Source organism: Brevibacterium daeguense, from assembly GCF_021729135.1.
Lineage (GTDB): Bacteria > Actinomycetota > Actinomycetes > Actinomycetales > Brevibacteriaceae > Brevibacterium > Brevibacterium daeguense.
This window is the reverse complement of sequence record NZ_JAJTWW010000017.1, coordinates 1-57,671: the sequence shown is the minus strand read 5'-3', so window position 1 is coordinate 57,671 and position 57,671 is coordinate 1. Positions and strand designations below refer to the sequence as shown.

Sequence of the window (57,671 nt, the reverse complement as noted above, 5' to 3'; positions counted from 1 at the left end):
AACTTTACCGATGGCCGCACGCAACTGCTCCACAACGATTTCGATCCTGGCGACGACCTCGGGAATCGCCCGTGCCGGAACCGGCTGGTCTCCCACCACCGTCGCGGACACCTGCAGCGGCGAGGACGGATGCCCCAGGGACAGACCAGTGCTGTAGGTGACGAGCGCTCGGTCGACATCGAGATTCGACCCGCCCACACCATCCACATCGATCAGCCCGACCGCGTCCGCTCCCACCCGGCGGGACACCTCGGCGATGGCCGGGTAGAGCACGGCGAGAGCGGACACGGGCACGGACGCGGGCCGATCAGTCACTCATGAAGCCCAATCAGCCATCCGGATGCTCAAGCGTCCGCCCCGAGCCTCACTCGACAGCCCGGCCCGAGGCGCTCGCCGCCTCGGGGGCGTCGGGTCGCGGTGCCGCCTTGAGGATGAGGGTGACGATTCCGGCGGCGACCATGGTGCCGCCCACCACCCACATCCCCGCGTTCTGCGTGCCGGTCGCCTCTGCCAGCCAGCCGGTCACATAGGGCGCGAAGAAGCCGGCGGAGTTGCCCAGCGAGTTGATCAGGGCGATCCCGGCAGCCGCTCCGGCTCCGGCGAGGAACGCCTGCGGCAGGGGCCAGAAGGTGGGCAGGGTCGCACAGATCGCCATCGCGCAGATCGTCACGGCGATCATCGTGGTGAACGGGGAGTTGAGGTACAGCGCGACCGGGATGGCGGCGCCGCCGATGAACAGCGGCAGGGCCACGTGCCACACGCGCTCACCGGTCTTGTCACCGTGCCGGGACCAGAAGTACATCGCGAAGGCGCCGAACGCGTAGGGGATCGCGGTGATGAAGCCGACCTCGAGCAGCGTGTACTCGACGCCGAACGTCTCCTGGAAGCCCGCGATGATGGTCGGCAGGAAGAAGCTCAGCGCGTACAGCCCGTAGACGGCGCCGAAGTAGACGAAGGCGAGCGCCCACACGCGCGGGTTCAGCAGGGAGCGCTTCACCGGGTAGTGGTAGGTCTGGGCGGTCGAGGCCTCCTCCGCCTCCATCTTCAGGGCCAGCCATTCCCGCTCCTCCGGCTCCAGCCACTTGGCGTCCCGCGGCCGGTCGGTGAGGTAGAAGATGCACACGATGCCCAGGATGATCGCCGGGATGCCCTCGATGAGGAACATGAAGCGCCAGCCGGCGAAGTTCTCGAAGACGGAGTTGCCGCTCTCGATCAGCCACGAGGACAGTGGCGCCCCGATGACGTTGGACAGCGGGATCGCGAGCATGAACAGCGCGGTTGCGCGGGCCCGGGTGCTGGTGGGGAACCAGTAGGTGAGGTAGAGGATGATGCCGGGGAAGAAGCCGGCCTCGGCCACGCCCAGCAGGAACCGGAGCACGTACAGCCAGAACGGGCTGGGCACGAAGGCCATGAGTGAGGCGACTGCACCCCAGCTGATGAGGATCCGGGCCAGCCACCGGCGAGCACCGAATCGGTGCAACGCGAGGTTCGACGGCACCTCGAGCAGCAGGTAGCCGAAGAAGAAGATGCCGGCGGCGAATCCGAACTGGGTTGCGGTCATGCCCAGGTCCTCGTTCATGCCGCCCGGACCAGCGATCCCGAGGTTCGTCCGGTCGAGGTAGTTGATGAAGTACATGAGGATGATGAAGGGGATGAGCCGGCGCGTGATCTTCTTCAGCACGCGCTTCTCGATCGCCGAGTCCGCAGCTGGGGCTGATCCGGAGTGCGGACCGGAGTGGGAAGTAGTCATGGCGTCTCCTGGCGAGCACATCCGAGAGATGTGCGACTGCGAGCTGAGGCGGACGGCAGCGGCAGTGCGCCGTTCGGCTCAGGCCGGATTCGTGTACGGGCAGATGCATAGTAGCACCGGCGAGCGCGTTTCCGAACGCGAATCCTCCGCGATTCGAACGAGGTTCGGGGCCCTACTATGAGGCGATGAGAAGGCGGAGGTGGGCCAGTGGCGGTGCATGATTCTTTCCTGGTGCGTGCAGGTCGCGTGCTCGCCCTCGACGCGCACATCTCGCGGATGGCCGCGGCGATCGGCTGGGAGCGGGGACGGGTCGGGTCCGAGTATGCCGAACTGCTGCTGGCGGTGGAGGCGGAGCGGGATTCCGAGGAGCATGCGGGCACAGCGGACCGCGTTCCCGAGGAGCATGCGGGCACAGCGGACCGCGTTCCCGAGGCGCCCGGCTGGTTCTTCCCGCTCGTCACCTTCGATGACGGGGCCCTGGCCTTCCAGCTGCGTCCCTTCGAGCCGCACGCGCTGCGCACCGACGCATCCCTGTGGACCTGCGCCGAACCCGACACCCGCACAGCTCCGACGCTCAAAGGCCCCGACTTCCCGCTGCAGCACCACTGGCGCGCCCAGGCGCAGCGGGCCGGCGCCGACGAAGCCGTTCTCGTGGACCGCGACGGGTTCGTGCGGGAGGGCGCGTTCAGCAGCATCGTGCACTGGCGCGCCGGCGCGCTCTGCGTCGCCGCCACGCAGGAGCGGCTGCCGAGCGTCACCGAAGCCGCCGTCACCCGGGCGGTGCAGGCAGACGGCATCCCGGTCACCCGGTGCGACGCTCGAGTCGACGAGATCCGCTCGGCGGACGAGGTGTGGATCCTCAGCTCGCTGCACGGGATCCGGGTCGTGCACACCTGGGACGGCAAGCCGGTGCCTGCTCAGGGCCGCGCCCGGCGGTACCGCGAGCGGCTGCTCGCGATGGAGCGGGCCGCCTCGGCGTGGCTGGCGGACCTGGAAGGCGGAACTGCCGGCGGGAGCGGCGGCCCGATGATGACGAACCGCGATCGCCTCGGGAAAGAGGCGGCCGGGTGAGCCGCCCACGCCCCGGCGAGGTCCTCATCGTCGACAACTACGACTCCTTCACCCACAACCTCGCGCACATGGTCGCGCAGCTGATCGGTCGGCCCCCGACCGTGGTGCCCAATGACGCGGATTTCGGCAGCATCGAGCTGCATCGGTTCTCCCACGTCATCCTCTCCCCGGGGCCGGGCAGCCCGCTCGTGCCGGAGGACGTCGGGATCTGCTCGCGAGCGCTGGAGGAGGCCGAGGTGCCAGTGCTCGGCGTGTGCCTGGGCCACCAGCTGATCGCGGCCAGGGCCGGCGCGGTGGTCGCGGCGGCGCCGGAACCCGTGCACGGTCGGGTCGCGGTGATCGATCACTACGGCGACGAGCTGTTCGCCGGCGTGCCCGCACAGTTCGACGCGGTCCGGTACCACTCGCTGGCGGTCGCCGAGGTGCCGGACGAGCTCGAGGTCACGGCCCGCTCGTCCGACGGCGTGATCATGGGGGTGCGCCACCCGAGGCGCCCGCACTGGGGAGTCCAGTTCCACCCGGAGTCGGTCCTGAGCCGCTCCGGCCATCGCATCCTGGCGAACTTCCTTGCGGTGGAGGCGGGTTCGGGCGGTGCCTGGGTCCCGGAGCATCCGGTCCCGGAGGACCCGATCGCGGAGGAGCGGACTGCCCGGCCCCCGCAGACCGATGCGCCGCACGAGTGGTGGATCGACGTGCGCGAGCTCCCCGCGTCCGTGGCTCCCGAGCAGTCCTACGCCGTCCTGTACGAGCACGACGACACCAGCTTCTGGCTGGACAGCAGCGATGTGCAAGGCGCCTCCCTGCCGGAGCCGGGCCGGCGGTCGACGATGAGCGTGATGGGCTCCTGCGAGGGAGTGCTCTCCCACGTGCTGACCTACCGTGCGGGCAGCGGAACGACTCTGCGCACCTCCGCTGCCGGAGCCACCCGGGTGTGCGACGGCGACATCCTCGAGGTCATGGAGCGCGAGCTCGCGCCATTCCAGCGCATGACTCCGCCCGACCAGCCGATCGACTTCCACCTGGGCTACGTGGGATACCTGGGGTACGGCCTCAAGGCCGACACCGAGGGCGTCCCCGACCCGGATCCGTCCGAGCCGCCCGACTGCCGGCTGGTCTTCGCCGAGCGCGCCATCGTGTTCGATCACCGTGACGGGCGCTGCCTGCTCCTGGCTTTGCGCAGCACCGACCCCGGCCATCCGGTCAGCAGCGCCTCGCAGGTGTGGATGGACGACACCGAGCAGGCGCTGCTCGCCGCCGCGGCGCTGACTTCTCCCGCGGTGCTGACCTCTCCCGCACCGGGCTCCGCCGGCCAGGCCCTGGACGCCGCCGCCTCGGCACCCCTTCCCGACACCGCCACGATCGAGACCAGCTTCCTCGCCCGCCACGACAAGCAGCACTACCTGGACCTGATCCGCCGCTGCCAGGAGCTGATCCGTGCGGGCGAGACCTACGAGGTCTGCCTGACGAACATGCTCGAATTCCCACAGGGCCTGTCTCCGCTGCCCACCTACCTGCGCCTCCGCGCAGCGGCCCGTGTCCCCTACGGTGCTCTCCTGAGGTGCGGCAGCTTCTCGGTGCTCAGCGCCTCCCCCGAATGCTTCCTGCGCGTCGACGCCGACGGCTGGGTGGAGACCCGCCCGATCAAGGGCACTCGACCGCGGGGACTGACGGGCGTCCAGGACGCGGAGCTCATGGCCGAGCTGACCAGCAGCGAGAAGGACCGCGCCGAGAACCTCATGATCGTCGACCTCGCACGCAATGATCTCAGCCGAGTGTGCGAACACGGGTCGGTGCACGTTCCCGCCCTCTTCCACGTCGAGTCATTCCCCTCCGTGCACCAGCTCATCAGCACCGTCCGCGGCCGCCTCCGGCCGCAGCGCACCGGATTCGACGCGATCCGCGCCGCCTTCCCCGGCGGCTCCATGACGGGAGCACCCAAGCGGCGGACGCTGCGGATCATCGACGACCTGGAGGACGGTCCCCGCGGCGTCTACTCGGGGGCGCTCGGCTGGATCTCGCTGAGCGGCGCGCTCGAGCTCAGCGTCGTGATCCGGACCGCCGTCGTCACCGAGGATCGGGCGACCTTCGGGGTCGGCGGAGCGATCACGGCGCTGTCCGATCCGGAGGAGGAGTACGAGGAGACGCTCGTCAAGGCCCGCACCATCGCCTCGGCCCTGCTCGCCGACGACCGGGCACCCAGCGGGACCGCCGAGCCCTCGGCCTAGCGGGCCTGACCACGCCCACTCCCGCTCACTCCCATTCCGCGCGCGCCGGGTCGACCCCATGCGCCTCGGCGTTCGCGTCGATGATCGCCTTGAGCCACGTGGCCAGGCCCGCCTCCCGGTCGTCGTAGTGCGCGGTGAAGCGAGGATCGTCGACATAGTTGCGTGCCATGAGCACCTGCTTGGAGCGGCTCACCTCGAACCAGCGGCCGATCGCGGCCCGGTGCTGCTCGGCCAGCCGATTCGCCGCCTCGGTGCCGGGCTGGACGCCGCCCCGTTTGGCCTCGGCGAGTGCCGCCTCGAGCGCCTCGAGGTCGCGCTTGGCCTGGTCCCATTCTGCCGGGGACAGCTGCTTCGCGCGCTCCTGGGACCGGGCCCATTCCTCCGTGTGCCCGTAGCGGTCCTTCGCCTCCTCGTGGTAGGGATCGTGCCACTCGGAGCCGAAGCTGCGTGCCTGCTCCTCGGGTGTCAGCTCTTCGTTCATCTCTTTCGCCTCCATCATGCGGTTGACTGCAGAGACCAGTTCCTGCAGGCGAGCGATCCGAGAGATGAGCAGTTCGCGCTGCCGGCCGAGGTGGTCGGCGACGTCCGCGGTCGGGTCGTCGAGCACCTCGGCGATCTGTGCCAGGGGCATGCCGATCTCCCGGTACACCAGCACCTGCTGCAGCCGCGCGATGTCGGCGCCGGAATAGAGCCGGTAGCCGGCCCATGTCCGCTCGGACGGCTGCACCAGGGCGATCTCGTCCCAATGGTGCAACGTCCGCACGCTCACTCCCACGAGTTCGGCGGTACGGCCCACGGTCAAGCCGGCGTCCGCCTCGGGAGCGGGATCGCGCTCTCTGCTCATCTGCTCAGTATTGCTCACGCGTCCACAGTCGTCCCTGACGTCGCGTGAGGGTCAAGCACGGAAAGACGAGCATCACCGCGACCGCTCGCTTCCGCCGGATAGGGTACGAAGCGAAGCATCGGTGCTTGAACGAGGAGAACGGTGAACCCGACGACGAGTGCCCACCATGTTCCGTGACGCCGCGGGCAGGGTGCGCAGCCCATGGGCGCTCGTGGCCGTGCTCGGATTCGCCGGGACCAGCGTGTCGTTCATGCAGACCCTGGTGGTGCCCATCCAGAATCACCTGCCGGTGCTTGTCGACGCCTCGCGCAGCTCCACCGCATGGGTCCTCACCGTCGCACTGCTCGCGGCGGCCGTCACCACCCCGATCTCCGGGCGCCTGGGTGACATCATCGGCAAGCGCAAGGTCGCGCTCGCCCTCATGGGTCTGCTGCTCGCCGGCTCCCTGATCGCCGCGCTCTCCCAGGGGCTGGGCTGGCTGCTGGTCGGGCGTGCTCTCCAAGGCGCGAGCATGGGCATCATCGCCGTGGGCATCTCGATCCTCGGCGACCAGCCGGACCCCCGGCAGCGGGTCACCGGGATCGCCTTCATCAGCGCCAGCCTGGGATTCGGCGGCGCGATCGGGCTGCCGCTCAGCGCGTGGATCGTGCAGGTGGGCGACTGGAAGCTCCTCTTCTGGTCCTCGGCGGTGCTGGGAGTGCTGAACTTCGCCCTCATCTGGCTGGTCGTGCCCCGCAGCCGCGACAGTCGCCAGCGCCTCGACATCCCCGGCGCCATCGGTCTGGCGGTGGGTCTGAGCGGGATCCTGATCCCGATCTCGCAGGGCCCGGTCTGGGGATGGACCTCCCCGCTGACCCTGGGCACCTCGTTCGGCGGGGCGGCGGTCCTCGCCCTGTGGGGCCTCTACCAGCTGCGGATCGACGAGCCCATGGTCGACCTGCGTCTGCTGTCCCGGCGACCGCTGCTCCTGGTGAACCTGGGCACGGTGGCCCTCGGGTTCTCCTTCTTCATCTCCGAGGTGGCATTCCTGCAGATCCTGGAGCTGCCCACCGGGACTCAGGCGGGTCTGGGCCTGAGCATGATCACCGCCAGCCTCGCCCTGGTGCCCAGCGCCCTGGCCATGATGGCGGCTGCCCCGCTCGCCGCCCGCCTGACCACCAGGTACGGGGGTCGGGTGGCGACCTGCGTCGGAGCGCTGACCTCCGCCGCCGCGTACGCCTTCACCATCATCTGGCACGACCAGGTCTGGCACCTCATCCTGTCCAGCTCGGTGCTGCTCGCGGGCGTGGCGATCGGCTATGCCGCCATTCCCACGCTCGTCATGGCGGAGGTCCCGCTTGATGCGACCGGCTCCGCCAACGGCGTCAACGCGCTGATGCGCAGCATCGGCACCAGCTCCGGCGCCACCGTGACGGGAATGGTGCTGGCCGCCTCCAGCATCGAGGTCGGCGGCACCGAGATCCCGCAGGCGGGCGGCTTCGTCACGGTCTTCGTGCTCGGGCTCGTCTCCGCGGCGGCGAGCGCGGGACTGATCTGGCTGTCCAAGCCGTCCCGACGGCGCTGGGACGCGGGAAGGCGGGGCGTCGATGGCGGGTGAAGAGCGGTGCACGGCGACGACGACAGCCGGAAGGCACGGCACCGATGAGTGATGCGCTGATCGGGCCCATCCGGCCGCCCGGGCTGCATCTGATGAGCTTCAACATCCGCCGCCCGGTCCCCCATTTCAATCAGCGGCACCCGGACCTGTGGGCGAATCGGAGGCAGTTGGTCCGCCGGCTGCTGGCGAGCGAGCGGCCGACGGTGCTGGGTGTCCAGGAGGCGCTGCCCGAGCAAATCGAGTGGGTGCTCGCTAGCCTCGGGTCCGGCTACCGCTCGCTGGGTCGGGACCACAGCCCCACCGGGTCCTTGTCCGGCACCGGCAGCCCCACCAGAACCAGAACCAGAACCAGAACCGGCACCGGGTCCGGGTTCGACGGCGCCGGCGGGATTCTCGCGGGCGAGGCGACGCCGATCATCTTCGACTCACGCCGCCTCGAGCTCGTCGGCTGGCGCCAGCCGGCGCTCTCCGCCACCCCTCACGTCGCCGGTTCCCGGACCTGGGGCAATCTGTTCCCCCGCGCGGCAGTCGTCGCGCACTTCGTCGACCGGTCGACGGGGAACCGGCTGTGCGTGATCAACACTCACCTCGACCCGCTGTCGCGGCGCTCACAGCTGGAATCGGCGCGCATGCTGCTGCGCCTCGTTAAGGAGCAGGACGATCCGGCGGTCGTGATGGGGGATGCCAACGCCGACATCGGGTCGGCGCCCTACCGGGAGCTCACCGCAGGAGAAGTGCTCCGGGACTCGTGGGCCGTCGCGGAGCACCGGCTCACCGAGGCGTGGGGCACCTTCTCGAACTATCGGGCGCCTCGGGCCGGACGCCGGATCGACTGGATCATGGTGACGGCCGGGATCACCGTGCACGCGGCGGGCATCAACGCGGTGCGGTTCGGCGGTGCGGCAGCTTCCGATCACGAACCGGTGCAGACCGCCGTGACCGTCGGGGCGTGAGGCGCCCGCGGCAGCACAATCTCCTCAACCGGGTTACCGCGCGGTTAGACTCACGACCAAGTGCGGCAATGGAGCCGTACGCACAGATGAGGAGCACGTATGATCTCACCGCTTCAGGGCACCAGCACCGACCGGTTCGCAGGACTTCGCTCCGCATTCGAGGCGAACCTCGAATCCGGGGAGGAGCTCGGCGCTTCCCTTGTCGTCAACGTGGATGGGAAGAATGTCGTCGACCTGTGGGGCGGGTACCAGGACGCCGACCGCACCCTCCCCTGGACGAGCGACACCATCGTCAACGTCTGGTCGACGACGAAAACCGTCACCTACCTGGCAGCGCTCATGCTCGCCGACCAGGGCGAGATCGACCTGCACTCCCCGGTGGAGAAGTACTGGCCGGAGTTCGGCGCCAACGGGAAGAGCGACATCGAGGTCCGTCACCTGCTCGCCCACACCTCCGGCGTGTCGGGGTGGGAGAAGCCCTTCACCGTGGAGGACATGTACGACTGGGAGAAATCGACGGCCGCGCTCGCGGCCCAAGCTCCGTGGTGGAAGCCCGGAACGGCCGGCGGCTATCACTCGCAGAATCAGGGACACCTCATCGGCGAGGTGATCCGGCGGACCACCGGCCTGACGTTCAGGCAGTTCGTCGACGCTGAGATCGCAGGGCCCTTGGGCGCCGACTTCCAGATCGGTGCCCGGCGCGAGGACTGGGACAGAGTCGCCGAGATCGTTCCCCCTCCGCCAAGGAGAGTCGATCTCGCCGCCGTGCCCGCCGACCATCCGATGGTCAAGACGTTCACCGGTCCGGTGGCAGACCCGACCGCCGCCAACACGGAAGCGTGGCGGCGGGCCGACATGGGCGCCACGAACGGCCACGGCAACGCCCGCTCGGTCGCCCGGATGCTGTCGGCCATCTCGCTGGGTGGGGAGGTCGACGGGGTGCGGCTGCTCTCGCAGGACACGATCGACCAGGTGTTCGACGTGCAGGCAACCGGACCAGACCTGGTCCTGGGCGTACCGATCCGTCGCGGAATGGGCTTCGCCCTGGCCGATCCCGAGGCGATGCCGACCCTGCCCGAAGGCCGCATCTGCTACTGGGGCGGCTGGGGCGGATCCGTCATCATCATGGACCTCGACCGGCGAATGACGATCGCCTACATGATGAACAGGATGGGGCCGGGTGTGGTCGGCTCCGGGCGCAGCGAGCAGTACCTGCGCGAGATCTACGGCGCAGTCGGGTAGTGCGAGTCGCTCCCGGTCATCAGTGGGAACCGGGACCGGAGCAGCCCCAGCGGGCGCGCTCCGTCCCGGTCGCCAGCCCACCCTCACATCCACGGGAGCAGGGTCACCGCGTGGATGACCAGGCCGACGAGAGCGCCGATCACGGTGCCGTTGATGCGGATGTACTGCAGGTCCTTGCCGACGTAGAGCTCGATCCGGTCGGACGCCTCCCGGGCGTCCCAGCCGGCGATCGTGTCGGAGATGACGCTGGCGATCTCGGCACCGAACGATTCGGCGAGGTCGCCGGCCATGGTGGCGATCCGTTCATTCATCTGCTCGGCGAACTCGGCGTCGTTGACCATCCGCTCGGAGAACTGGTCGAGCATCGAGCGGATGCGGCCGTGCACCTCGCCGTCGGTATCGAGCACTGCCCCCCGGAGCAGCCGTTTGAGCGACTCCCAGATCTCCAGCACCGAGTGGACGACGCCCTCCTGGCGGAGCAGGTCGTCGAGCACCCCCTCGGCTCGCTCGGAGATCGATGTGTCCTCCTTGAGATTCTCGGCCAGCTCGAGCATCCAGCGGTCGAGCGCCTGTCGGGCCTTGTGGTACGGCTGGTCCCGGACGTCGCCCACCCAGCCGAGGACCTCGCGGCGCAGCCGGTTGGAGACGGTGTCGTTGACGAATCCGGGAACCCAGTCGGGCGCCTTCTGGTGGACGATCTCGTCGATGACCCGCGGATTGTTCGACAGCCAGATGTAGGCCTCGCCGACGACGAGGTCGACGAGGCGGTGGTGGGCGCCGTCCTGCACGATCTCCTGGAGCAGTCGGCCGAGCACCGGTGCCTTGTGCGTGTCGACGAGCTTGGGCACGAGCACGTTGCGGGTCAGTCCTTCGACTGCGTCGTCATCGACCCGACGCAGCACGTATTCCAGGCCCTGGCCGGCGCGCGTGACGACGATCTGCTGGTTCTTCTCCTGCGCCAGCCACGCGCCGGCCCGTTGGGTGAGCCGGGCCTTGCGCAGCTTCGTGGCGACCGTGTGGGACTTGAGGAAGTTCACCGCCACGAAGGTCGACAGGCTCTCGCCCAGCACGTCCTTCTTGCGCGGGATGATCGCCGTGTGGGGGATCTTGAGGCCGAGCGGATGCCGGAACAGCGCGGTCACCGCGAACCAGTCGGCGATCGCGCCGATCATCGCGGCCTCGGAGCCGCGGGCGACAAAGCCCCAGATCCCGGTCAGGTCGGTGAACAGGTGGGTGGCGAGGAAGATCAGCGCGGCGAGGATGAGCAGACCGGTGGCCAGCCGGCGCATCTTCTGCAGGCCCGCCGCCCGGGCGATGTCCTCCGGCGTCGAGGCGAACGCCGGCCCGGAGGACGGCTCGGGGCCGGAGGATCCGGACCCGGACCCGGTCGGCGCCTCGGCCTTGGCGAACTTCGACCCGGACCCCGGAGTCGCCTCGGCGTTGGCGGACTCCGAACCAGCCGCCACCTCGGTCCCGGCGGATCCAGCCGCCGCCTCGGTCCCGGCGGACCACGACCCGGACCCGGCCGCCGGCTCAGGCTCCGGCGGGGCTGCCATCGCGATCGCCGCGGGCCGAGCCTCGGGTTCGGGGGCGGCCGGTCCCGGCTCGACGAACTCCGGTGGGGTCGATCTCGGCTCGACGTACTCGAGCGAGGCCGACCCCGGCCCGGACGGCGTGCCGGGCCGAGGGCTGTTCGACTCCGGTTCAGGCGACTCCGGCTCAGTCGGCTCCGGTTGAGGCGACTCCGGGCGGAAGCTGTCGGAAGACGGGTTCTGACTCATGCTCGCTATTGTTCCAGCCCCGGATGGAGATTTCCCCTGCTGTGGTCCGGCAACCCGTCCTGCTTGATTCCGGCGCCCTGACCTTCGCCGATGCGGACAGCGCGTCCCTTGACCATCCGGACTACACGTCCTTCGCACCCTGTTCGAGGGCGGGCACCTCCGGCAGGGATCCGGTGGCCGTCACCGGCAGCGGCGGCGTCAGGACGGAAGCCGAGGCAGACGCGCTGGAGACCTTGAGGAATCCCAGGTGCGCCTCGAAGCGGTCGAGGACGCCGCTGATGACCTGCTGCTTGGACAGTCCCATGAGGTCATAGCCCTCGGAGCCGGTGTGGGTGAAGACTTCGAGCCGGTAGTACACGTCCGTCTCCCGCGACATCCGGCCGCCGAACATCGGCACCGGAGCCTCGACCGCGGCGACCTGGTACTGGAAGCTGCGCTGGTCGTCCATGTCGACCAGGAACGTCTGCTCGGTGACGCCGGTCTCCGGGTTGGCCAGCGCCTTGAGCTCCGCCTGGTAGCCCTGGGCGATGAACTCCCGGGTGACCTCCTCGAGGGCCGGCCGGATGACGCGCCCCACGAACTGCCCCACGGCCTTCTGCGTCGGATAGGACCGCAGGTTCGCCAGGCGCTGTCGCCACGTCTTCTCCGGCACCGGACCGCCGTGAACGGCTGTCGAGCTCCGGCGCAGCTCGCGCCCCTCGCGTTCGGCCCGCTCCATCCGCAGCACCTTGGAGAACGACGCCATCACCAGGTAGGCGATGACCGTGACCGGCAGGGCGAAGATCAGCGTGGCGTATTCCATCGTGGTCACGCCACCCGCGACGAGCATGGCGATCGTGAGCACCGCGGTGAGGATCGCCCAGAAGATGCGCAGCCACTTGGGTCCGTCCTGACCCGGATCCGGGATCCACGAGGAGAAGTTCGACATCACCATCGCCCCTGAGTTCGCGCTGGTCAGGTAGAACAGCAGCCCGGACAGCGTGGCCAGGCCGATGAGGAACGCGGCGCCGGGGAACATCTCCAGCAGCGCGTACCAGCCCTGTTCCGGGCTCTCCATCGCGAGTTCGGCGAACTCCGTGTTGCCGTCCAGCACCTCGCGCAGCGCGCTGTTGCCGAAGAGGGAGACGATGATGAAGTCGCACAGCACGGGAGCGGTGATCGCCGCGATCACGAACTCGCGCAGCGTCCGACCGCGGGAGATCCGGGCCAGGAACAGCCCGACGAAAGGTCCCCACGCCAGCCAGAAGGCCCAGAAGAACAGCGTCCAGCCGGCCATCCATTCCGCGCCCTCGGGCTGGTAGCCCATCGTCTGCAGGGTGCGGTCGGGCAGCGACCACACGAAGCGGCCGATGTTCTCGACCAGCGTGTTGAGCAGGAACGACGTCTGCCCGGTGACGAGGATGTAGAGCATCATCGCCCCGGCGCTCCACAGGTTGAGCTCGGAGATCACGCGGATTCCCCGGTCCACGCCCGAGGTGCACGCGGCGATCGTCATCACGACGGCGACCAGCACCAGGGCGATCTGCAGAGCCAGACCCTGCGGGAGACCGAACAGCCACGAGAAGCCGACGTTGAGCAGCACCACGCCGATCCCCATCGACGTGGCGACGCCGAAAACCGTGCCGACCAGGGTGATGATGTCGATCGCGTCACCGGTCGCGCCCTTCACGCGCTTGCCCAGCAGGGGGTACAGGGCGGCGCGGATCGACAGCGGCATGCCCCAGCGGTACGCGAAGTAGCCCATCGCCATCCCGAGCAGCGCGTACATCGACCAGCCGGCGACGCCGTAGTGGAACATCGTCCAGATCACCGCGTCCTGGGCCGCCTCCGCGCTCTGCGGGTCGGCGGTAGGCGGGGAGATGTACTGGGTGATCGGGCCGGTGACGGAGTAGAAGAGCATGTCGATGCCGACGCCGGCGGCGAACAGCATCGCCACCCAGGTGAAGAGCTTGTACTGGGGCCGAGAGTGGTCGGGACCCAGGCGGACGGTGCCCTCCTTGGACAGCGCCACCCAGAGCACGAAGACGATGACGATCGTGACTGTCAGGACGTAGTACCAGCCCAGGTTCTGGGCGATCCAGCCGACGACCGACTTCATGGTCGTGGCGGCGCTGTCCGGCGTCACCATCGCCCACACCGAGAAGGCGATGATGACAAGCGAGGAGATCAGGAAAACGCGCCAGTTCACCCGGGGGCCGCTGCGATCGGCGTTGAGCTCTTCGGGGCCGCGGAGAAGCTCGGTGCTGGAGACCGGGGGCCGGCCCCGTTCCCTGTCGGCACCCGGCCTCTTCCGTTCGGTCCCGCCGAGGCGGTCGCGGGAGATGGGTCCGCGGCCCACTTCTGCTTGAGCCCGGTTCACGTCTTCCGAAAACGACATACACACTCCTGGTCGGCAACATGACAGTCCGCGCCGTCCGGATCACGACGACTGCAGGCTCAATGCTGCAAGCACAGGTCAATGCCGAGGAATGGCTCGGTGGGCGGCACTCGGCGCTCCTGCGCCGGCGGGCGAATGGGGGCTCTTCGCTCCTCTGGACTCGCTCCTGAGGAAGCGGAAATCCGGCTGCGGTGATGCGGGCTCAAGTGCTCTGCGGCTGTGCGTCGTGGTCTCGACGGTCGCGGCTGTTCGAGGGTAGCACGCACTCGGGGAGAAGCTTCTTGTCACGTGAGTACGACTACACCTCGTCGTCGACCACTCCCAGGGTCGCCCACGGCTTCCTGCGGCCCTGCTCCCTTCCTCGGGCGTGCGCATCAAGACCTGTACGGTCGACGTATGAGCACACCACTGGCAGTGATCGCAGGGGCATCGGGCTTCATCGGTGAGCGCCTGAGCGAGGACCTCGCCGGCCGCGGCTACCGGGTCGCGACGATCGGCCGGTGCGGTCCGGTGACCTGGAGCGATCCCCGGGCGATCGAGAGGCTGGTCGACGGCGCCCAGCTGCTCGTCAACCTCGCCGGAAAGAACGTCAGCGGACGGTACAACGACCGGAACCGCAACGCGATCCTCCACTCCCGCATCGACACCACCCGAGCGCTGCGCGAGGCGGTCGCGAAGGCCGAGCTCCCCCCGCGCCTGTGGCTCAACGCCTCGACGGCGACTATCTACCGGCACGCGATGGACCGGCCGCAGACCGAGGACAGCGGCGAGCTCGGAACCGGATTCTCGGTCGATGTGGCGCGCACCTGGGAACAGGAGTTCTTCGCCGGGGAACTGCCCGGGGTGCGCCGGGTCGCGCTGCGGATGGCGATCGTGCTCGGGGACGGACCGGCAACGAACAAGCTGCTGGTGATCACCCGGCTGGGGCTGGGAGGTCCGCAGATCGACGGGTGGTGGCCGGCGCACAGACGGTATCGCGGCATCGGCCCGGATCCCACCGGGGACCTGAGCCCCTCCCACCGGACTCGCGGCGAGCAGCGGTTCAGCTGGATCCACATCGACGATGTGCTCGCCGCGATCCGGTTCATCGAGGAACACGAGGACATCTCAGGAGCCGTCAACCTCGCCGCGCCGAACCCCGTGACGAACCGGGAGCTCATGGCGATCCTGCGCCGGGCAGTCCGCCGACCGTTCGGGCTGCCCGCCTACCGGTGGATGCTCGAGCCGGCGATGTTCGTCCTGCGGGTGGAGCCGGAGATGCTGCTCAAGAGCAGATGGGTGCTGCCCGAGCGGCTGGAGCAGGCCGGCTTCGAATTCCGGTGGCCTCAGCTGGAGGGCGCGATCGGGAATGTCGTCGCGGAGCGATGAGCTCGAAGGTCTGCGCGCCGCACGTCGCGAGGCCATACGTCGCGATGCCACACGTCGCGACGACGCACCTCAGCGCTTTGCTCTTCAGTCGACGACGCTGAGGTCGTCCGCCCTGAGCGTCACCCGTGACCCCGCGGAGAACACGACTTCGATCAGAGGACCGGATTCCCCGCCGTCCCGCTCCGTTCCGTCGCCCTGGAAGACGATCACAGTCCGGACGTCGCCGTCGCCCTCCCCACCGAGCACCTCGCGCGCCTTAGCGATCGCCGCTGCTGGGTCGATGTCGAGCTCCACCGGTTCGAGGAAGGAGTCGATGCTGCCGTGTGCATCGGAGAGGATTCCAGCGTCGCCCTGATTGAGGCTCAGTTGCCTGAGCGTCCCCGACTCGTCCTCGCCGGTGACGAGAGTGCTGTCCTCGTCCAGGTCGATCTGCCCGATGCGGATCAGCCCGGCCCGCTGCGCGGCCGCGATGGCGTCGGCGACAGTGGTGACATCCATCGGCTCCACCGCATTGAGCTCCTCAGCGATCGGCTGCGGTTCCCAGTCCACCGCGGGAGCGCCCGCCTGCTCGGCAGCGTGATCGGATCCAGCGGCTTCGCTCGATCCCGTATCCGCGGGCAGCACGACCAGGGCGAAAAGTGTGCTCGCGGAGAGCAGGCCGGTGACTGCGGGAGCAAGCACGGGTCGCGCGAGGAAGGAACGAACCCACCCGCCGTCTTCCCCGCGATCTGCCTTGCCTGTCACTGCTCGTACACCGCCAGGATCTCCTCGCCCGTCATGGTCCACACGACTGCCCCGCCCCCGCTCTGGTACTCGTCCCTCCCCAGGCGCGCGAGCACCACGGGATCTCCCTGGGCCACGCCTGCGTACTCATTGCTCGCTGCCCGCACCTCCAACGCCACGGTCGGGTGCGCCGCTTGCCCAGTGACGTCTTCATAGATCTCAGGGGCCTTCTCCACCATGGTGGCCAGCACCGCAGGGTCGAGCGCGGAGGGTGCGAAGTAGGCCTGCGGGTACTCGTCCTCGTAGGTCCCGCCCGGTCGAGTCTTGACGCTGCCGTCCGAAGCCACCTGTACGGTGTTGTAGATCGTGCGGTCCTCCAGGGGGACGTCGATCGTCGAGCCGTTCCCTCTGATGATGATCCGAGACGCCTCCTCCTGGTCCATCGCGTGAGCGTGAACCCGGAAGACCTGTGCAGAATCGAGCGCGGGGTTCAGCAAGCCGTCCTCGCCATCTCCGTCAGCTTCGCGCTCCAGCTCCTCCAGCGCGATCGCAGCGGCCTCGGCCTGCTGAATATCGAGCGTGATGTTTCCCACCACCCAGCCTCCGAATGCGCCCACCAGAGCAGCGGCGATGAGGACGCGTGCTCTGCGACCGCCGGTGCGGCGAGTCGGACCGTCCCCGGGCCTCTTCCGGGGCCGCTGCGCCGGCTCGATGGGGACCGGAAGTGATCCCCGCGGGAGATCCGCGATGAGCTCCTCGAGGTCCGCTAGCGTGCTCGCGTGCACCGCTGCCCCTGCGCGACGGGCGAGTTCCTGCTCGTTGAGTCGCCCCTGGGCGTACCCCTCGGCGAGGACCTTGCGGTACGCCTCCCGCTGCGCGAAGGAGGGACGTTCGGTGGGACGGGGAGTGCGCATGAGCTCATTGTGGCCGTGCGGACAGAAGCCTGCCAAAAGCCCGGCGCCTCGGTGTCATCCCGAAGTCTCTCCAGGTGCTCGGCGGGCACCCGCCGCGTGCCCTGTGCCTTCAGCGTCTGATGCCGCCTCCCACATCGGCTTCGCCGTCTGAATCGAGACTGCCGCCCCGCTTTCCAGTCGAAAGCGGGGCGGCAGTCTCGCGTGATTGTGCCGAAGTCTCGAATCAGCGTCCTCGGCACGGGCAGAGCCTAGGATCAGGCCTTGCCGATGACCTCGAACTTCGCGTTGGCGACGATCTCGTCGTGCACGCGCACGGTGGCGGTGTACGAGCCGGCCGACTTGACGTGGCCGGGCAGTGCAACCGAACGACGATCGATCTCTGCGCCGGACGAGGCGGAGAGCGCCTCGGCGACGAGCGCCGGGGTGACAGCGCCGAACAGGCGGCCCTGGGCACCGGCCTTCATCTCGATGCGACCGGTCGTCGACTCGAGTTTCTCCTTGAGGGCGATCGCCTCATCGCGGTCAGCAAGCTGACGCGCCTGGCGGGCCTTGCGGAGCGCCTCGATCTGCTTCTGCGCTCCGGCGGTCCATGGAGTGGCCCAGCCGCGCGGGATCAGCAGGTTGCGCGCGTAGCCCGCGCGCACCTCGACAACGTCGCCGGCGGCACCGAGGCCGTCGACCTCATGGTTGAGAATGAGTTTCTTGGTAGCCATGGTTCCCCCGATCAGCGAGACGAGCTCGAGTAGGGAAGCAGTGCCATCTCGCGGGCGTTCTTGACGGCCTTCGCGATGACGCGCTGCTCCTGCACGGTCACGCCGGTCACGCGCCGAGCGCGGATCTTGCCGCGATCGGAGATGAACTTGCGCAGGGTGGCAGTGTCTTTGTAGGTGATCTGAGAAGCCTCGCCCCGCTTGAGCGGGTTCGCCTTCTTCTTGATCGGCTTATTCCGGGTATCCGGCTTTGCCATGAGTTTCTCCTGTCAAAAAAATTTCGATCAGAACGGGGGCTCGTCGTCGGTCGGGTTGCCCCAACCGCCGCCGGGACCGCTCTGTGGGTTGGACGATGCCCAGGGGTCGTCCTGCTGAGTCTGCTGGGGACCGCGGTTGTAGCCGCCCTGTCCCCCTTGGCCGCCCTGTCCACCCTGGCCGCCCTGTCCGGCACCGCCGGCGTTGGGGTTCTGCCCCCAGCCGCCTCCGGTGCCGCCGCCGGGAGCATTGCCCCCGCGACCGCCGCCGAAGTTGCCGCCGCCTCCGCCGCCTCCGCTGAACCCGCCTCCGCGCTCGTTCTTGGTCACGGATGCGCTGGCGTAGCGCAGGCTCGGGCCGACTTCGTCGACATCGAGCTCGAACACGGTGCGGCGCTCACCTTCCTTGGTGTCGAAGGTGCGCGATTTCAGACGTCCCTGGACGATCACTCGGGAACCGCGCTGGAGGGATTCGGCCACGTTCTCGGCCATTTCGCGCCAGGCGTTGCAGCGGAGGAACATCGTCTCTCCGTCCTTGAACTCCTGGGCCTGACGGTCGAAGGTGCGAGGCGTCGAGGCAACCGTGAAGTTGGCAACGGCCGCGCCGTTCGGAGTGAACCTCAGTTCAGGATCCGCGGTGATATTGCCAACGACGGTGATGATCGTTTCGCCTGCCATGGTGACTCCTTTTCAGCGGCTCCGGTGAGTGATTACTTCGCGTCCGGGCGAAGGATCTTGGTGCGCAGCACGGTCTCATTGAGGCCGAGCTGACGGTCAAGCTCCTTGGTGGTGTCCGGGTTGGCCTGGAAGTCGACGACCACGTAGTAGCCCTCGGTCTTCTTCTGGATCTCGTACGCGAAGCGGCGACGACCCCAGACGTCCACGTTGTCGATGGATCCGCCGTCAGCGGTGACAACCTTGGTCAGCTTTTCGACAGTGGTGCTCACGGAACGCTCGTCGAGTTCCGGATCAAGAATGAGCATGAGCTCGTATTTTCGCACGTGCAACCCACCTCCTCTGGTCTCAGCGGCCATGGTCGGTCCATGGCAGGAGGGTATGTACGGTGTACCGCGCCGTCGGGAGGAATCGGTCCGCCGGCAGCACAGACCTCACTATTCTAGGGGTTCTGGGGGATGCTGTCATTTCGGGGAGCCCGAGCCTCAGCCGACTCTCCCGCACCCTCGGCCGCGGGTTCGTCGGCCAGCGCTCTCGCACCCCCGGCCGCGGGTTCCTCGGTCAGCCTCTCGACTGCGCAGAAGATGACGGCCGCGATCGCGAAGACGCGGAGCAGAGTGAAGGCCGCCAGCCACATCGGTGCCAGTCCGTTCGACGCCTCGAGCGCGGTGACGTCCGAGAGGCTCACTGCCATCGCCAGGCCCGCCTCGGACAGGCCCCAGGCGATCTGCACTCCCAGGTGATGCACCGCCGGCACCGCGAACGGCACCAGCCACAGCGCGTTCACCGTCGGAGCTGCCGGCATCAGGACCAGACTCAAGCCGATCAGCACCGTCGCCACCGCCGGCAGTGACAGCCGGCGACCGTCCGCGGCCATGACCATGAGCACGATCACCACGGTCAGGGTGCTCAGCACCCAGACCAGGACCGACACCAGCACCACGACCGCGCTGTTGAGCCCGGGCTCGAAGCTCAGCAGTGAGGCGATCGAGCCGCGGTCGATCGCATTCTGCCACCAGTACTGGAGGCGGCCGAACAGCCGGCCGTCGGCGACGAGCAGGATTCCCGCGATGATCGCCCAGGCCCCACCCACGACCACGAGCTCCCGACCCCTGCCCTCGGACAGGCCCACGACGACAGCAGCGAGCAGCACCACCGCCGCCAGGGGGTTGATGAAGGCGGCCAGAGCCAGCAGCATTCCTGCGGCCAGCGGTGAATACCCTCCGGGGGTGTCACGGCGCAGCAGCACCAGCGCCCACAGCGCCAGGGCGACGCCGACCGGGTCGAGGGACTGGCCGACGGAGAAGATGACGACCGGCGAGAGGAAGGCCACGGGCAACCAGGACCGGTCGCGGGCGAGCAGCATCAGGGCGATGCCGGCCGCGGCGAATGCCAGCACGTTGAAGAGCATGACGAACACCATGAGGAAAGCGGTGTCCTGGCGGTGATCGCCGGTGCCGAGCAGCCGCCCGAGCTCGACGACCCAGGCAGTGACCGGTGCGAACCCGACGATGTCGCCGGAGGCTCTGCCGGGCGCGGAGGGGAAGGAGGTGCCCATCATCACGTTGGCCAGCGGCGAGGCGCACATCCGGTAGGACGCGAATGGCAGCTCCCAGCCCCGGTGGAGGCACGGGGCCTGCAGCAGGACGCCGAGGAGTGAGCTGAGACCCAGCAGTCCCATCATCGCGCCGGCGGACCAGGCCCTGGTGCGGGCGGTCGCCGAGGCGAGATGCGAACCCATCGGCCCGCCCAGCATGGGGCGGGCGAGGGATTCGGGAGTGGTCCGAGGCATGGAGCAAGCCTACTGGCGAGTGCGGCCCGAGGTCGTCGGGCCACACACTGACTCAGCCGAGGCTCGGCGGGCCGTTGGGCTCGCGCGGCGGCCGGTCGGGCTCGGGCTTCTCCACCGGAGGCTCCGGCAGCTCGGGGCGTTCCTTCGGCGGCTCGGGGCGCTCCGGTTGCTCGGGCTCGGGCTCCTCCGCCGGGGGTTCCGGCTGCTCGGGCTCCTCTTCCGGGGGCTCGTCGCCGAGGTCCGGAGCCTCCTCCTCGGGCTCCCGGGCAGGCTCGTCGCCGCCGGATCCGCCGCCCTGGTCGGGCGCGGGGTTCGGATTCGGGTTCGGGTTGGGACGCTGGGGCACCTGCTTGGGCACACCCGGGTCGTTCTCGGGGGCCTGCGGCTTCTCGACGTCGGGCAGCTCTCCGCGCTTGGGGAACTTCTCGACCGGCTCCCCCTCGAGCGCCTTCGTCATATAGTTCGTCCACGCGATGGTCGGGAAGGTGCCGCCGGTGATGGTGCCGCGACCACCGTACGAACCGATCGTCACCGGATTGCCCGCCTCGTCCTCACGATAGATGGACACGGCGGTCGCCATGTTCGGGGTGTAGCCCGCGAACCAGGCCGAGTAGTAGTCCTGGGACGTCCCGGTCTTGCCGGCGGCGGGCCGGCCCAGGTTCTGCGCGTACGATCCGGTGCCGCCGGAGACCACGCGTGACAGCGCGTAGCTGGTCTCCGCCATGACGTTCTCGTCGAACTCCCGCTCTCCCTCGGTGTCCGGCTCGTACACCACCTCGCCCTCCGGCGTCGTGGCCTTCTCGACGTGATGCGGGGCCCGGTAGATGCCGTTGGAGGCGAAGGTCGCGTAGGCCGAAGTCATGCTCTGGACCGAGGCGTTGGCGGTGCCGAGCACGTTCGCCGCATTCGGGGCCAACCCCGGCGAATCCTCCGGCAGACCCGCGCGCACGGCAACATCCATGGTCTTCTCCGGCCCCACTTCGATGTTGAGCTGGGCATACGCGGAGTTGATCGACTTCTGGGTCGCTGTCAGCAGGCTGACGGGCCCGTAGTTCGAGCCGCCGTAGTTCCGCGGCGCCCAGGGGGTTCCCTCGGTGGTCATCGTCACACCGCTGTTGCCGGTGAAGGTGTCGGTCAGCCGGAAGCCGTTCTCGAAGCCGGCCACCAGGGCGAAGGGCTTGAAGGCCGAACCGGTCTGCGACGTGTCCTCCGTCGCGGCGTTCTGCTGGCGCTCCAGGTAATCCGCCCCGCCGTACATCGCCTTGACACCGCCCGTGGCGGGGTCGATCGAGAGCAGACCGACGTGCATGCCGGACTTGAGCTCCGGCAGCTCCTCGATCGCATCGACGGCGGCTGCCATGTCGTCCTGATCGTAGGTCGTCACGATCTCGAGTCCGCCGCGGTCGATCTGCTCCGGCTCGATGCCGGCCCGCTGCAGCTCCTTGCGGACCGTGTCCAGCAGGTAGCCGTTCGGGCCCTTGAACTGGTTGTCGCCCTTGGTCTCATTGATCTCGGGCATCTCCACCGCGGACGCCTCGTCCTCGGTGAGGTAGCCGAGCTCGACCATGTTCTTCAGCACGTACTGGAAGCGGGCCTCGTACTCCTCCGGGTTCGCCGCCGGGTCGGCAGCGCCGGGACGCTGGATCATCGCGGCCAGAAGGACGCTCTCGGAGACGTCGAGCTCGGAGGCCGGCTTGTCGAAGTAGTTCTGAGCGGCCACTTCGACGCCGTAGCTCTGACGGCCGAGGTAGATCGTGTTGAGATAGGCGGCGAGCACCTCGTCCTTGGTCATCTCCTGATCGATCTTGATCGCGATGAACATCTCGCGGACCTTGCGGTCCAGGCTGCGCTCGTTGGACAGGTAGAAGTTCTTGACGTATTGCTGGGTGATCGTCGAACCGCCGCCGGCGTAATCGTCGGTGATCACGCCCCACACCGCGCGCGAAATGCCCTTGATCGAGATTCCGCGGTTCTCGTAGAACGACTGGTCCTCGGCCGCGATCGCCGCCTGCTGCATGGGCTGGGAGATCTCGTCGATCGACACCGGCTGCCGGTCCTCGATCTTGAAGGTGCCGATCGGGGTTTCGCCGTCATCCCAGAAGACCGTCGACGTCTGGCCGGCCGCCTCGGCGTTCGGTTCGGGAATGTCGGTGACTGCATAGCCGACGCTGAACGCCGCGATCGCCAGGACGAACGCGGCGAGCACGGCAACGCCGAGCAGTCGCAGGGACGGCAGCCACCGGGTCCACCCCGTCACTCCGGCACGCGGATAGTTGAGCAGACCCTTGTTCGAGCTGGTCTTCCCGCCGGCTTCGCCGGACGTGCTCGAAGACGCGGTGTGTGTGCCCTTGGCCAAGAATCCCCCAAGATGTCAGGTCACTGAACTGGACAAGCCAAGCATTCAATGTTTGGAGTCCGGTGAGCAGAAGGTGTGAGCCGAAATCGTGCGCTGAGGTCGATTCCGGCCGGCCGTCACGACAGGATTCCAGATCAGAACCGTGACAGCGGTACATACCAGGTTACCGCCGGGTCAAGGCCGCGGCTCACACCAGATGTTCGAATGCGAGCTATATCACATCGACGGCCGCGAATGAGCGGGCGGGTCAGCCCTTGAGATCGGGGAAGTCCGCGTCCGAGTACTCGGAGTGCTCGATCGTGGATGCACCCTGCCGGGGGTGGATCTCCCGCTCGCGGGCCCGCAGCTCCACGCGCCGGATCTTGCCGGAGATGGTCTTCGGCAGCTCCGTGAACTCGATGCGCCGGATCCGCTTGTAGGGGGCGAGGTTGTCGCGGCAGAACTTGAGGATGTCGCGAGCCATCTCCGGAGACGGCTGGTGGCCGGCGCCGAGCACCACGTAGGCCTTGGGGACTGCCAGGCGGACGGGGTCCGGCGATGGGACGACGGCCGCCTCGGCGACGGCTTCGTGCTCGATGAGCACGCTCTCGAGCTCGAACGGGGACAGCCGGTAGTCACTGGCCTTGAAGACGTCGTCGGCGCGGCCGATGTAGGTGATGAAGCCGTCAGCGTCGCGTGCGGCGACGTCACCGGTGTGGTAGATGCCGTCGACGAACGCGTCGGCGGTGCGGGCCTCGTCGTTCCAGTACCCCGTCGTCAGGCCGACCGGCCGCGGATCGAGCCGCAGGCAGATCTCGCCCTCGTCGGTGAGCTCGCCGGTGGCGGGGTCGCGCAGGATGACGTCGAAGCCCGGCAGCGGCTTGCCCATCGAGCCGTACTTCATCGGCTGGCCCGGGGAGTTGCCGATCAGCAGGGTGGTCTCCGTCTGCCCGAAGCCGTCCCGGATCAGCACGTCCCACTTCTCCTTGACCTGGTCGATGACCTCGGGGTTGAGCGGCTCGCCGGCGCCGAGGGCCTTCTGCGGCGGGGTCGCCAGCAGGGAGAGGTCGGCCTGGATGAGCATGCGCCACACGGTGGGCGGGGCGCAGAAGCTGGTCACACCCACGCGCTCCATGGTCGCCATGAGCGACGGGGCGTCGAAGCGGGAGTAGTTGTAGAGGAAGACGCAGGCTTCGGCGATCCAGGGGGTGAAGAAGTTCGACCACGCGTGCTTGGCCCAGCCGGGGGAGGCGACGTTGAGGTGGACGTCCCCGGGCTCCAGGCCCATCCAGTACATCGTGGACAGGTGGCCGACAGGGTAGGAGACGTGCGTGTGGGCCACCATCTTGGCCTTCGAGGTGGTGCCCGAGGTGAAGTAGAGCAGCAGCAGGTCGTCGGCCTTCGTCGGGCCGTCCGCGGTGAACTCCGCCGGGAAGTCCGCGGCCGAGGAATAGGCGATGTCGGTGTCGCGCGCCGGCTCCGCCCCGACCACGACGCGCGTGAGCGGCAGCGGCACCCAGTCGAACTTCGCCGCGTCTTCCGGACCGGCCACGACGAAAGAGGCCTCGCCGCGCTCTGCGCGATCGGTGAGATCGCCGGAGCCCAGCTGCGTGGTGGTGGGCAGCAGCACCGCGCCGAGCTTGATGCCGGCGAGCATGGTCTCCCACAGCTCCACCTGATTGCCGAGCATCACCATGACGTGCGAGCCGCGCTGCACTCCGGCCGCCCGCAGCATGTTGGCCACCCGGTTCGAGCGCTCCGCCAGCTCCCGGAAGCTCCATCTGCCCTCCGTGCCGTCCTGCTCGACGATCCACAGCGCAGGGCTGTCATTGTCCCGGGCGATCTCGTCGAACCAGTCGAGGGCGAAGTTGAAGTTCTCGAACCGCGGCCACTCGAACTCCGCGACCGCGCCGTCGTAGTCCTCCCGAAGCTCGATGAGCCGGTCCCGGGCAGCCCGGAACCGGTCGGTAGCGGTGCTCATATGCTCTCCTTTGACGAATACGTCACCTCTGCGTCCGAGTCACAAGCTACCAGGAGGTCCGGACCCCGAGCTGAGCGGTGCGCCGGTGAGCATCAGGGTCTCAGGATCCGGCCCGCCGCTCAGGATTCGGCCTGCTGAGCCTGCTGTGCGGCCCACCACTCCCGCAGCAGCTCCGCTGCCCGGTCCTCGCCCAGCGGCCCGTGCTCCATCCGCTGATCGAGCAGGAACCGATAGGCCCGACCCACCGCAGGTCCGGGCGGGAGGTCCAGCAGTGCCATGATCTGCGTGCCGTCGAGATCCGGGCGGATGGAGTCGAGCTCCTCCTGCTCGGCCAGCACCTGGATCCGGTGCTCGAGGTCGTCGTACGCGTGCGCCAGGCGTTCGGCCTTGCGCCGGTTGCGCGTGGTGACGTCCGAGCGGGTGAGGATGTGCAGCCGGGTCAGCAGATCCCCGGCGTCGTTGACGTAGCGGCGGACCGCCGAATCCGTCCAGCCCGCGTCCCCGTACCCGTAGAACCGCAGATGCAGCTCGACCAGCCGGGCGACCTTCTTGATGGTGTCCTTGTCGAAGTGCAGCGCCCTCATCCGCTTGGCGGTGAGCTTCGCGCCGACGACATCATGGTGGTAGAAGGTCACGGCCCCCGAGCTCTCGAACTTCCGAGTGGCCGGCTTGCCGACGTCGTGCATGAGTGCGGCGAAGCGGACGACGAAGTCCGGCACCGGGATCCGCTGCGGGTCGTCGGCGGCGATTCCCTGCTCCGTCTGGCGCTCGGCGTAACGTCCCTCGAGCTCGACGGCCTGGGTGAGCACGGTGAGGCTGTGCTGGTAGACGTCCTTGTGCCGGTGGTGCTCGTCGCGCTCCAGCCGCAGTCCCGCCACCTCCGGCAGGATGTGATCGGCCAGACCCGTCGCCACGAGCAGCTCGACGCCGGTGCGCGGTTCGCGCCCGCAGATGAGCTTGACGAGCTCGTCGCGCACCCGCTCAGCGGAGATGATGGTGATGCGCTCGGCCATGTCGGTCATCGCCGCGACCACCTCGTCAGCCGGGGTGAAGCCCAGCTGGGAGGCGAAACGGGCGGCCCGCATCATCCGCAGCGGGTCGTCCGAGAAGCTCATCTCCGCCCTGCCGGGGGTGCGGATGATGCCCTCCTGGAGGTCGCTGAGACCGCCGAACGGGTCGACGAACACCCGGCTGGGCAGTCGGACGGCCATCGCCCCGATCGTGAAGTCGCGACGGACGAGGTCGTCGTCGAGGTGCCGGCCGAATGCCACGGTGGGCTTGCGGGAATCCGGGTCGTAGGCCTCGGCGCGATAGGTCGTGATCTCGATCTGATAGCCGCGCCTGCGCATCCCGATCGTGCCGAACTGCTTACCGATGTCCCAGTGGGCGTCCGCCCAGCCGCCGATGAGTCCGAGGATGTCATCGGGTCGGGCGTCGGTGGTGAAGTCGAGGTCGGGCATGTCGCGGCCCAGCAGGGCATCGCGCACCGAACCGCCGACGAGGGCCAGCTCGAAGCCGGCGTCGGCGAACATCTTCCCGAGTGGCCCGAGGATCTCGTCGAGAGCGTCGAGAGCGCCGGCCAGTCGGGTGTGCGCCTGCGCCAGGAACAATGGAGACCTCCTCGGATTCGATTCCACCCAAGGGTACCGGTGCCGCGCCTCGCCCCGACGGCGGCAACCACCAAACGTTGAGACGATCCGGATAAGGTGAAGTCATGCCCAGGCCGCTGCCCAAACCGGGACCCTTTCCGTCCCGCTCGAACACCGTGGAGGAGACCTCCGCGGGCGGCATCGTGGTCGATTTCGCCTCCCCGGGCCTGGAAGTGGCCGTGATCGCGCGCATCAATCGGGCCGGCCGCCTCGAATGGTGCCTGCCCAAAGGGCACCTCGAGGGCGATGAGACCGCCGCTCAGGCGGCCCGGCGGGAGATCGCGGAGGAGACCGGCGTCGAAGGCGACGTCGTCGCCCCGCTCGGCAGCGTCGACTACTGGTTCTCGGTCGCCGGCTATCGGGTCCACAAGGTGGTGCACCATTTCCTGCTGCGCGCCACCGGAGGCACGCTGACGGTGGAGAACGATCCGGACCACGAGGCCGTCGATGCGGCGTGGGTCCCCTTCGACGAGCTCCCGTCCCAGCTGTCCTTCGCCAATGAGAGGCGGATCGTGGCAGCTGCCCGCACCATCCTCCCCCGGTTCCTGACATGAGCCTGGCCGGCATCCGGCATCAACCTGCACCACTGCGCAGACTCCTCTTCATCCTGCTCACCGCGGTGCTGCTCATGCTCGCCGGCGGCGGCCTCCACGCGCTCCCCGCTCACGCCTTCGCCTCCCCGGCTCCGAATGCCCCCGCTGCCGAACCGTCGGGACCGCACCTCGGGCTGCAGGAGGTCACCACCTGGCTCGATCCCGACGGCACCCTGCAGGTGGCAGGCCGGCTGCGCAATCCCGGCGGCTCCGAGCTGACCCGGCCCCGCCTCGAGCTCCTGATGTCGACGGACCGGCTCGACTCCCGGGCGGAGATCAACGCCTGGAAGACCGACGTGTCCTCCCACCGACTGCTCGCCACCAGCGCGACCGCCGGGCAGGACGGCTCCGGCAGCGGTGCGGACAGCCCCGGCGGCGCCGACACGGGGGCCGGTGGCGCGGGCTCCGGGACGGATACCGGGAGCGCCGGCGACCAGGCCGTCGTCACCCCCGAGCTGCCGGAGACAGTCGCCCCGGGGTCGACCTCGGACTTCCGCTTCGAGGTCCCGGCCGACCAGCTCGGGCTCGGTACGCAGAACCCGCTGAGCTCCTGGGGAGCGCGCGGCGTGGCCGTGCGCCTGCACGGGCAGACGGGCGCGGGCCCGACCGCCGACACCGCAACCGCGTTCACCACCTGGTATCCGGAGCCCGACTTCGAGCCGACCGGGATCACCATGATCATGCCGGTGACGCTGCCGGGATTCTCGCCCACCGGGCTGATCTCGCCGGAGAAGCTCGAGCAGTCCGCTGCGAACGGTGAGCTCAGCCGACTGCTCGCCGCCGCCGAGGTGGATGCCGCGATCGCCCTGGCCGTGGATCCCCGGCTGCTGGTCTCGGTCGAGATGGCGCTGCGCGATTCCGAAGCCGAATCGCCCGCCCCGACCTCCTCGCTGCCTTCCGGCACCGATGCGCCCACCGATCCCGAGGAGCTCATCGAGGAGCCGGAGACCGGCGAGGACCCCACCCCGGCGCTGCGCGACTGGTTCGCCGGATTCACCGAACTCGCCGCCGACCGGGAGGTCATCGCCCTGCCGTGGGCCGACGCCGACCTGCTCGCCCTGCGCGAGGCGGGCCTTGCTGGGCTCGCCGACCGCGCCTCCGATGAGATCGCCGTCGTCAGGGAACTCCTCCCCGATGCGCGCACCGACTTCGTCTGGCCCGTGTCGGGCACCGTCACCGCGGAGAATCTCGACGAGATCGTCGACGGCGGCACCGACACCGTGATCCTGTCCGATCTCCAGCAGCCGGCGCTGACCGGCTACACCTCGGACGCCCGCTCGACCATCGGCCTGTCCCCGGTCGGCGGGGCCGGAGTCGGTCCGCTGGCCGACTCCCTCGTCGTCGACACCGGCCTGTCGGATGCCGTCGCCGACGCGGCCGCCCAGCCGGCCCGCGCCTCGGCGGTCAGCGAATACGTCGCCGAGAGCTCCGCGATCACCTCGGAGCGGCCCTACGATCCCCGTCATCTCCTGGTCATGATGCCCCGCACCGGGGCCGACGAGTCGTGGCGCCTGATCGCCGAGGCGACCCGCTCGGCCGGGTGGCTGGAGCACCGCTCGCTCAGCTCGCTGCTGGAATCCCAGCCGGTCGCGCGCGCCCCGCTCGTCAACCCGACCCGGCAGGCCGGCCTGAGCGCCGACGGCCTCGGCCACCTCGCCGAGGCACACGAGCGGGCCGAGGCGTTCGCCGCGGTGTTCAGCGAACCCGGACTCGCCCGCCAGGACCTGGACCGGATGATCCTGTCGTGCACCTCGGCGACCTGGGCGGACGCACCGAACTTCCCCGAGTGCACCGGTCAGGCGACCGACGAGGTCGACGCCACCATCGACGGCATCGCCCCCGAGCAGGGTTCGCCGGTCCTGCTCGTCACGGGTGAGCGGACCACGGTCCCGGTGCGCGTCGAGAACACCACCGACCGGCCGGCGACCGTCACGGTGCAGGTCACCGCCCGCACCCCGCAGCTGCGCACGCAGACGACGGAACCCGTCGTGCTGCCGCCCCGGCAGACCACGCGGGTGGATGTCCCGGTGGAGGGCCTGGCCAACGGGGACGTGGAGACGATGATCCAGGTCGTCGCCCTCAACGGCTACGTCGCACCGAGCACCGGGGAGCTGCTGGTGCGGGTGCGGGCCGACTGGGAGAACATCGGAACCGCGGTGATCGGGGCCGGCCTGCTCGTCGTGTTCGTCATCGGACTCGTCAAGTCCATCGCGCGGGGCAGGCGTAAGATTCCCCAGAGCCAGCTCGACGCGGCGGTCGCGCGAGCCCAAGAATCCGACACCCCCTAGGAGCCCCAGTGGCAGCCACGAAGCTCGCATCCCTTGCGAAGTCTTCCGCGGTCATGACAGCCGGCACCCTCGTCTCCCGCATCCTCGGCTTCGTCAAGGCGATGCTGCTGGCCACGGCGATCGGCGTCACCGTGGGCGGCGCCGCCGACGCCTTCGACATCGCCAACAAGGTTCCGAACAACCTGTACATGCTGCTCGCCGGCGGCGTCCTCAACGCGGTCCTGGTGCCGCAGATCGTCCGGGCCACCCGCCGGACCGACGGCGGCCGCGACTTCACCAACCGGCTCCTCACCCTGACCGTGACCCTGCTGTTCGCGGTCACCGTCGTCGCTACCCTGTGCGCCCCGCTGCTCGTGCGCCTGTACTCCACCTCCGCATGGAGTCCGGAGCAGACCGCGCTCGCCGTCGCCTTCGCGTACTGGTGCCTGCCGCAGATCTTCTTCTACGGCCTGTACACGATGCTCGGCCAGGTGCTCAACGCCAAGTCGTCCTTCGGGCCCTACATGTGGGCGCCGGTGCTCAACAACGTCGTGTCGATCGCGGGACTCCTCGTGTTCATCGCGGTGTTCGGCACCGGTCAGCAGGGCGAGCACGCGGTGGGCACCTGGGACGCCGGGAAGATCGCACTGCTGGCCGGCTCGGCCACCCTCGGGGTGATGTGCCAGGCGCTCGTGCTGATCTGGCCGCTCAAGCGGATCGGCTTCACCTACCGGCCGACCTTCGGATTCCGCGGCTTCGGACTGAGCACGGCGGGCCGAGTGGCCGGCTGGACATTCGCGGCGGTGCTGGTCGGTCAGCTCGGCTACATCGTCACCAGCCAGGTCGCCTCGACGGCCTCATCGACCACCGGCGAGCCCTCGGCATCGAATGCCGCCTACTCGCTCGCGTACCTGATGTTCATGCTGCCCCACTCGCTGGTCGCGGTGTCGCTGGCGACTGCGCTGTTCACCTCGCTGAGCACCTACGCCGCGGACGACGACGTCGATTCGGTGCGCTCCTCGCTGGCACTGGGCACCCGCCTCGTCGGCCTCGTCAACGTGTTCGCCACCGTCGCGTTCATCGCCCTGGCGGGTCCGGCCGCGATGGTGATCGGCGGAGGCTCCCAGGAGCAGGCGCGCTCCATCGCCCCCGTCATCGTCACGATGGTCATCGGTCTGGTCCCGTTCAGCGCGAACTATCTGCTGCAGCGCGTCTTCTACGCCTATGAGGACGCGCGCACCCCGTTCTGGATCCAGGTTCCCCAGGTGGTGCTCACCGCCGCCGGGGTGCTGGCGGCCGGCTTCCTGCTGCCCAAACCCCTGATCGTCGCGGGGATCGGCCTGGCCATGAGCTGCGGCTACCTGCTGGCGTGCTTCCTCAGCGCGGTGCTGCTGCGGCGGCGCATCGGACACCTCGGGACCGGGCAGATCCTGCTGGCGCACGCCAAGTTCGCGGTCGCGGGCGGGCTGAGCTGTGCCGCCGGCTTCGGCCTGCTGCGCTGGGCCGGGCCCGAGGCGTGGGACGGTCGGCTGCCCGCCCTGCTCACGGTGGCCTGGATCGGCCTGGCAATGCTCGGTCTCTACCTGGCAGTCTGCTGGGTTCTCCGAGTCTCTGAGCTGCGCGCCGCGCTTGAAACGGTCCGGCGGGTCCTGAAACGGTAGTATTCAGGTCTGAGCGGGAGCGGGTGTCTGCGGAGGTGGTCCCTTGATGAGAATGGAACGCGGCACGGTTGTCGCCGATCGGTACGTCGTCTCCGAGGTTGTGCGACCCTGGCTGGCCGAGTTCCCCGACATCGGGTCCGTCTGCCTGGTGCTCGACGCGATTCTCGATCAGCCGGCGATCCTGTACACGGCGGACGCCTCGCGCTCCGGTGACCTCCTCGACGCCGCACGGCGCTCCGCGCTGCTCACCGATCCGCGGATTCCCGGGATCCACGACGTCGGGCGCTTCGAGGACATCGAGTACGTGGTCTGCGAGCGGACCGGTGCGAAAGGTCTGCCGGAGCTGCTCGCCCACGGGCCCCTCGATCCCGAGGCGGCACGCGCCGTCGTCGGAGAACTCGCCACCGCACTCGTCCACGCCTCCAAGCGGGGCCTTCACCACCTGTGCCTGGGCCCGGAGTCGGTCGGCCTCAACGCCGAAGGAGACGTCGTCGTCCACGGAGTCGCCATCGATGCCGCGGTCGCCGATGAGCCGTACGAACTCGGACTGGACTCCCTGTCGGACCGGGACAGCCTGCGCGAGGACGCGCTGGCGATCGTCAACATCCTCTACGCCTGCCTGACGGGTCACTGGCCGGGGGACGAGCCGCGCGCCGGCATCCCGGTCGCCCCCCGCAAGAACAACCGCTTCGTCCGGGCCGACGCCATCACGCCGGGGATCCCGCGGGAGCTCGAGGACTTCGTCTCCGCCATCGTGACGAAGACCGAGCCGGGGCCTCGCAGCCCGAGCGAGATCGTCCGCTACCTGGGGCAATGGGACACCCGCGCACTCAGCCGGATAGCGCAGACGGCGGTGAGCCTGGATGAGGCACTCCGCGACGACCAGGCGCAGTTCACCGTCACACCCGCGGAGAAGCTCTCGACCACCGCGCCGACGGGCAACCTGGACCGGACCGCGGGGGCGCGTCCCCAGCGCAAGACGGAGCGTCCTGCCGTGCCGGACGAGACGACCAGACCGACCCGCCGCGCCACCCCCCAGCAGCTGCAGGCCGCTCTCACCCGGATCGGCATGACGCGGCCGGGCACACACGGCCTGGCAGCCGGTGTTGCCGACGGAAACCGGGCGCCGTTCGACGAGCGGATGCAGATGCGGCAGGCGACGACCTTCCCCATCTCCGCGGAATCGCTCGTCGAGGCGTCCGAGGACACCCCGCAGTGGCAGCCCGAGGAGATGTACTCGTCGTACTCGGAGTACGCCTCGCGCGAGGTCGACTCCAACAGGACCCAGCCGATCATGACCCGCGATCAGGCGGAGCAGTGGAAGCGGGCCGAACAGTCGCTGAGAGCCGAGGACACGCAGGCGATCGAACTCGGCCAGTCGGATAGCGCCGCCGCCGGCCACTCCGATGAGAACGAGGACGCCGAGGACGACGGCTCATGGTTCCTCGGGGGGATGTTCACGACCCGCGAGGATGAGATCGCCCGCCAGCGCGCGGAGTACGAACGCGAATTGCAGTTGCAGAGGCAGGCGGAGGAGAACGCCCGGCGGAGCCTGGAGGCTGCCCGTGCCCGGAGCCGCGCCGATGTCACTGCAGGGCCCGACGTCCCGACTCAGCAGCTGCCGGCCGGCGGGAACCCGGAGCAGCCCGGTGCCGGCTCAGGGGCTGGTGGCGCCGCCGATGTGGACCGCGGCACAGGTTCGACTGCTGGTGGCGCCGCCGGAGCTGATTCGGGCAGCGCGAAGACCGCCGGATCCGCGGTGACGGTGAAGCCTGCCGTCAGCACGCAGCCGACGGCCGGCATCCGGCATCAGGCCAGGGCCGGGGCCACCTCCCCCGGTTCCTCTCGCGGCTCAACTGCGGCCCGTGCGACCGCCGGCGCGGCGACTGCCGCGGCCGGGGTCGGAACTGCGGGGGCCGCGGGCCGACCCGGCCAGGCGAGCGGTGCACCGGAGAGTGGCGCCTCGAGCGGTGCCGGTGTCGCGCCGAGTGGCGGCGCCTCGGACGGTGCAGGCCGTGGCTCGAATGGTGAAGGTGCTGTCACCGGTGGCCCCGCTGGCCCAGGGCGGCAGAAGAAGCGACGTTCGACGGCAGTTCCGCTGACCCTGGCAGTCATCGTCCTGCTGGTGGTCATCGGCCTCATCGTCGGCATATTCCTGCGACCGGGACAGGAGTCCGCGCCGCAGGTGCAGGACCCTGCGACTGCTCCACCGGAGACCGCATCGGAAGGCGAGGGGCAGGACACCGGCACTGCCAGTGTGCCGCCCGCGATCGCCTCGGCGGAAGCCCTCGATCCCCAGGGCGACGGCGCGGAGAACAACGCGGATGTCGACAATGTGCTGCCGGGCGTGAGCGGCGTCTGGCAGACAGACAACTACAACTCCGCGGCCTTCGGAGGACTCAAGGACGGGCTCGGCATCGTCCTCGAACTCGAGGAGGAGGGTACGATCAACGCCGTCGACCTGATCTCCGGCAGTCCCGGAGGCCAGATCGAGATCCGCGTCGGAGACTCGGCTGACCCGGAGGAAGCCGAGGTCGTCGGCCGCGGCTCACTGCCCGACGACACCGGCTCGTTCGACCTGGACGAACCGGCCACGGGCACCCATGTGTTCGTCTGGATCACCGAACTGCCGGAGACCGAAGATGGCTTCCGCGCGAGGATCAGCGAAATCGGACTTTCCTGACCCGGAGCGCAGCCTTGAGGACACCCGGAATAAAGCGGCCCGATCATCACGTTGTGCTTGCGAACAGAAAATTCCGTATCCAGAAACACTGCAGCGATGGCCGGCGCCGACAGCCGGGCAGCCCATCAGCCAAGGAGTACTCATGACCGAGCGTCAAGTCGTCATAATCGGTTCCGGACCTGCCGGCTATACAGCAGCCATCTACGCTGCCCGCGCCAATCTCGCGCCACTGGTCATCGCTGGATCCGTCACTGCCGGCGGTGAGCTGATGAACACGACCGATGTAGAGAACTTTCCCGGCTTCCCGGAGGGCATCCAGGGCCCGGAGCTGATGGAGAACATGAGAGCGCAGGCCGAGCGATTCGGTGCAGAGGTGCTGTACGACGATGTCGCCGAACTCCGGATGAACCCCGGTGCGCACGGCATCACCACCGCTCTCGGAGCCGAGTACACCGCTCGCTCCGTGATCCTGTCGACCGGCTCCGCCTATCGGGAGCTCGGACTGCCGCGGGAGAAGGAACTGTCGGGCCACGGAGTCAGCTGGTGCGCAACCTGTGACGGCTTCTTCTTCAAGGACCAGCACATCGCCGTTGTCGGCGGTGGTGATTCCGCAATGGAGGAGGCCACCTTCCTCACCCGGTTCGCATCCAAGGTCACCCTGATCCACCGCCGTCAGGACTTCCGGGCCTCGCAGACCATGATCGACCGCGCCAAGGCTGATCCGAAGCTCGAGTTCCTGCTCGACTCCGAAGTCGCCGAGATACACGGGACCGACTCGCTCACCGGTCTGACCGTTCGCAACACCACGACCGGGGAGACCAGCGAGCTGCCGGTCACCGGCATGTTCGTCGCCATCGGTTCGGATCCGCGCACCGATCTGGTCAAGGACGAGCTCACCTTGCGCGAGGACGGATACCTCGCGGTGGAGGGCAGGAGCTCTCGGACGAATGTCGAGGGAATCTTCGCCGCGGGGGATGTCATTGATCCCGTCTACCGGCAAGCGATCACCGCCGCCGGATCCGGTTGTGTCGCAGCCACCGATGCAGAGCACTATCTGGCAAACCTCAAGGAACCCGCGCTGCAGGTTTCACTGTCAAAGGAGTGAAGAATATGTCCAAGGAAGTCACCGACGCTACATTCGACGCCGAGGTCCTCAAATCCGACAAGCCCGTTCTCGTCGATTTCTGGGCACCCTGGTGCGGCCCGTGCCGCATGGTGTCGCCGATCGTCGACGAGATCGCAGACGAGAACGCCGACAAGCTCAATGTCGTGAAGGTCAACACCGACGAGAACATGGAGACGGCTGCCGCCTACGGAATCACCTCGATTCCCGCGCTCTACGTCTTCAAAGACGGTGAAGTGGCCAAGACCATCATCGGTGCTCGTCCAAAGCCGGCTCTGCTTCAGGAACTGCAGGAGTTCATCGGCTGACGCCGGATCTCAGCCGACTACAAGGCGCCTGTTGTACGCTCAACAGGCGCCTTCTGCTTACCCGAACCGACTACTACAGCTTGCGAGACCGATGAGTCCTACGTCCAATTTCCCGCTGCTGTCTCTTGGTGACACCAGTCCGGTGCTGCTGGCAACCAAGGGGCAACTGGCCCGCATCGGACTCAACGTAGGCGACACCGAATCGCCGGTATTCGATCAGGCTTTCGATTACGCGGTCCGCGCTTTCCAGCAGGAGCGCGGAATCATCTGCGACGGAGCCCTCGGTCCGGAGACTTTCGCGCAGATTGAGCTGGCACGATTCCGCCTGGGCGATCGTGTGCTCCGGTACGACCCGGTGCGTCCCCTGCGCGGCGACGACGTCGCAGAACTGCAGTCGATCCTGAGCGCTCTCGGGATGTACACGCGGCCGATCGACTACGTATTTGCCCAGGTCACGGACGCAGCCGTGCGCGAGGCTCAATCCGGCATCGGCCTGAGAGCCGACGGCATTGCAGGACCGGTGACTCTGGAAGGACTGCGCGCAGTGCACCGAGGCACGAACGATGGCAACGTCTTCGCCCTCCAAGAGCGAGCTCGGGTCAATGCTTCCGGCCCCTCCCTGGTCGGGCGCATCTTCGTCATCGAAGCGGCTACTGCGCAGTCGGATTTCGCGACTACCCTCTATCCCGAGGACCTTGCTGAGCTGGCGAACCAACATTCCTCGGACATCGGACGCCGCCTGGAAGGTCGCCTGGCAGCCCTCGGCGCAGCTACAGTCCTCGTCACAGCCCAGCAGAAGTCCGACGATCTCGCCGACGAGTTGGGGGCATCTGCGGTCATCACGATCAATCTGGATGCAAGCAGCTCTCCGACAGCGAATGGTGCTGCAACCTACTACTTCGGTCGTGAGGATGAGCGCTCTGTCGTCTCTCCTGTGGGAAGGGCACTGGCTGAACTTGTGCAGAAGGAGATCTGTGCCCGCACCGATCTGCTGGATGGCCGCGTCCACGCCCGTACCTGGGAGTCCCTTCGTCGGCTGCGCACTCCGAAAGTCCACGTGCTCCCGGGGTACATCACCAATTGCGCCGATCGCGCGGCACTGGCGGAATCGGCGATCCGCGACAGAATCGCAGAAGCAATTGCGGCTTCTCTGCAGCGCCTCTATCTTCGCGAGGACAGTGATCCGCCAACCGGCACTCTGGATCTCTCTGCCTTCCAAGCGCGCAGATAGTCTACTTGGCCGGTCAACGGCAATGTTTCACGTGGAACACGGGAGCTAGCCAGTTCTCTGGATCGCCGCCCTCGGTTAGTGAAACTCGACGCACGATAGTTGACAGTGCAGGGCAACGATGGGCCAGGAGGACGAGTCGTCCGCGCCTGCGGTTCCCGTAGATCGCCTCTGCTCGCGTTTCACGTGAAACATCTGTCCTGGGCCCACAAGGGCCTGCTTCCCGAGTTGCACACTCGGCCGGAGGTTGCCTCAAGGGTCAGGTCCCGGTATTCTATCCGTCCGTTGCGACGAACGGCGATGGCGAGCGGGTACCGGTACACCGAGGTCGCCGCGAGTGCGGCGCCAACGATCGCGCTTCCAACAATTGAAGTGGGCTCGACCCGTCGGGCCGGCGCCAGTTGCAGGGACGCTTCATCATTGACCACATCAGCAACCTACGCCACCTGCGCGCCGCGGATGGAGCGGAGCCGGCGAGTATCTGCAATCCTGGTATCCGTCGGAGCCGCCTCGACGTCGAGCCGCCGATCCAAGCACCAAGCTTGGACTTGTCACACGCACCTGCTTCGAGCCAGATCATCGACTCGGCCGTGCCCGCAGCTGCCTGCACCTGACGCGCCTTCTCGAAGCTTCACCCGACGCAGTGAGCCCGCTTCCAAGCCAGATGAACACGCTGCGGCAGGGCCCCAGCTCTCCACGTGCCGAGCCGGCACTATCCAGCGCAGGGCGCCGTACGCCGCCCCTCCACGTCCCATCAACGCGTGTTGGCGTCATCTGTCCGCTCCGCCGTCAGCGCCGAGGCCAGGACCGACCGATCCCGAGGCCCGTTTGAGTGCGGGCACGATTCTCCGGCATCCTCGACACCCGCCCTCGGGCCCGCACCAGCCGACCGAATCTTCCCACCTACAACCTAGTAGGCACGGTGCGGCTCCTGATCTCCGCAATGAACTGCCAAACGGCCACATAGTGGGGATGTTCCACGTGGAACATCAGCTCGTTCGCTGGGCATACGGACGCTTCGGGGCTTTGCAGTGTCCTGTATGCCTTATTGCACTTCAAAATTGAGTACGGTTCCGCCAACTGGATGGATAGAAGGTACGTCAAGTATCTCCGTGGGAGTACTCGTTTCACCGGAGTACACCCAATTTCGAGGGAGGCAGGGCCCGCCGCTGGTGCTCTTCGACGCAATCATTGGGGTGTTCGGGAGCAACCCTGTTCGCGCCATGTCATGCGTGCGCCCTTCGCGCCCTCCCTAGCCGGTGCGGAGAAAATTGTGGCTGGCGTTCAGGATGGCGGGGAACCATTTCCACGCCCAGACGAGCGCAGGGTGCCTTGTGTCCCGCCCTTGGCGATGACAACGGAGCGGACCTATGACCCGACCTACAATGACAGCTCCGTATGGTGAATATCGGTGCGGGATACAGGCAGCTGGGTAGAACGGAGCTACACCACGAATTGTCCCCGTGACCAGGGCGGCGCTCCCGTTTCACGTGAAACATTGCTCCGACGGCCGTGGGCGCCATTTTCGGTACAGATAGTTGTCCGGAAGCGTGGCTTTCCCGCGTTCCGCAGTGCTCTTCCGGAAGTCGGCCAGCCCCGAACGCACTATCCTTCCCGGGAAACAGTGATCACGATCTATTGGTCGCCGGTGCGAACATCGAGGCAACTCCGGACCCGAACCGATTCGCAGGCATTCGGCATTCGACCAGCACCAGAATTCGATCAGTGGTCGGAACAAGACTATGCTCTCGCTACGCTGCCGTACTGTGCAGCCACCTTGGCAGCACGAACTCGGCCTCGCCTAGACGACTGGCAGCTGAAAGCGCGTGTGTGGGTCGACCAGGAACGCACGAATCAAAGGAGGCGCTGGTTTCACGTGAAACATGAGCGGCTGTGGTGGTGGTGTCGTCGTTTCACGTGGAACATCCTCGCTCTGGTGAACAGCATATCGAGTGAACTCGGGAATTCTGGCCACGGTCTCGCCGGTACGACCCCGCTGTACGGGCACGTTGCGGGGGATAGAGCATGGATCGGCCAGGCGCCAACTAAAGTGCCGGGACGTGATCCGGGCCGAAAGGCTGGTCTCCCAATCGAGCCGTTACCTCGCCTACGTCGCCAGAGGAAGAAGCGAAGTCATAGAAACACTTCTCGGGATCACCCCGGTGAAGTCCTCAGCCTGGTCTTCGAGCAGCTGCCTACCCGTTAAGGCCGGCTGCAGTGGCTTGCGCCAACGGCCGGTCGAACTATGACGTCCCTGCAACAAGTCCGAGGGTATCCAGGATCCGTTTGAGGTCGTCTTCATTCGCAAATTCGACGCTGATCTTGCCCTTGTTCTTGCCCATTGTGATATTGACTCTGGTATCCAGACGGTCACCGATGGTTCGAGCAATCGAAGCGAACTCAGGGTTGTAAGGACGGACTTCTCGTGATCCGCGCTGCTTTTCGCCGTTGTTCATCAAGACCACGGCTTCTTCGGTTGCGCGCACCGACAGACCTTCAGCCACCACGCGCTGCGCCAAGACCTCCATCTGCGCACCGTCGATCAGGCCGAGAATCGCGCGCGCATGGCCCTGCGAGATCACGCCGGCAGCAACACGTCGTTGAACGAGTGGAGGGAGCTTCAACAGCCTCAAGGTGTTGGTGATCTGTGGACGTGATCGGCCGATCCGTTCGGACAGTTCCTCCTGTGTGCACTGGAAGTCGTCGAGCAGCTGACGATAGGCAGCCGCCTCCTCAAGGGGATTCAGGTCCACGCGATGCAGGTTCTCCAACAGCGCGTCGCGCAGGAGGTCTGTCTCAGGAACTTCACGAATGATGGCCGGAATAGCCTCCATACCCGCTTCTTTGGAAGCACGGAGACGACGTTCGCCCATAATCAGCTCGTAAGTCGGAGCTGAGGAGTCTACAACCCTGACCACAATGGGCTGAAGGACCCCGACCTCCTTAATGGAATGAACCAATTCCTCAAGGGCGTCCTCGTCGAAGATGCTTCGGGGCTGCTTCGGATTGGCTCGAATTGACTCCACTTCGATCAAACCGAATGCGGTACCCGGGACCGACTTCAGATCCGTTTCACGTGAAACATCCCCAGATCCAGAAGAGCCGGCTTCAGCTGTTTCGGCCGTCTGCTCAGTCGCGCCCTGCGCGATGTGGTCCCGACTGCCAGGTCCCTCTTGCTTCTTCCCACCGTTCTTCTTCTGAGTGTGCGCTCGGCGCATGTTTGCGGCGGGATCGCGGGCAAGCCGCGACGCAGCCGTCTCTCGACCGCTTCCCGAAGCGGTGTCCTCCGACGTCGACTGGGAAGGGAAGAAGACATCAACAGGGCGATCCTCGCTGACTACGTCGGGGATCAACGCGCCCAGTCCCCGTCCCAGTCCCCGTCTCTTCTCAGCCATTCCTCTGTGCTCCTCTGTGTGCGATCTCCTCGGCCGCCTCACGGTATGAGAGTGCTCCGGAAGAATTGGGTTCGTAAGTGATCACGGTCTGGCGATAGCTGGGCGCTTCGGAGATCCGCACTGATCTCGGAATCGCCACATTGAGCACCTCCTGCGGAAAATGCGCTCTCACATCCTCGGCGACCTGCGAGCTCAGGTTGGTACGTCCGTCGAACATGGTGAGCAGGATCGTGCTCACCGATAGCGCCGGGTTGAGGTGCTTCTGGATCAGTTGAATATTGTTCAACAGCTGACTGAGGCCCTCCAGAGCGTAATACTCGCACTGGATCGGAATGAGCACTTCGTTGGCTGCAACGAAGGCGTTGACCGTGAGCAATCCCAGACTCGGCGGGCAATCGATGATCACATAGTCGACGCGGTCTCCTGCTCCATCTCGCTCTCGCAGATAGTCGGCAAGGGCGTTGTGGAGGCGCCGTTCCCGCGCCACAAGCGACACCAGCTCGATCTCTGCGCCGGCGAGGTCGATCGTCGCCGGGACGACCTGCAGATGATCGAAGTCGGGGCACTGTGCCACTGCTTCGGCCATGGGCATCTCATCGATGAGCACGTCGTAGATGCTGTTGACATCAGTAGAATGCTCGATTCCCAACGCTGTGCTCGCGTTTCCCTGGGGATCGATATCGATCACGAGAATCGACAGACCCTGGTTCGCAAGAGCAGCAGCGATGTTGACGGCGGTAGTCGTCTTGCCGACGCCACCTTTCTGATTTGCCACGGTGAAGATCCGGGTCGACTCCGGCCGGGGAAATGTAGTCGTCGCGAGGCGCTGCGCACGGCGAGTATCGCGCGCGATTTCCGCCCCGAGCGGAGTCGACTCGTCCATAATCGGCATAGTGCACGCTCCGTCCTGGGAATAGTAGTCCCCTGAGAGTCTAACCAGCGGCCGGGGAAGTTTCACGTGAAACACCCGCATCCGGCGAACATCACTGAACTTATATGTTCTATTGCTGTTCTAATCAGAGGGGAGCAGGTTGGGCGTCCAAACCTGCCCGGGACATGATGTGCATCCGACGAATGAACACGATGTACCTCAACTCTCAGTGCCGCACCAATTCTGCGACACGAGTCGGAACTTCCAGCGGGGGAGACCCCAATTCACGTACCGTCGGCTGATTGAGCTTAGCCCTTCGAATCTGCTTCCTCGCCTTGACAATCTCGTCCTCGACGGAGGCTCCCTTCAGCGCGAGCAGCCGGCCCCGAGGTCCGAGCACTGGTGCACACCATTCGATGAGCACAGCCAAGGACTTCACGGCGCGTGCCGTCACCACGGTGAAGACCTCTTCGTCGACAAGGTCCTCGACTCGCGCCCGCACGATCCGAACGTTGTCCAGCCCCAGGTCGTCGACGACCATTGTCAGCCAGTCGACGCGACGCTCCATCGGCTCGACCAGCACATAGCGCGCAGCGGGTTGTGCGAGAGCCAGGGGAATCCCGGGCAGCCCCGCGCCCGAGCCGATGTCCCCGACGACATCGTCAGGGGAGATCAGTTCAGCGACGACCGCGCAGTTGAGGATGTGACGGGTCCACAGCCGCGGCAGCTCCCGCGGGCCCAGCAGTCCCCATTCAACGCCCGTGGTCGCCAGATGGTGCGCATAACGGCGGGCGATCTCGATCCGATCCCCGAACAGCTCCGCAGCGAAGAGCGGCTCCGGTTCGACCTCGGCAAGGATCTCCTGGTCAGTCACTGTGCCCTGATGACCACCCGGCGGCGGTCACCCTCTCCTTCTGACTCCGAACTCAGGCCGGCCTTCGCAACTTCGTCGTGAACCACCTTCCGCTCGAAGGAGTTCATCGGAGCACATTCGAAGACCTCGCCAGTCGACCTGACCGTCTCGATAGCCTTCCGCGCTTGCTCCCGAAGGTCTTCCTTGCGCCGGTCGCGGTAGCCGTCGATGTCCAGCATCAGCCACGAACGCTGGCCGGTACTCGTCTGCACCGCCAGGCGGGTGAGTTCCTGCAGAGCGTTGAGAACCTTGCCGTCCGGGCCGACGAGGGCGGACAGGTTGGAGTCGTCATCGTCGCAGACGATGGCGACTTCGGCCCGCCCATCGGCCACGTCGATATCAATATCGCCGTCCACGTCCGCAATGTCGAGCAGCTCTTCGAGGTAGTCAGCGGCGATCTCGCCCTCCTCCTCGAGCAGCTGGGCCCGAGTGGGCTTGATCTCCTCGACCGCCTCGGTCTCGGTGTTCTCAGTCATCGAAGTCGGTGTCCTCTTACTTCTTCTTCTTTTTCTTCTTCTGACGAGCCTTGCTCACCGGCTGCTGGCGCTGGCCGGCTGCGGGGGCAGGCTCGGGCTGCGGCGCCATCTCGATCGGCTTCGATCCGGGCAGGGCCGTCTTGCCCTTCTTCGCACGACGCTCCATGAGTTCCTTCTCAGCCTTGGAGCCAGGTGACGGCATGTTGCGAATCACGATGAACTGCTGAGCCATGGTCCAGAAGTTGGAGACCAGCCAGTAGACCAGAACGCCGAGCGGGAAGTAGATGCCGCCGATCGCGAACACGACGGGCATCAGATAGAGCATCATCTTCTGCTGCTGCATGAACGGGTTGTTCAGCGCAGCTTCCGACATGTTCTTCGTCATCATCTGCTTCTGCGTGATGAACTGCGACGCGCCCATGATGATGATGAGGACTGCTGTGAGCGCCTTGACCCCGATGCCGTCGCTCATGAAGGTTGCCTGCAGCGGAATGCCGAGGATCGTCGCGGCGTCGGCAGACATCGCCAGTTCGCGCGTCAGGCCGCCGATCGGTTCGATCGTGCCGGCAGCGATGCCATGCGTGTTGTTGATGACCCGGAACAGAGAAAGGAAGATCGGGATCTGGACCAGCAGCGGCAGACACGACGCCCATGGGTTCGTGCCGTGCTGCTTGAACAGCGCCATCTGCTCTTCAGCCATGGCCTGGCGCGAGAACTGATCCTTCTTGCCCTTGTACTTGGCCTGCAGGCGCTGAATATCAGGCTGGATCAGCTGCATCTTGCGCTGCGCCTTGATCTGGTACACGAAGAGCGGAATCAGCACTGCGCGGACCACGATCGTCAGACCCGCAATGGACAGGATCCACGTCCACCCGCTTCCACCATCCATGCCGAGAGTGGTGAAGATTTGATGGAAGATCGCGAGGATCCATGCCACTACCCACTGCAGGGGCAGCAGCAGTGTGTCTATCCAGCCCATTCAGTCTCTCCTCGACCGCGAGGATCGGCGGTCATCCGTGTTCGTATCTCGGTACATTGTGCCATCTTTGCCTGTGGCCCGAATCGCCTCGCTCCTGCGGGCCATGAGGGAGCCGGGCACATAGTCGACTCCGCCGGAGGAGAAGGGATTGCACCGGAGAACGCGCCAGGCAGCGAGCGCCGTTCCCACTGCGGCACCCTTCGTCTCGAAGGCGTCCAAGGCGTATTTCGAGCAGCTCGGATAGTAGCGGCAGACATCTCCGTAGAGCGGAGAGATAATCAGGCGGTACAGCCGCATGAACCAGACGAACGGCATGCGCGGAGCAATCCTGAGCGCGTGCAGCACGCGAGGTCCCGGATCCGACGGCCACGGCGGCAGGGACGAAGGGGTGTTCTCCCCGTGTCTCATCGCCTGGCTCCATCAGTCGGTGGTCCGCACTTCACGGCGGTTATTGCGCTTCTCATGGCCGCGCCTTCTGCAGCAGCCGGTCGACGGAGGCTTCCAACTGGCCGAATTCTGCCCCCGCAGCTGCGGGAAGTGCCCGGATGACGATCATCTCTCCGTCATCGAGCTCAGCCAGGCGGGCGTAGACGATGTTGCGCAGCCGTCGCTTCACCCTGTTCCTCACCACCGCGTTGCCAACGGCTTTGGAAACGACGAATCCCACGCGCGCGGCGTGGGATTCGTCCGTGCTGAGCAGGTAATGGATCACCAGTTGCTTCGACCCGACCTTGCGGCCAGTGCGGAAGACACGTCGAAAATCTTCGCCGCGATGAATCCGGTTCCTGCCGGGGAGCACGATCAGGCAGACAGTGCGCTGCGACCCTTGCGGCGACGCGAGGACAGGATGGCGCGCCCTGCACGGGTGCGCATCCGAAGGCGGAAGCCGTGGGTCTTGGACCGCTTGCGATTGCTGGGCTGGAAAGTACGCTTGCTCACTTCGGTTCTCCGATTATCTGTCGTTGCTGGTGCGGGCAGCACCAAGCTGCTTTCGCAATTCATGATCGACCACGCGGCCGGACATTCCTGCGACTGAAGGCCGTGGGGAAGTTACTCACAACTCAGGTGGGCCCGCAACACAGGACACCCCAGTTTAGGCGGGGCACGGGATGAGGGTCAAACTGTGGTATCGCTGCCTTCCTGGGCAGGTGCCTGCGCTTTCCCGCTGGTCATCTTCACCGCTGTGCATCTTCGCCCCGATGAGCCCTTTCCTACGGAAGAGTGAACTCCGGTTGAACGTCGTCGTACTCCCGTCAGCTTCCGGACGACAGTTATTCACATTTCGGCATAAACAGGCGGGTCCACAACTCACATCGGTGTGATTTCCACACCTTTCTCCACCGATGTGGATGATTTCGGGGTCGGCGTGGTCCATCTCCACAAACTGTGGAAAACTGTGTGGAACCCCAAACTGTCGTTTTCCACAGATGTGCGCGACTAACCGGAACGGAGGACCTGTGAGTCAAACCAGCCAGCAGGATGACCTGTACGAGATCTGGCAGGTCGTCCTGTCCAATCTTCTCAACGACCCGACGATCACAGCCCATCAGAAGGGCTTCCTGACCCTTGCCGTGCCGAAGGCTCTGGTGGAGGGCCAGCTCGTCGTCCTCTCCGTGCGCAATGAACTCACCCGCACGACGCTGGAGACCCACCTGCGCGAACCGCTCGCCCGGGAGTTCTCCAAAACGCTCGGCCAGGACGTGACGTTCGCGATCGCGGTCGAACCCGGTCTCGACGTTCCAGTCCAGCTTCCGCACGAGCACGCCACGGAAACCCCTCGTCCCGCTCCCGAGGCGTCGCCCGCCTACCAGCAGCCGCCCGCCTACCAGCAACCGGCCGCTGCAGAGAATCGTCATCCCGAGCAGCCACCGACCGCGGGCTGGGCCCCGGCCGACTCGTACGCCCCGACTCCTGCCGCGCCGGCTGCCGGGCCGGCGTTCCCGCCCGCCCCCGCAGCTCCGGCAACGCCGGGAACTCAACCCGCCCCTGCAGCCGACGGCGTCGAGGGCAGCATCTCCCAGCTCAACTCCAAGTACACCTTCGACGCCTTCGTCATCGGCGCGTCGAACCGCTTCGCCCATGCAGCGGCGTTCGCCGTCGCCGAATCCCCGGCGAAGGCCTACAACCCGCTGTTCATCTACGGCGACTCCGGACTGGGCAAGACCCACCTGCTCCACGCCATCGGCCACTACGCGATGCAGCTGTACCCCAATATCCGGGTCCGCTACGTGTCGAGCGAGGAATTCGTCAACGACTTCATCAACACCATCGGCTCCTCCGCCACCTCCAACGCCCTGCGGCCGGCATTCCAGCGCCGGTACCGAGAAGTCGACATCCTCATGATCGATGACATCCAGTTCCTGCAGGGCAAGGACGCCACGGTGGAAGAGTTCTTCCACACATTCAATGCACTGCACAACGAGCACAAGCAGGTCGTGATCACCTCCGATCAGCCGCCGAAGATGCTCAAGGGCTTCGAGGAGCGCTTGCGCTCCCGGTTCGAGTGGGGCCTGCTGACCGACGTGCAGCCGCCGGATCTGGAGACCCGATTCGCGATTCTGCGGAACAAGGCAGCCGGGGACCATCTGCCCGTCCCCGACGACGTGCTCGAGTACATCGCCTCGCGCATCTCCTCGAACATCCGCGAGCTCGAGGGCGCACTCATCCGAGTGACGGCCTTCGCCAATCTCAACGATCAGCCGATCGAAGTCGGACTGGCGGAGACAGTCCTCAAGGACTTCATCACCCAGGACGACACCCCGGAGATCACCGCAGCCGACATCATGGGGCAGACGGCGGCCTACTTCGGACTCACCCTCGATGACCTGTGCGGCGCGAGCAGGTCCCGCACGCTCACCACAGCCCGGCAGATCGCCATGTATCTGTGCCGCGAGCTCACGGACCTGTCGCTGCCCAAGATCGGCCAGGCGTTCGGCGGGCGCGACCACACGACAGTGATGCACGCCAACAAGAAGATTCGAACGCAGATGGCCGAGCGCCGGGCGCTCTACACCCAGGTCACCGAACTCACAAATCGCATCAAACAACAGCATCGGCTGTGATTCGCGATATGCACACCTGTGGAAAACCCTGTGGGCAACGCTGGTCAGCCTGGGTACCCACCGGTGCACGGCTCTCACGCTGCCGGTGGACTCGTGTGTAAATACATGACTGTAACTCACACGTCTCCACTGCGAGGTCATCAGAACTCCACACATTGTCCACCGCACCGAATGCCCTGTCGGGCCGATCAGATCTCGATGACATCGATGTAGTTCCACAGTTTCCACAGGTGCTGTTACTACTGCTTCTGATTACAAGAGAAGATATCCAGCACCGCTGATCGCCCTGCTCGGCTCGACTCTCGCAATCACGCGACCAGTCCCGGGCACCAGCGGGCTTTCGAGCACGAATCGAACAGCCGGCCGAAATGCCCCGGTTGTCGGGTCTTCACACCCCGGGGCTGCGGCCGTACACGAGCACAAATCCAGCGCTGAGGGGGATTCGCCACGCCGGTGGGCGGTGTGTAAAGTTGCAATTCGCCAGGAGCGCTCTGTGCGCACGAGGATTTCAACCGCAGGAGAGTCGTGAACGCTGAGTCCGCACAAGCCGTGAAGTTCAAGGTCGAACGCGATGTGCTGGCAGAAGCCGTCACCTGGACCACCAAGACTCTTCCGCAGCGGCCGGCAGTTCCCGTGCTCACCGGCATCCTCGTCACTGCCCAGGCCGAAGGAGTCGTGCAGCTGGCCGTCTTCGACTACGAGGTCTCCTCCCGCGTCGAGATCGCCGCCGAGGTGGAGGCGCCCGGCACCTTCCTCGTCTCCGGAAGGCTGCTCGCGGACATCGCGAAGGCCCTGCCCAACCAGCCCGTCACCCTCGAGCTCAACAGCAACAAGGTCGACCTCACCTGCGGCTCCTCCCGGTTCTCCCTGATGACGATGCCGGTCGAGGAGTACCCGGCGCTGCCCGCAGTCCCGGAGACCTCCGGCGTCGTCTCCTCCGGCGACTTCTCCCATTCGGTGGGCCAGGTCAGCATCGCAACGTCCAAGGACGAGACCCTCCCGATCCTCACCAGCGTCCGAGTCGAGATCGAGGGTGACACCGTCACCCTGCTGGCCACCGACCGCTACCGCCTGGCGGTCCGTGAATTCAGCTGGAATCCGCGGCAGCCGGACATCTCCGCAAGCGCGCTCGTCAGGGGTCGAACCCTCTCCGACGCAGCCAAGGCGATGGGTGGCAACGTCGAGATCTCGCTGGCCAATTCCGGCGGCAAGGAGATGCTCGCCTTCTCCTCCGCCGGCAGGGTCACGACCTCTCTCCTGGTCGAGGGCGACTACCCGAAGGTGCGCTCGCTGTTCCCCAAGGAAGTCCCGATCCACGCGGTGCTGGAGACCGGCGCTGTGCGCGAAGCCGTGCGCCGTGTGTCCCTCGTCGCCGAGCGGAACACCCCCATCAAATTCGAGTTCGCCGACGGTGCGCTGACGCTGCGGGCCGGCGCCGGCGACGACGCCCAGGCCAGCGAAGCACTGCCGGTCGAGCTCCACGGCGAAGACATCACGACGGGCTTCAATCCGAACTTCATCTCCGAAGGCCTGGCTGCGATCGACTCCCCCTTCGTCCGCTTCTCGATGACCGAGCCCAAGAAGCCGGTCGTCATCTCCGGACAGCAGGAGATCGACGGCGAGTACGATCCTTCGTACCGCTATCTGCTCATGCCCATCATCAGGTTCTGATGTGGGTCTCGCGACTGTCGCTGCGTGATTTCCGCTCCTACGTCTCACTCGACGTCGAACTGAGCGCGGGCGTCACGACGTTCGTCGCACCGAACGGCTCCGGCAAGACCAACCTCGTCGAGGCCCTCGGCTACCTGTCGGCGCTGCGCTCCCACCGCGTCTCCCAGGATCTGCCGCTGGTCCGGCACGCCACGGAGCAGGCCACGGTCTCCGCGCTCGCCCACCGGGGACAGCGGCAGGTCACCGTCGAGGTCACGATCAAGGCCCGAGGCGCCAACCGATCGCGGGTCAACCGTCAGCCGGTCCGGGTTCGCGAGATCATCGGGCTGCTGCCCAGTGTCGTCTTCGCTCCCGAGGATCTCAGCCTGGTTCGCGGTGAGCCGGGCGACCGTCGCGACTTCCTCGACACGCTCCTCGTGGGCCGCCAGCCGCGCTTCGCCGGCGTCATCGCGGATTTCGAGCGCGCGCTCAGGCAGCGCAACGCCCTGCTCAAGAGTCTCCGCGCCGAGCCGAACCCGGCCCTCGAGGCGACCCTGGACATCTGGGACCAGGCCTTCGCCGAGGCGGCCGCCCAGCTCGTCATCGGACGTCGCGCACTGCTCGCCGATCTTCGCGAACCGCTGGCCGAGAACTTCGCCTATGTCGCCGCCGAGGCGCGCACCGAACGCCGGCAGGCCACCGCCGAGTACTCCTCGCGCATCGATTACACAGGGGTCACCTCGACCGCTGACGCCCGGGATGTCATCGTCGAGGCGCTGCTGGCCCGGCGGCGCCCGGAGACCGAGCGCGGGCTGACTCTGGTCGGCCCCCAGCGCGATGACGTGCTGCTGTCGATCGGCGCGGTGCCGGCCAAAGGGTACGCCTCCCACGGGGAGAGCTGGTCGCTTGCGCTCGCACTGCGGCTGGCGGGCTGGGAGCTGCTGCGCGGTGACTCGGACGATCCGGCCGACCAGCCCGTGCTCATCCTCGACGACGTGTTCGCCGAGCTCGACGCAGGGCGCAGGCGCAGACTGGCCGCGAAAGTCGTCGACGCGGAGCAGGTGCTCATCACCGCCGCTGTCGCCGGAGACGTGCCCGAGGAGCTGTCGGCCACGATCGTCGACCTCCTCGGCCTGGGCGGCCAGGCCCTCGACGCTCACGAGGACGAGCAGGGAGTCGACGATGCCGCAGGCCGGTGACCTCGACGCCGTACCGGTCGCCGCTCTCGAGGCGCTCGACCGGGTGCGGCGGATGGCCGATTCCGAGTTCCGCCCGATCTACCGCGGACCGCGCCGGAATGTCGCCGGCCCGGTGGAACCGGTGTACAGCGGGACCGGCGCCGACCCCCGCGATCCCCAGCCGCTGCGCACCGGCCTGGAGACCGTCGCGCAGAAGCACGGCTGGGGCACCTCGCTGGAGGTCGGGGCGGTCATCGGCCGATGGCACGATCTGGTCGGGCCGCACGTGGCCGCACATTGTTCTCCCGAGAAGTTCGAACCTCCCGTCCTGGTCGTGCGGGCATCATCGACGACATGGGCAACTCAGCTGCGGATCATGACGAGAGACCTGCTCGACCGTCTGGAGCGAGAGCTCGGCTCCCGCGTCGTCGAGGAGCTCACGATCCTCGGCCCGACTCAGCGGTCATGGAAGCACGGTCGGCGCAGCGTGGCCGGGCGCGGACCGCGGGACACCTATGGATAGGGTGACGGTCCTGGCCGGGGACGGCGTGACGGTTCTCGATGGTGCACAGCGGATGATCGAGCAGGCCACCTCGGCGACCGCCCTGCCGGAATCGCCGCTGCTGCTGGTCGCGATCGCCCTCGCCGTCGCGCTGGTGCTCGTCGTCCCGCGCGCAATCTGGAGCATCTCCGGCCACGTCGTCACCATCGTCCACGAGCTGGGACACGGGTTCGCCGGACTCCTCACCGGACGCCGATCGGTGAGCATTCGGCTGTCGGGCAACCATGCCGGCGTGACGACGTCCAAGGGGACGGCCGCCTCGGTCCCGTGGACGACCTTCTGGGGCTATCCGGTTCCCGCACTGGTGGGAGCCGCGCTGGTGCTGGCCGGGATGTCCGGCTGGGCAGGGGCGGCGCTGGCGGCAGCCACCGCGATCCTGCTGCTGTCCCTGCTGTTCATGCGCGGCATCCTCGCCTGGCTGCTGACTCCGCTGACGGTGCTGCTCGCCGCAGTCCTGCTGGCGGCGGCTCCCGACCCCTGGCTGAGCAGCACCGTCGTCGGGATCGGCATCTTCCTGGTGTGCGGGGCGGTGCGGGCGCTGGTCAACCTGGTCCGCGGTCACCTGCGCGGACGCACCCACGACAGCGACGCCCGGCTGCTGGCGCAGGCCACCCGGGTGCCCGCCGGCGTCTGGCTGCTGCTGTTCGCGGTGCTCATCGGGGGTGCCGCACTGGTGTCCGGGTGGGCGGTCGCCTCGGCGATCCCCGGGCTGTGATCTCGCGCGGGCCCGACCTGTGACCTCCGAACGCGAAATCAGCCCTGCAGCGGACTGGAACCCCTGCGGACAGGGCGCGGTACGTCTGCGCCGGTGAAATCGGGAAATAAGGCGCATTCTGAGCCGGGCAAGGCCATGTTCCGAGCTGTCACGGGGTAAGATTGAGACTGATTTCTGCCCAGAGAGAAGGAGCCCTATGACTGTCGAGGAGAACCGACACTATGATGCCGGTGATATCACCGTTCTTGAAGGCCTCGAGGCGGTTCGCAAACGTCCCGGCATGTACATCGGCTCCACCTCGGAGCGTGGACTCCACCACCTCGTCTACGAGATCGTCGACAACTCGGTCGACGAGGCACTCGCCGGGTACTGCTCCCAGATCGACGTGACGCTGCTGGCCGACGGCGGCGTGCGCGTCTCCGACGACGGCCGCGGCATCCCCGTCGCCATGCACCCGTCCGAGGGCGTGCCGACCCTGCAGGTGGTGCTCACCATCCTGCACGCCGGCGGCAAGTTCGGCGGCAACGGCTATGCGGTCTCCGGCGGCCTGCACGGTGTGGGCTCCTCGGTCGTCAACGCGCTCTCCCAGCGGCTCGAGGCCGAGGTGCACCGCGACGGCAGCGTGTGGCGCCAGCATTACCGGCGCGGTGCGCCCATGAGTGAGGTCGTCCAGGGCGAGGCGACCGACCGGACCGGCACCACCATCACCTTCTGGCCGGACGAGGAGATCTTCGACACCACCGAGTTCTCCTACGAGGTGCTGCGCGGCCGCTTCCAGCAGATGTCCTTCCTCAACAAGGGCCTGCGGATCACGCTGCGCGATGAGCGGGTCGAGGAAGTCGATGACGAGGACGTGCAGCTCGACGCCGAGGACTCGGGCGTCTCCAAGCCGCGCGAGGTCAGCTACAAGTACGACCACGGCCTGCTCGACTACGTCCACTACCTCAACTCCTCGAAGAAGACGGACCTGATCAACGAGGAGATCATCGCGTTCGAGTCGGAGGACACCGAGCAGAAGATCGCCCTCGAGGTCGCCATGCAGTGGACGAACGGCTACAACGAATCCGTCCACACCTATGCCAACACCATCAACACCCATGAGGGCGGCGCGCATGAGGAGGGCTTCCGAACGGCGCTGACGTGGCTGATCAATCAGTACGCCCGGGATCAGAAGCTGCTGCGCGAGAAGGACGCCAACCTCACGGGCGAGGACATCCGCGAGGGACTGACCGCGGTGGTGAGCATCAAGCTCGGCGAACCGCAGTTCGAGGGCCAGACCAAGACCAAGCTCGGCAACTCCGAGGCCAAGACCTACGTCCAGCGGGTCGTCCGCGACGAGCTCGGCCACTGGATGGAGTCCAACCCCAACCAGGCCAAGGAGATCGTGCGGAAGGCGATCCAGGCCTCCCAGGCCCGGATGGCCGCCCGGAAGGCGCGCGAGGCCACCCGCCGCAAGGGCCTCCTCGAATCGGGCGGCATGCCCGGCAAGCTGCGCGACTGCCAGTCCAAGGACCCCGCGGTGTCGGAGATCTTCATCGTCGAGGGCGATTCGGCCGGCGGTTCGGCCGTGCAGGGCCGCGACGCGATCCACCAGGCGATCCTGCCGCTGCGCGGCAAGATACTCAATGTGGAGAAGGCCCGGCTCGACCGCGCGCTCGGCAACCAGGAGATCCAGTCGCTCATCACCGCCTTCGGCACGGGGATCGGCGAGGAGTTCGACATCAGCAGGCTCCGCTACCACAAGATCGTGCTGATGGCCGACGCGGACGTCGACGGCCAGCACATCGCGACCCTGCTGCTGACGCTGATCTTCCGCTACATGCGGCCCCTCGTCGAGCACGGCTACGTCTACATGGCCACCCCTCCGCTGTACCGCCTCAAGTGGAGCAATTCCGCGCACGAGTACGCGTACTCGGACCGGGAGCGCGACGCGCTGCTCCGGGAGGGCAAGGCGAACGGCAAGCGCCTGCCCAAGGATCAGGCCATCCAGCGCTACAAAGGTCTGGGCGAGATGAACTACGAGGAGTTGTGGGACACGACGATGAACCCGGAGAAGCGGCTGCTCAAGCAGGTCACCCTGGACGACGCGGCGCAGGCGGAGGAGATCTTCACGGTGCTGATGGGCGAGGACGTCGAATCCCGGCGCCGCTTCATCCAGGAGAACGCCAAGGATGTCCGGTTCCTCGACATCTGACCGGGACCCTCTCCGCGCATTGTGCGACCGCAGGACCGGCGGCAGCTGCGCAGGAGAGTATTCCTGGTTCTAGCCCCAATCGAATACTGACTGATACACGGATATCAGCGAGGACTAAGAGGTAAGCAGACAAGTGGCCGACGACACCGAGAACATTCAGCCAGACGGCACCGGGGACACCGGAGGCGCCGAGGAGACCGTGGTCGCCTCGCGCGTGGAGCAGGTCGACCTGAACCTGGAGATGCAGCGGTCGTACCTCGACTACGCGATGAGCGTGATCGTGGGACGCGCCCTGCCCGACGTCCGCGACGGACTCAAGCCCGTGCACCGGCGCGTGCTCTACGCGATGTACGACGGCGGCTACCGCCCGGAGCGCTCCTTCAACAAGTGCTCGCGCGTCGTCGGCGACGTGATGGGTCAGTACCACCCGCACGGCGACACCGCGATCTATGATGCGCTGGTCCGCCTCGTGCAGCCGTGGACGATGCGCTACCCGCTGATCTCCGGACAGGGCAACTTCGGCTCGGCCGGTGACGACGGTGCCGCCGCCCCGCGGTACACCGAGTGCAAGATGGCACCGCTGGCCATGGAGATGGTCCGGGACATCGAAGAGGACACGGTCGACTTCCAGGACAACTACGACGGCCGCAACCGGGAGCCGGTCTACCTCCCGGCCCGGTTCCCGAACCTGCTCGTCAACGGCTCGGCCGGCATCGCCGTCGGCATGGCCACCAACATCCCGCCGCACAACCTGCGGGAGGTCGCCGCAGGGGCGCAGTGGCTGCTGCAGCATCCGGAGGCCGGCAAGGACGAGGCGCTCGAGGCGCTGCTGGGGATCATCAAAGGCCCCGACTTCCCCGGCGGAGCGACGATCCTCGGCCGCAAGGGCATCGAGGACATGTACCGCACCGGGCGCGGCTCGGTCACGCAGCGCGCCGTCGTCGAGGTCGAGGAGATCCAGGGCCGCACCTGCCTGGTCGTCAGCGAGCTGCCCTACATGGTCAACCCTGACAGCCTTGCGGCGAAGATCGCCTCCTACGTCAAGGACGGCAAGGTCCCCGGCATCGCGGACATGCGCGACGAATCGTCCGGCCGGACCGGCCAGCGCCTGGTGATCGTGCTCAAGCGCGATGCGGTCGCCAAGGTCGTGCTCAACAACCTGTACAAGCACACCCAGCTGCAGGACAACTTCTCGGCGAACATGCTGGCGCTGGTCGACAATGTGCCGCGCACGCTCAGCCTCGACTCCTTCCTGCGGCTGTGGGTCCGCCACCAGATCGAGGTCATCGTCCGGCGTACCCGCTTCCGGCTGCGCAAGGCCGAGGAGCGCGCTCACATCCTGCGCGGATACCTCAAGGCGCTCAACGCGCTCGACGAGGTCATCGCCCTGATCCGCCGCTCGCCGTCCTCCGAGGAGGCCCGGGTCGGCCTGATGGAGCTGCTCGACGTCGACGAGGTGCAGGCCAACGCGATCCTCGACCTGCAGCTGCGCCGGCTCGCCGCCCTCGAACGGCTCAAGATCGAGGAGGAGGCCGCTCGCCTCGAGGAGCTCATCAAGGAGTACAACCACATCCTGGAGACCCCCGCCCGCCAGCGGGAGATCGTCTCAGAGGAGCTCGATGAGATCGTGGAGCGGTTCGGCGACGACCGCCGGTCCCGGATCCTCGCCGGCTACGACGGCGACATGTCGATCGAGGACCTCATCCCCGAGGAGGAGGTCGTCGTCACGATCACCCGCGGCGGCTATGCCAAGCGGACCCAGTCGGCGCTCTACCGCGCCCAGCACCGCGGCGGCAAGGGCATCACCGGCGCCAAGCTGCGCGGCGACGACGTGGTCGACCACTTCTTCGTCACCTCGACCCACAACTGGCTGCTGTTCTTCACCAACACCGGCCGGGTCTACCGGGCCAAGGCCTACGAGCTGCCGGAGGGCTCGCGCGACGCCAAGGGCCAGCACGTGGCGAACCTGCTGGCGCTGCAGCCCGGGGAGACCATCGCCGAGGTGCTCTCGATCAGCGACTACGAAGAGCAGGACTATCTGGTGCTGGCCACCAAGAGCGGCCTGATCAAGAAGACCCGGCTGGTCGAATACGACTCGAACCGGACCGGCGGCGTGATCGCCGTCAACCTGCGCCAGCTGGCCGACGGACAGCCCGACGAGCTGGTGTCGGCCCGCCTGGTCAGCGCCGAGGACCACCTGCTGCTCGTCTCCCGCAAGGGGATGTCCATCCGCTTCAAGGCCGACGACGCGACGATCCGCGCCACCGGACGCGCAACCTCGGGTGTGGCCGGCATGAGGTTCAAGGCCGACGACGAGCTGCTGACGATGGATGTCATCACGCCGGGGACCTACGTCTTCGTCGTCACGGAGGCCGGCTTCGCCAAGCGCACTCCGATCGAGGAGTACCGGCTGCAGGGCCGCGGCGGCTACGGTATCAAGGTCGCCAAGATCACCGAGCAGCGCGGCGATCTGGTGGGCGGTCTCATCGTGTCCGAGGGCGAGGAGGTGCTCGTCGTGATGGAGCGCGGCAAGGTCGTGCGATCCGTGATCGACGAGGTGCCCGCCACCGGCCGCAACACGATGGGTGTGGTGTTTGCCAAGCCTGGGAAGAACGACCGTATCATTGCGGTAACCCGCGGCCCGGAGACGGTCGTGGAAGACGAGGCGCAGACGCCGGTGGACGAAGAGACTGTGGAGGCTGCAGTCGAAGCGCTCGACCCGAGTGATCCGGCGTCGAAGAGCGAAGGTGAAGACAGCAGTGAGTGACAACGACCAGAAGTCCGGCAAAGTCATCCGGGCCTCCTCCGGATCCACTCGTCTGACGGCGGGTGGCGGCGGGCCGCAGCCCACTACCGAGGCGCCCCGCACCCAGGCGCCACCCGTGGGCTCCGGCCCGGCGGGCGCCTCGGGCTCCGGTGGAGGCGCCGACCGCGCCGCGACTTCCGGTCACACCGCTGCGGCGAGCCCGGCTGCTCCGGCCGCTCCGCGGACCGCTGCGCCCACGGCCCCCACCGGTCGGCCACCCGGCGGCTCCCCCGCCACGGGCGGCCAGACCGGCAGCGGGCCCACGAGCGTCTCCTCCGGGGGGACGCGGCTGAGCGCCGGGTCGGGAACCCAGCGGATGTCAGCCGCGCGGCCGGACGACCCGGCGGCGGCGGTCGGCAGCGGCCCCGTGCGGGCCTCCTCCGGCGGAGTGAAGATCGGCGACAAGGCGAAGAAGAGGGGTCCGCGGACCGTTCGGCTGACCGTCGCCAAGCTCGACCCCTGGTCGGTCATGAAGATGTCCTTCCTGCTGTCGGTGGCGATCGGCATCGCCACCGTGGTCGCCGCCCTGGTGCTGTGGCTGGTGCTGCAGGCCACGGGCACTCTGAGCAGCATGCAGAGCACGCTGGCGGAGATCGCCGGCACGGAGGGCGCGGATCAGATCCTCGGGCTGTTCAGCCTGGGCCGCATGCTGTCCTTCTCGGTCCTCCTGGCACTGGTCAACGTCGTGCTGATCACCGCGCTGTCGACGCTGTTCGCATTCCTCTACAACATCGGCGCCTCGATCGTCGGCGGCTTCCACCTGACGCTGACCGACGACTGAGCTGCGGTTCTGAGCTCCTGCTCGGGGTGTCATGCCCGTTCGGGATCATCAGGGACGAGGGATGGATCACTGTCGGCCGCACCGGTTTTGCGCAGCGGGCGGGATCTGGCTATAGTTGATTTTCGGTTCATCCCATTGGGGCCTATAGCTCAGGCGGTTAGAGCGCTTCGCTGATAACGAAGAGGTCAGAGGTTCAAGTCCTCTTAGGCCCACGGAACCACTGCGAACGGAGTTGACGTGAAGAAGTGGTGGACCGTGGCAGGACTGCTCTCCGCGGCAGCGGGAGTGTTCGCCGGACTGCGCAGCCGTCGGCAGCGCAATCATCAGAGATGGTCCGGCTACACGGACAGCGTGTAGGATCGGAGCACTCACTCGGGGGTATGGCGCAATTGGTAGCGCATCTGCTTTGCAAGCAGAGGGTTAGGGGTTCGAGTCCCCTTACCTCCACATTGAACAGCGGCCCTGCCTGGGAACAGGCAGGGCCGCTGTCGTCCTCTGCCGGACTTCCACGTCGATGGGGAGGACGCACGGCGAGCCGGCGGCGATCGGGATCATCACCACGCAGGGCTCACGCGGCCGGGCGGCGATCTCAGCAGCAGCGGCACCGGGAATGAACTGCAAGCGAACTTGGAGGAAAGCAAGAGTCTGTCGTTGACTCCATGAGAATTCCCTGTATAGCGTCGGGGTGTTGAGGACCGGTCTCCCCACCGCGTCGCCCCGAGATACAGAGGTTGGATCCCGTGAGCTTGAGCAAGCCAGGCGCTGGTCAGCGTTCGAAGTCGGAGATCGCAATCTCCAAAGGATGGGTGCAGGGCGTCGCGCTGGTGCTCATCTTCGGCTTCTTCGTGATGGGCGTTCTCGCCTACCGGACCTACACCCATTCGATGCCGCAGCCGGAGCAGGTGGTCAGCGAGCAGGGAGATGTGGTCTACACCGGCGAGGAGATCACCAGCGGTCAGAACGTGTTCCTGACCCGCGGCATCCAGCAGTACGGATCGGTTGTCGGACATGGTGCCTACCTCGGGCCCGACTACACGGCGGAGTACCTCCGGCTGAGCAGCGAGCACATCAACGATGAGCTCGAGCAGCAGGGAGTGCAGGAGCCCGCGGACGCCACTGCGGAGATGCAGCGGACCAACAGGTACGACGAGGAGTCCGGCGTCCTCGTCCTGACCGACGAGCAGATCAGCGCCTTCGAGGAGCTCAAGCAGTACTACGGCGAGTTCTTCGGCGAGCCGAGCACCGCCCACGGGCTGATCCCCAACGCGATCACCGACCCGCAGGACATCCACGACCTGACCGCCTTCTACGCCTGGACGGCGTGGGCGAGCGCCGCGGAACGACCCGGCCTGGACTACTCCTACACCAACAACTGGCCAGCGGAACCTCGCGTCGACAACCATCCGACCGCCGACATCCTGGTGTGGTCGGGGATCTCCCTGGTCGCGCTGCTGGCCGGCCTGGGCATCCTGTTCGCCGTCTACGGACGCTGGAGCTCCAACCTGGGCTGGAAGGGCAACGACACCTCGAGCCTGAGATTCCTGCAGCCCGGGGCTGTGGGGATCACGAAGGCCCAGCGCTCCACTGCGTGGTTCTTCCTCGTGGTCGCCCTGCTGTTCCTCATCCAGGCCACAGTGGGAGCATCCGTCGAGCACTACCGGGTGGAGATCCAGGGCTTCTTCGGCTTCGATCTGGCGCAGATCTTCCCGTTCAACCTCGCCCGAACCTGGCACGTCCAGCTGTCCCTGCTGTGGACCGCCGCCGCGTTCCTGGCCGCCGCCATCTTCCTCGCCCCGATCATCGCGGGCAGGGAGCCGCGAGGGCAGCATCTGCTGTCCTACGGCCTGCTGGGCGCGCTCGCGCTCGTGGTCGTCGGCATGTTCGGTGGCACCGCGATCAGCATCTACGGCCCGGACTGGGCCGAGGGCTCACCGCTCTTCTCCCAGCAGTGGGAGTACCTGGACTTGCCCCGCGTCTTCCAGATC

Annotated in this window: 44 protein-coding genes, 2 tRNA genes and 1 pseudogene (1 of these 47 running past the window's edge); 24 read left to right on the top strand and 23 right to left on the bottom strand. The window is 67.1% G+C overall.

The genetic code is table 11. The features are described 5' to 3' along the window. Together LXN01_RS16425 and LXN01_RS13135 are read right to left on the bottom strand one after the other, a co-directional pair. Positions 1-315, bottom strand: partial view of a DUF2332 family protein gene (locus LXN01_RS16425; RefSeq protein ID WP_236865859.1) — the 5' portion only. It extends 303 nt beyond the left edge of the window; 315 of the gene's 618 nt are visible here — the first part of the coding sequence; the start codon lies at positions 313-315; its stop codon lies off the left edge, out of view. 49 nt (positions 316-364) lie between these two features. Further along, positions 365-1,750, bottom strand: a complete 1,386-nt coding sequence (locus LXN01_RS13135) for an MFS transporter (protein WP_236865858.1) — start codon at positions 1,748-1,750, stop codon at positions 365-367. 213 nt (positions 1,751-1,963) lie between these two features. On the opposite strand from LXN01_RS13135, the gene LXN01_RS13130 reads away from it, so the two are divergent. Together LXN01_RS13130 and pabB are read left to right on the top strand one after the other, a co-directional pair. Then, entirely contained in the window at positions 1,964-2,821 is an 858-nt protein-coding gene (locus tag LXN01_RS13130) for an aminotransferase class IV (protein WP_236865857.1), read from the top strand. After that, positions 2,818-5,046 (top strand): aminodeoxychorismate synthase component I, encoded by a 2,229-nt coding sequence (pabB, locus tag LXN01_RS16420; protein WP_236865856.1) that lies wholly within the window; start codon positions 2,818-2,820, stop codon positions 5,044-5,046. The genes LXN01_RS13130 and pabB overlap by 4 nt, the downstream gene beginning before the upstream one ends. Before the next feature lie 25 nt (positions 5,047-5,071). On the opposite strand, the gene LXN01_RS13120 is transcribed toward pabB, so the two are convergent. After that, positions 5,072-5,890, bottom strand: coding sequence for a MerR family transcriptional regulator (locus LXN01_RS13120; RefSeq protein WP_236865855.1), 819 nt, complete (start codon positions 5,888-5,890; stop codon positions 5,072-5,074). 166 nt (positions 5,891-6,056) lie between these two features. Here LXN01_RS13120 and LXN01_RS13115 point away from each other — a divergent pair, with 166 nt between their 5' ends. From LXN01_RS13115 to LXN01_RS13105, 3 genes are all read left to right on the top strand, one after another. Then, complete coding sequence (locus LXN01_RS13115) at positions 6,057-7,487, top strand: MFS transporter (protein WP_236865854.1); 1,431 nt, start codon at positions 6,057-6,059, stop codon at positions 7,485-7,487. Positions 7,488-7,531: 44 nt separating this feature from the next. Further along, positions 7,532-8,440 (top strand): endonuclease/exonuclease/phosphatase family protein, encoded by a 909-nt coding sequence (locus LXN01_RS13110; RefSeq protein WP_236865853.1) that lies wholly within the window; start codon positions 7,532-7,534, stop codon positions 8,438-8,440. A 99-nt stretch (positions 8,441-8,539) separates the two neighbouring features. Further along, positions 8,540-9,682, top strand: coding sequence for a serine hydrolase domain-containing protein (locus tag LXN01_RS13105; protein WP_236865852.1), 1,143 nt, complete (start codon positions 8,540-8,542; stop codon positions 9,680-9,682). A gap of 83 nt (positions 9,683-9,765) precedes the next feature. Here the strand turns inward: LXN01_RS13105 and LXN01_RS13100 are convergent, their stop codons facing one another. Then, the gene (locus tag LXN01_RS13100) at positions 9,766-11,463 is read right to left on the bottom strand and encodes a DUF445 domain-containing protein (protein WP_236865851.1); all 1,698 of its coding nucleotides are present in this window, start codon (positions 11,461-11,463) and stop codon (positions 9,766-9,768) included. Positions 11,464-11,584: 121 nt separating this feature from the next. Beyond that, complete coding sequence (gene betT / locus LXN01_RS13095; RefSeq protein ID WP_236865850.1) at positions 11,585-13,840, bottom strand: choline BCCT transporter BetT; 2,256 nt, start codon at positions 13,838-13,840, stop codon at positions 11,585-11,587. A gap of 396 nt (positions 13,841-14,236) precedes the next feature. Here betT and LXN01_RS13090 point away from each other — a divergent pair, with 396 nt between their 5' ends. Continuing rightward, positions 14,237-15,208, top strand: coding sequence for an epimerase (locus tag LXN01_RS13090; protein WP_236865849.1), 972 nt, complete (start codon positions 14,237-14,239; stop codon positions 15,206-15,208). Between the two features lie 84 nt (positions 15,209-15,292). Here the strand turns inward: LXN01_RS13090 and LXN01_RS13085 are convergent, their stop codons facing one another. The 10 genes from LXN01_RS13085 to LXN01_RS13040 all read right to left on the bottom strand — a co-directional run bounded on the left by LXN01_RS13085 (position 15,293) and on the right by LXN01_RS13040 (position 26,202). Further along, on the bottom strand, positions 15,293-15,952 hold the full coding sequence (locus LXN01_RS13085; protein WP_236865848.1) for a hypothetical protein: 660 nt from the start codon (positions 15,950-15,952) through the stop codon (positions 15,293-15,295). Next, positions 15,949-16,845, bottom strand: a complete 897-nt coding sequence (locus tag LXN01_RS13080; protein ID WP_236865847.1) for a DUF1707 SHOCT-like domain-containing protein — start codon at positions 16,843-16,845, stop codon at positions 15,949-15,951. The genes LXN01_RS13085 and LXN01_RS13080 overlap by 4 nt, the downstream gene beginning before the upstream one ends. Before the next feature lie 254 nt (positions 16,846-17,099). Further along, positions 17,100-17,558, bottom strand: a complete 459-nt coding sequence (rplI, locus tag LXN01_RS13075; RefSeq protein WP_236865846.1) for a 50S ribosomal protein L9 — start codon at positions 17,556-17,558, stop codon at positions 17,100-17,102. Positions 17,559-17,569: 11 nt separating this feature from the next. Continuing rightward, on the bottom strand, positions 17,570-17,812 hold the full coding sequence (gene rpsR / locus LXN01_RS13070; protein ID WP_236865845.1) for a 30S ribosomal protein S18: 243 nt from the start codon (positions 17,810-17,812) through the stop codon (positions 17,570-17,572). A 27-nt stretch (positions 17,813-17,839) separates the two neighbouring features. Beyond that, the gene (locus LXN01_RS13065) at positions 17,840-18,487 is read right to left on the bottom strand and encodes a single-stranded DNA-binding protein (RefSeq protein WP_236865844.1); all 648 of its coding nucleotides are present in this window, start codon (positions 18,485-18,487) and stop codon (positions 17,840-17,842) included. Between the two features lie 32 nt (positions 18,488-18,519). Next, entirely contained in the window at positions 18,520-18,810 is a 291-nt protein-coding gene (gene rpsF / locus LXN01_RS13060) for a 30S ribosomal protein S6 (protein ID WP_236865843.1), read from the bottom strand. Between the two features lie 116 nt (positions 18,811-18,926). Further along, positions 18,927-20,276 (bottom strand): hypothetical protein, encoded by a 1,350-nt coding sequence (locus LXN01_RS13055; protein WP_236865842.1) that lies wholly within the window; start codon positions 20,274-20,276, stop codon positions 18,927-18,929. Between the two features lie 52 nt (positions 20,277-20,328). Continuing rightward, positions 20,329-22,632, bottom strand: coding sequence for a transglycosylase domain-containing protein (locus LXN01_RS13050; RefSeq protein ID WP_236865841.1), 2,304 nt, complete (start codon positions 22,630-22,632; stop codon positions 20,329-20,331). 247 nt (positions 22,633-22,879) lie between these two features. Continuing rightward, a complete protein-coding gene (locus LXN01_RS13045) occupies positions 22,880-24,592 on the bottom strand; it encodes an AMP-binding protein (RefSeq protein ID WP_236865840.1) in 1,713 nt (570 codons plus the stop codon). Between the two features lie 119 nt (positions 24,593-24,711). Further along, on the bottom strand, positions 24,712-26,202 hold the full coding sequence (locus LXN01_RS13040) for a CCA tRNA nucleotidyltransferase (RefSeq protein WP_236865839.1): 1,491 nt from the start codon (positions 26,200-26,202) through the stop codon (positions 24,712-24,714). Positions 26,203-26,306: 104 nt separating this feature from the next. On the opposite strand from LXN01_RS13040, the gene LXN01_RS13035 reads away from it, so the two are divergent. From LXN01_RS13035 to LXN01_RS13005, 7 genes are all read left to right on the top strand, one after another. Next, positions 26,307-26,795: an NUDIX hydrolase gene (locus LXN01_RS13035; RefSeq protein WP_236865838.1), complete on the top strand. Its 489-nt coding sequence runs from the start codon at positions 26,307-26,309 to the stop codon at positions 26,793-26,795. Beyond that, entirely contained in the window at positions 26,792-29,122 is a 2,331-nt protein-coding gene (locus LXN01_RS13030; protein WP_236865837.1) for a DUF6049 family protein, read from the top strand. The genes LXN01_RS13035 and LXN01_RS13030 overlap by 4 nt, the downstream gene beginning before the upstream one ends. 8 nt (positions 29,123-29,130) lie before the next feature. Next, positions 29,131-30,762 carry a murein biosynthesis integral membrane protein MurJ gene (gene murJ / locus LXN01_RS13025; RefSeq protein WP_236865836.1) on the top strand — a complete coding sequence of 544 codons (1,632 nt, stop codon included), beginning with the start codon at positions 29,131-29,133 and terminating at the stop codon, positions 30,760-30,762. Positions 30,763-30,808: 46 nt separating this feature from the next. Further along, entirely contained in the window at positions 30,809-33,445 is a 2,637-nt protein-coding gene (locus tag LXN01_RS13020) for a hypothetical protein (RefSeq protein ID WP_236865835.1), read from the top strand. A 142-nt stretch (positions 33,446-33,587) separates the two neighbouring features. Further along, positions 33,588-34,550 carry a thioredoxin-disulfide reductase gene (gene trxB, locus LXN01_RS13015; RefSeq protein ID WP_236865834.1) on the top strand — a complete coding sequence of 321 codons (963 nt, stop codon included), beginning with the start codon at positions 33,588-33,590 and terminating at the stop codon, positions 34,548-34,550. A 5-nt stretch (positions 34,551-34,555) separates the two neighbouring features. Further along, entirely contained in the window at positions 34,556-34,876 is a 321-nt protein-coding gene (gene trxA, locus LXN01_RS13010; RefSeq protein WP_236865833.1) for a thioredoxin, read from the top strand. A gap of 31 nt (positions 34,877-34,907) precedes the next feature. After that, positions 34,908-36,107 carry an N-acetylmuramoyl-L-alanine amidase gene (locus tag LXN01_RS13005; protein WP_236865832.1) on the top strand — a complete coding sequence of 400 codons (1,200 nt, stop codon included), beginning with the start codon at positions 34,908-34,910 and terminating at the stop codon, positions 36,105-36,107. A gap of 2,240 nt (positions 36,108-38,347) precedes the next feature. Here LXN01_RS13005 and LXN01_RS13000 read toward each other — a convergent pair. The 8 genes from LXN01_RS13000 to rpmH form a co-directional block, all read right to left on the bottom strand. After that, positions 38,348-39,499, bottom strand: a complete 1,152-nt coding sequence (locus LXN01_RS13000) for a ParB/RepB/Spo0J family partition protein (RefSeq protein ID WP_236865831.1) — start codon at positions 39,497-39,499, stop codon at positions 38,348-38,350. Beyond that, on the bottom strand, positions 39,492-40,391 hold the full coding sequence (locus LXN01_RS12995) for a ParA family protein (RefSeq protein WP_236865830.1): 900 nt from the start codon (positions 40,389-40,391) through the stop codon (positions 39,492-39,494). The genes LXN01_RS13000 and LXN01_RS12995 overlap by 8 nt, the downstream gene beginning before the upstream one ends. A gap of 205 nt (positions 40,392-40,596) precedes the next feature. After that, positions 40,597-41,244, bottom strand: coding sequence for a 16S rRNA (guanine(527)-N(7))-methyltransferase RsmG (gene rsmG, locus LXN01_RS12990; protein ID WP_236865828.1), 648 nt, complete (start codon positions 41,242-41,244; stop codon positions 40,597-40,599). Beyond that, positions 41,241-41,759, bottom strand: a complete 519-nt coding sequence (locus LXN01_RS12985; RefSeq protein ID WP_236865826.1) for a Jag family protein — start codon at positions 41,757-41,759, stop codon at positions 41,241-41,243. Before LXN01_RS12985 ends, rsmG begins: the two co-directional genes overlap by 4 nt. A gap of 16 nt (positions 41,760-41,775) precedes the next feature. Further along, the gene (yidC, locus tag LXN01_RS12980; RefSeq protein ID WP_236865824.1) at positions 41,776-42,738 is read right to left on the bottom strand and encodes a membrane protein insertase YidC; all 963 of its coding nucleotides are present in this window, start codon (positions 42,736-42,738) and stop codon (positions 41,776-41,778) included. Next, positions 42,739-43,053, bottom strand: coding sequence for a membrane protein insertion efficiency factor YidD (gene yidD, locus LXN01_RS12975; RefSeq protein WP_236865822.1), 315 nt, complete (start codon positions 43,051-43,053; stop codon positions 42,739-42,741). It abuts the gene before it with no gap. Between the two features lie 145 nt (positions 43,054-43,198). Beyond that, positions 43,199-43,537: a ribonuclease P protein component gene (gene rnpA / locus LXN01_RS12970; protein ID WP_236865820.1), complete on the bottom strand. Its 339-nt coding sequence runs from the start codon at positions 43,535-43,537 to the stop codon at positions 43,199-43,201. A 2-nt stretch (positions 43,538-43,539) separates the two neighbouring features. Continuing rightward, positions 43,540-43,677 (bottom strand): 50S ribosomal protein L34, encoded by a 138-nt coding sequence (gene rpmH, locus LXN01_RS12965; RefSeq protein WP_236865818.1) that lies wholly within the window; start codon positions 43,675-43,677, stop codon positions 43,540-43,542. 569 nt (positions 43,678-44,246) lie between these two features. Between rpmH and dnaA the strand changes: the two genes are divergently transcribed. The 11 genes and pseudogenes from dnaA to LXN01_RS12910 form a co-directional block, all read left to right on the top strand. Then, positions 44,247-45,800, top strand: a complete 1,554-nt coding sequence (gene dnaA / locus LXN01_RS12960; protein ID WP_425547648.1) for a chromosomal replication initiator protein DnaA — start codon at positions 44,247-44,249, stop codon at positions 45,798-45,800. Between the two features lie 525 nt (positions 45,801-46,325). Beyond that, positions 46,326-47,471 (top strand): DNA polymerase III subunit beta, encoded by a 1,146-nt coding sequence (gene dnaN / locus LXN01_RS12955; RefSeq protein WP_236865814.1) that lies wholly within the window; start codon positions 46,326-46,328, stop codon positions 47,469-47,471. Beyond that, positions 47,471-48,649: a DNA replication/repair protein RecF gene (recF, locus tag LXN01_RS12950; protein WP_236865812.1), complete on the top strand. Its 1,179-nt coding sequence runs from the start codon at positions 47,471-47,473 to the stop codon at positions 48,647-48,649. The genes dnaN and recF overlap by 1 nt, the downstream gene beginning before the upstream one ends. Further along, on the top strand, positions 48,633-49,151 hold the full coding sequence (locus tag LXN01_RS12945) for a DciA family protein (RefSeq protein WP_236865810.1): 519 nt from the start codon (positions 48,633-48,635) through the stop codon (positions 49,149-49,151). Before recF ends, LXN01_RS12945 begins: the two co-directional genes overlap by 17 nt. Next, positions 49,144-49,905: a M50 family metallopeptidase gene (locus LXN01_RS12940; RefSeq protein WP_236865808.1), complete on the top strand. Its 762-nt coding sequence runs from the start codon at positions 49,144-49,146 to the stop codon at positions 49,903-49,905. The genes LXN01_RS12945 and LXN01_RS12940 overlap by 8 nt, the downstream gene beginning before the upstream one ends. A gap of 196 nt (positions 49,906-50,101) precedes the next feature. Then, positions 50,102-52,099: a DNA topoisomerase (ATP-hydrolyzing) subunit B gene (gene gyrB, locus LXN01_RS12935; RefSeq protein WP_236865806.1), complete on the top strand. Its 1,998-nt coding sequence runs from the start codon at positions 50,102-50,104 to the stop codon at positions 52,097-52,099. Positions 52,100-52,253: 154 nt separating this feature from the next. Beyond that, complete coding sequence (gene gyrA, locus LXN01_RS12930) at positions 52,254-54,866, top strand: DNA gyrase subunit A (RefSeq protein WP_236865867.1); 2,613 nt, start codon at positions 52,254-52,256, stop codon at positions 54,864-54,866. After that, entirely contained in the window at positions 54,859-55,686 is an 828-nt protein-coding gene (locus LXN01_RS16415; RefSeq protein WP_236865804.1) for a DUF3566 domain-containing protein, read from the top strand. Before gyrA ends, LXN01_RS16415 begins: the two co-directional genes overlap by 8 nt. A 138-nt stretch (positions 55,687-55,824) precedes the next feature. Then, positions 55,825-55,898: transfer RNA gene (locus LXN01_RS12920), tRNA-Ile, on the top strand. Between the two features lie 162 nt (positions 55,899-56,060). Then, positions 56,061-56,133, top strand: a tRNA-Ala gene (locus LXN01_RS12915). Positions 56,134-56,426: 293 nt separating this feature from the next. Next, a pseudogene (locus tag LXN01_RS12910) lies at positions 56,427-57,671 on the top strand (nitric-oxide reductase large subunit); the annotation flags it as partial.

What these genes read in the sequence shown, in the direction of transcription:
- LXN01_RS13135 (WP_236865858.1), bottom strand. Translation starts at nt 1,750, where the DNA reads ATGACTACTTCCCACTCCGGTCCGCACTCCGGATCAGCCCCAGCTGCG.
- LXN01_RS13120 (WP_236865855.1), bottom strand. Translation starts at nt 5,890, where the DNA reads ATGAGCAGAGAGCGCGATCCCGCTCCCGAGGCGGACGCCGGCTTGACC.
- LXN01_RS13115 (WP_236865854.1), top strand. Translation starts at nt 6,057, where the DNA reads ATGTTCCGTGACGCCGCGGGCAGGGTGCGCAGCCCATGGGCGCTCGTG.
- LXN01_RS13110 (WP_236865853.1), top strand. Translation starts at nt 7,532, where the DNA reads ATGAGTGATGCGCTGATCGGGCCCATCCGGCCGCCCGGGCTGCATCTG.
- LXN01_RS13105 (WP_236865852.1), top strand. Translation starts at nt 8,540, where the DNA reads ATGATCTCACCGCTTCAGGGCACCAGCACCGACCGGTTCGCAGGACTT.
- LXN01_RS13100 (WP_236865851.1), bottom strand. Translation starts at nt 11,463, where the DNA reads ATGAGTCAGAACCCGTCTTCCGACAGCTTCCGCCCGGAGTCGCCTCAA.
- betT (WP_236865850.1), bottom strand. Translation starts at nt 13,840, where the DNA reads ATGTCGTTTTCGGAAGACGTGAACCGGGCTCAAGCAGAAGTGGGCCGC.
- LXN01_RS13090 (WP_236865849.1), top strand. Translation starts at nt 14,237, where the DNA reads ATGAGCACACCACTGGCAGTGATCGCAGGGGCATCGGGCTTCATCGGT.
- LXN01_RS13080 (WP_236865847.1), bottom strand. Translation starts at nt 16,845, where the DNA reads ATGCGCACTCCCCGTCCCACCGAACGTCCCTCCTTCGCGCAGCGGGAG.
- rplI (WP_236865846.1), bottom strand. Translation starts at nt 17,558, where the DNA reads ATGGCTACCAAGAAACTCATTCTCAACCATGAGGTCGACGGCCTCGGT.
- rpsR (WP_236865845.1), bottom strand. Translation starts at nt 17,812, where the DNA reads ATGGCAAAGCCGGATACCCGGAATAAGCCGATCAAGAAGAAGGCGAAC.
- LXN01_RS13065 (WP_236865844.1), bottom strand. Translation starts at nt 18,487, where the DNA reads ATGGCAGGCGAAACGATCATCACCGTCGTTGGCAATATCACCGCGGAT.
- LXN01_RS13055 (WP_236865842.1), bottom strand. Translation starts at nt 20,276, where the DNA reads ATGCCTCGGACCACTCCCGAATCCCTCGCCCGCCCCATGCTGGGCGGG.
- LXN01_RS13045 (WP_236865840.1), bottom strand. Translation starts at nt 24,592, where the DNA reads ATGAGCACCGCTACCGACCGGTTCCGGGCTGCCCGGGACCGGCTCATC.
- LXN01_RS13035 (WP_236865838.1), top strand. Translation starts at nt 26,307, where the DNA reads ATGCCCAGGCCGCTGCCCAAACCGGGACCCTTTCCGTCCCGCTCGAAC.
- LXN01_RS13030 (WP_236865837.1), top strand. Translation starts at nt 26,792, where the DNA reads ATGAGCCTGGCCGGCATCCGGCATCAACCTGCACCACTGCGCAGACTC.
- LXN01_RS13020 (WP_236865835.1), top strand. Translation starts at nt 30,809, where the DNA reads ATGAGAATGGAACGCGGCACGGTTGTCGCCGATCGGTACGTCGTCTCC.
- trxB (WP_236865834.1), top strand. Translation starts at nt 33,588, where the DNA reads ATGACCGAGCGTCAAGTCGTCATAATCGGTTCCGGACCTGCCGGCTAT.
- trxA (WP_236865833.1), top strand. Translation starts at nt 34,556, where the DNA reads ATGTCCAAGGAAGTCACCGACGCTACATTCGACGCCGAGGTCCTCAAA.
- LXN01_RS13000 (WP_236865831.1), bottom strand. Translation starts at nt 39,499, where the DNA reads ATGGCTGAGAAGAGACGGGGACTGGGACGGGGACTGGGCGCGTTGATC.
- LXN01_RS12995 (WP_236865830.1), bottom strand. Translation starts at nt 40,391, where the DNA reads ATGCCGATTATGGACGAGTCGACTCCGCTCGGGGCGGAAATCGCGCGC.
- LXN01_RS12985 (WP_236865826.1), bottom strand. Translation starts at nt 41,759, where the DNA reads ATGACTGAGAACACCGAGACCGAGGCGGTCGAGGAGATCAAGCCCACT.
- yidC (WP_236865824.1), bottom strand. Translation starts at nt 42,738, where the DNA reads ATGGGCTGGATAGACACACTGCTGCTGCCCCTGCAGTGGGTAGTGGCA.
- yidD (WP_236865822.1), bottom strand. Translation starts at nt 43,053, where the DNA reads ATGCCGTTCGTCTGGTTCATGCGGCTGTACCGCCTGATTATCTCTCCG.
- recF (WP_236865812.1), top strand. Translation starts at nt 47,471, where the DNA reads ATGTGGGTCTCGCGACTGTCGCTGCGTGATTTCCGCTCCTACGTCTCA.
- LXN01_RS12945 (WP_236865810.1), top strand. Translation starts at nt 48,633, where the DNA reads ATGCCGCAGGCCGGTGACCTCGACGCCGTACCGGTCGCCGCTCTCGAG.
- LXN01_RS12940 (WP_236865808.1), top strand. Translation starts at nt 49,144, where the DNA reads ATGGATAGGGTGACGGTCCTGGCCGGGGACGGCGTGACGGTTCTCGAT.
- gyrB (WP_236865806.1), top strand. Translation starts at nt 50,102, where the DNA reads ATGACTGTCGAGGAGAACCGACACTATGATGCCGGTGATATCACCGTT.